General features: G+C 42.8%; 66 protein-coding genes, 1 pseudogene and 1 riboswitch (1 of these 68 running past the window's edge). Of the genes and pseudogenes, 52 read left to right on the forward strand and 15 right to left on the reverse strand.

All coding sequences use genetic code 11. The features are described 5' to 3' along the window. Window positions 1-176: 176 nt before the first annotated feature. The 3 genes from HNQ34_RS11565 to HNQ34_RS11575 all read left to right on the forward strand — a co-directional run bounded on the left by HNQ34_RS11565 (window position 177) and on the right by HNQ34_RS11575 (window position 3,297). Window positions 177-1,007 (forward strand): aldo/keto reductase, encoded by an 831-nt coding sequence (locus HNQ34_RS11565; protein WP_183254694.1) that lies wholly within the window; start codon window positions 177-179, stop codon window positions 1,005-1,007. 198 nt (window positions 1,008-1,205) lie between these two features. After that, window positions 1,206-1,892, forward strand: coding sequence for a zinc metallopeptidase (locus tag HNQ34_RS11570; protein ID WP_183254696.1), 687 nt, complete (start codon window positions 1,206-1,208; stop codon window positions 1,890-1,892). A gap of 61 nt (window positions 1,893-1,953) precedes the next feature. After that, window positions 1,954-3,297 carry a hemolysin family protein gene (locus tag HNQ34_RS11575; RefSeq protein WP_183254698.1) on the forward strand — a complete coding sequence of 448 codons (1,344 nt, stop codon included), beginning with the start codon at window positions 1,954-1,956 and terminating at the stop codon, window positions 3,295-3,297. An 82-nt stretch (window positions 3,298-3,379) separates the two neighbouring features. On the opposite strand, the gene HNQ34_RS11580 is transcribed toward HNQ34_RS11575, so the two are convergent. Then, entirely contained in the window at window positions 3,380-4,285 is a 906-nt protein-coding gene (locus tag HNQ34_RS11580) for an RluA family pseudouridine synthase (protein ID WP_183254700.1), read from the reverse strand. 122 nt (window positions 4,286-4,407) lie between these two features. Between HNQ34_RS11580 and HNQ34_RS11585 the strand changes: the two genes are divergently transcribed. Next, complete coding sequence (locus tag HNQ34_RS11585; protein ID WP_246364130.1) at window positions 4,408-4,791, forward strand: DUF5365 family protein; 384 nt, start codon at window positions 4,408-4,410, stop codon at window positions 4,789-4,791. A 56-nt stretch (window positions 4,792-4,847) separates the two neighbouring features. Here the strand turns inward: HNQ34_RS11585 and HNQ34_RS11590 are convergent, their stop codons facing one another. Continuing rightward, entirely contained in the window at window positions 4,848-5,318 is a 471-nt protein-coding gene (locus tag HNQ34_RS11590; protein ID WP_183254703.1) for a thioredoxin family protein, read from the reverse strand. Next, window positions 5,315-5,732, reverse strand: a pseudogene (locus HNQ34_RS17930) (disulfide oxidoreductase). Before HNQ34_RS17930 ends, HNQ34_RS11590 begins: the two are co-directional and overlap by 4 nt. Before the next feature lie 138 nt (window positions 5,733-5,870). Between HNQ34_RS17930 and HNQ34_RS11600 the strand changes: the two are divergent. The 3 genes from HNQ34_RS11600 (at window position 5,871) to HNQ34_RS11610 (ending at window position 10,018) form a co-directional block, all read left to right on the forward strand. After that, window positions 5,871-7,553, forward strand: coding sequence for a glycoside hydrolase family 13 protein (locus HNQ34_RS11600; protein ID WP_183254705.1), 1,683 nt, complete (start codon window positions 5,871-5,873; stop codon window positions 7,551-7,553). Between the two features lie 130 nt (window positions 7,554-7,683). Next, a complete protein-coding gene (locus HNQ34_RS11605; protein WP_183254707.1) occupies window positions 7,684-8,124 on the forward strand; it encodes a CBS domain-containing protein in 441 nt (146 codons plus the stop codon). Window positions 8,125-8,266: 142 nt separating this feature from the next. Then, a complete protein-coding gene (locus HNQ34_RS11610) occupies window positions 8,267-10,018 on the forward strand; it encodes a phospho-sugar mutase (RefSeq protein ID WP_183254709.1) in 1,752 nt (583 codons plus the stop codon). Between the two features lie 165 nt (window positions 10,019-10,183). Here the strand turns inward: HNQ34_RS11610 and HNQ34_RS11615 are convergent, their stop codons facing one another. Then, window positions 10,184-10,435, reverse strand: coding sequence for a YhdB family protein (locus HNQ34_RS11615; protein ID WP_183254712.1), 252 nt, complete (start codon window positions 10,433-10,435; stop codon window positions 10,184-10,186). A 183-nt stretch (window positions 10,436-10,618) separates the two neighbouring features. Between HNQ34_RS11615 and HNQ34_RS11620 the strand changes: the two genes are divergently transcribed. Next, complete coding sequence (locus tag HNQ34_RS11620; RefSeq protein WP_183254714.1) at window positions 10,619-10,858, forward strand: MFS transporter; 240 nt, start codon at window positions 10,619-10,621, stop codon at window positions 10,856-10,858. Between the two features lie 39 nt (window positions 10,859-10,897). Here HNQ34_RS11620 and HNQ34_RS11625 read toward each other — a convergent pair whose 3' ends face one another. After that, window positions 10,898-11,500: a DedA family protein gene (locus HNQ34_RS11625; RefSeq protein WP_183254716.1), complete on the reverse strand. Its 603-nt coding sequence runs from the start codon at window positions 11,498-11,500 to the stop codon at window positions 10,898-10,900. 141 nt (window positions 11,501-11,641) lie between these two features. Beyond that, window positions 11,642-11,755 carry a DUF6254 family protein gene (locus tag HNQ34_RS17295; protein WP_221277404.1) on the reverse strand — a complete coding sequence of 38 codons (114 nt, stop codon included), beginning with the start codon at window positions 11,753-11,755 and terminating at the stop codon, window positions 11,642-11,644. A 110-nt stretch (window positions 11,756-11,865) separates the two neighbouring features. Between HNQ34_RS17295 and HNQ34_RS11630 the strand changes: the two genes are divergently transcribed. The 4 genes from HNQ34_RS11630 (at window position 11,866) to HNQ34_RS11645 (ending at window position 16,694) form a co-directional block, all read left to right on the forward strand. After that, window positions 11,866-12,045 carry a small acid-soluble spore protein H gene (locus HNQ34_RS11630; protein WP_183254717.1) on the forward strand — a complete coding sequence of 60 codons (180 nt, stop codon included), beginning with the start codon at window positions 11,866-11,868 and terminating at the stop codon, window positions 12,043-12,045. A gap of 431 nt (window positions 12,046-12,476) precedes the next feature. Then, window positions 12,477-14,348: an RNA-binding domain-containing protein gene (locus HNQ34_RS11635; protein WP_183254719.1), complete on the forward strand. Its 1,872-nt coding sequence runs from the start codon at window positions 12,477-12,479 to the stop codon at window positions 14,346-14,348. Between the two features lie 375 nt (window positions 14,349-14,723). Then, a complete protein-coding gene (locus tag HNQ34_RS11640; protein ID WP_183254721.1) occupies window positions 14,724-16,142 on the forward strand; it encodes a SpoVR family protein in 1,419 nt (472 codons plus the stop codon). A gap of 111 nt (window positions 16,143-16,253) precedes the next feature. Next, a complete protein-coding gene (locus HNQ34_RS11645) occupies window positions 16,254-16,694 on the forward strand; it encodes a hypothetical protein (protein WP_183254723.1) in 441 nt (146 codons plus the stop codon). A 39-nt stretch (window positions 16,695-16,733) separates the two neighbouring features. Here HNQ34_RS11645 and HNQ34_RS11650 read toward each other — a convergent pair whose 3' ends face one another. Both HNQ34_RS11650 and HNQ34_RS11655 read right to left on the reverse strand, forming a co-directional pair. Then, the gene (locus HNQ34_RS11650; protein WP_183254725.1) at window positions 16,734-18,035 is read right to left on the reverse strand and encodes an ammonium transporter; all 1,302 of its coding nucleotides are present in this window, start codon (window positions 18,033-18,035) and stop codon (window positions 16,734-16,736) included. Beyond that, entirely contained in the window at window positions 18,032-18,400 is a 369-nt protein-coding gene (locus HNQ34_RS11655) for a P-II family nitrogen regulator (protein ID WP_183254727.1), read from the reverse strand. The genes HNQ34_RS11650 and HNQ34_RS11655 overlap by 4 nt, the downstream gene beginning before the upstream one ends. A gap of 160 nt (window positions 18,401-18,560) precedes the next feature. Between HNQ34_RS11655 and HNQ34_RS11660 the strand changes: the two genes are divergently transcribed. From HNQ34_RS11660 to HNQ34_RS11735, 17 genes are all read left to right on the forward strand, one after another. Then, window positions 18,561-18,929, forward strand: coding sequence for a YidH family protein (locus HNQ34_RS11660; RefSeq protein ID WP_183254729.1), 369 nt, complete (start codon window positions 18,561-18,563; stop codon window positions 18,927-18,929). Between the two features lie 301 nt (window positions 18,930-19,230). Continuing rightward, a complete protein-coding gene (locus HNQ34_RS11665) occupies window positions 19,231-20,580 on the forward strand; it encodes a cytochrome ubiquinol oxidase subunit I (protein WP_183254731.1) in 1,350 nt (449 codons plus the stop codon). Then, entirely contained in the window at window positions 20,577-21,590 is a 1,014-nt protein-coding gene (locus tag HNQ34_RS11670; protein ID WP_183254733.1) for a cytochrome d ubiquinol oxidase subunit II, read from the forward strand. Before HNQ34_RS11665 ends, HNQ34_RS11670 begins: the two co-directional genes overlap by 4 nt. Before the next feature lie 14 nt (window positions 21,591-21,604). Continuing rightward, complete coding sequence (gene cydS / locus HNQ34_RS17935) at window positions 21,605-21,703, forward strand: cytochrome bd oxidase small subunit CydS (RefSeq protein WP_409978371.1); 99 nt, start codon at window positions 21,605-21,607, stop codon at window positions 21,701-21,703. An 88-nt stretch (window positions 21,704-21,791) separates the two neighbouring features. Next, a complete protein-coding gene (locus tag HNQ34_RS11675) occupies window positions 21,792-23,018 on the forward strand; it encodes an MFS transporter (RefSeq protein ID WP_183254734.1) in 1,227 nt (408 codons plus the stop codon). A 101-nt stretch (window positions 23,019-23,119) separates the two neighbouring features. Next, complete coding sequence (locus tag HNQ34_RS11680; RefSeq protein ID WP_183254736.1) at window positions 23,120-23,509, forward strand: DsrE/DsrF/DrsH-like family protein; 390 nt, start codon at window positions 23,120-23,122, stop codon at window positions 23,507-23,509. 13 nt (window positions 23,510-23,522) lie between these two features. Beyond that, the gene (locus tag HNQ34_RS11685) at window positions 23,523-23,756 is read left to right on the forward strand and encodes a glutaredoxin family protein (RefSeq protein ID WP_183254737.1); all 234 of its coding nucleotides are present in this window, start codon (window positions 23,523-23,525) and stop codon (window positions 23,754-23,756) included. A 181-nt stretch (window positions 23,757-23,937) separates the two neighbouring features. After that, window positions 23,938-24,198, forward strand: a complete 261-nt coding sequence (locus HNQ34_RS11690; RefSeq protein WP_183254739.1) for a metal-sensitive transcriptional regulator — start codon at window positions 23,938-23,940, stop codon at window positions 24,196-24,198. A 113-nt stretch (window positions 24,199-24,311) separates the two neighbouring features. After that, window positions 24,312-24,539 (forward strand): sulfurtransferase TusA family protein, encoded by a 228-nt coding sequence (locus tag HNQ34_RS11695; RefSeq protein ID WP_183254741.1) that lies wholly within the window; start codon window positions 24,312-24,314, stop codon window positions 24,537-24,539. Between the two features lie 55 nt (window positions 24,540-24,594). Next, a complete protein-coding gene (locus HNQ34_RS11700) occupies window positions 24,595-25,077 on the forward strand; it encodes a DsrE/DsrF/DrsH-like family protein (RefSeq protein WP_183254743.1) in 483 nt (160 codons plus the stop codon). A 10-nt stretch (window positions 25,078-25,087) separates the two neighbouring features. Beyond that, window positions 25,088-25,453 carry a rhodanese-like domain-containing protein gene (locus tag HNQ34_RS11705; RefSeq protein ID WP_183254745.1) on the forward strand — a complete coding sequence of 122 codons (366 nt, stop codon included), beginning with the start codon at window positions 25,088-25,090 and terminating at the stop codon, window positions 25,451-25,453. A gap of 13 nt (window positions 25,454-25,466) precedes the next feature. Next, window positions 25,467-25,763 (forward strand): rhodanese-like domain-containing protein, encoded by a 297-nt coding sequence (locus HNQ34_RS11710; RefSeq protein WP_183254747.1) that lies wholly within the window; start codon window positions 25,467-25,469, stop codon window positions 25,761-25,763. 27 nt (window positions 25,764-25,790) lie between these two features. After that, complete coding sequence (locus tag HNQ34_RS11715; RefSeq protein WP_183254749.1) at window positions 25,791-26,360, forward strand: sulfurtransferase TusA family protein; 570 nt, start codon at window positions 25,791-25,793, stop codon at window positions 26,358-26,360. A 49-nt stretch (window positions 26,361-26,409) separates the two neighbouring features. Then, window positions 26,410-27,540, forward strand: coding sequence for an MBL fold metallo-hydrolase (locus tag HNQ34_RS11720; protein ID WP_183254751.1), 1,131 nt, complete (start codon window positions 26,410-26,412; stop codon window positions 27,538-27,540). A 66-nt stretch (window positions 27,541-27,606) separates the two neighbouring features. Further along, entirely contained in the window at window positions 27,607-28,389 is a 783-nt protein-coding gene (locus tag HNQ34_RS11725) for a sulfite exporter TauE/SafE family protein (RefSeq protein WP_183254753.1), read from the forward strand. 88 nt (window positions 28,390-28,477) lie between these two features. Then, window positions 28,478-28,840 (forward strand): VOC family protein, encoded by a 363-nt coding sequence (locus HNQ34_RS11730; RefSeq protein ID WP_183254754.1) that lies wholly within the window; start codon window positions 28,478-28,480, stop codon window positions 28,838-28,840. A gap of 189 nt (window positions 28,841-29,029) precedes the next feature. Further along, window positions 29,030-29,887 (forward strand): VOC family protein, encoded by an 858-nt coding sequence (locus HNQ34_RS11735; RefSeq protein WP_183254756.1) that lies wholly within the window; start codon window positions 29,030-29,032, stop codon window positions 29,885-29,887. 53 nt (window positions 29,888-29,940) lie between these two features. Here HNQ34_RS11735 and HNQ34_RS11740 read toward each other — a convergent pair whose 3' ends face one another. Both HNQ34_RS11740 and HNQ34_RS11745 read right to left on the reverse strand, forming a co-directional pair. Then, complete coding sequence (locus tag HNQ34_RS11740; protein ID WP_183254758.1) at window positions 29,941-30,249, reverse strand: antibiotic biosynthesis monooxygenase family protein; 309 nt, start codon at window positions 30,247-30,249, stop codon at window positions 29,941-29,943. Between the two features lie 14 nt (window positions 30,250-30,263). After that, window positions 30,264-31,154 carry a DMT family transporter gene (locus HNQ34_RS11745; protein ID WP_183254761.1) on the reverse strand — a complete coding sequence of 297 codons (891 nt, stop codon included), beginning with the start codon at window positions 31,152-31,154 and terminating at the stop codon, window positions 30,264-30,266. Window positions 31,155-31,569: 415 nt separating this feature from the next. Between HNQ34_RS11745 and HNQ34_RS11750 the strand changes: the two genes are divergently transcribed. The 7 genes from HNQ34_RS11750 (at window position 31,570) to HNQ34_RS11780 (ending at window position 38,542) form a co-directional block, all read left to right on the forward strand. Continuing rightward, window positions 31,570-31,842, forward strand: a complete 273-nt coding sequence (locus tag HNQ34_RS11750; protein ID WP_183254763.1) for a YkvA family protein — start codon at window positions 31,570-31,572, stop codon at window positions 31,840-31,842. 15 nt (window positions 31,843-31,857) lie between these two features. Then, the gene (locus HNQ34_RS11755) at window positions 31,858-32,544 is read left to right on the forward strand and encodes a TerC family protein (protein ID WP_183254765.1); all 687 of its coding nucleotides are present in this window, start codon (window positions 31,858-31,860) and stop codon (window positions 32,542-32,544) included. A 263-nt stretch (window positions 32,545-32,807) separates the two neighbouring features. After that, window positions 32,808-34,886: a carbon starvation CstA family protein gene (locus tag HNQ34_RS11760; protein WP_183254767.1), complete on the forward strand. Its 2,079-nt coding sequence runs from the start codon at window positions 32,808-32,810 to the stop codon at window positions 34,884-34,886. After that, a complete protein-coding gene (locus HNQ34_RS11765) occupies window positions 34,879-35,082 on the forward strand; it encodes a YbdD/YjiX family protein (RefSeq protein ID WP_183254769.1) in 204 nt (67 codons plus the stop codon). Before HNQ34_RS11760 ends, HNQ34_RS11765 begins: the two co-directional genes overlap by 8 nt. A 95-nt stretch (window positions 35,083-35,177) precedes the next feature. After that, window positions 35,178-36,095, forward strand: a complete 918-nt coding sequence (locus HNQ34_RS11770; protein WP_183254771.1) for a ketopantoate reductase family protein — start codon at window positions 35,178-35,180, stop codon at window positions 36,093-36,095. 166 nt (window positions 36,096-36,261) lie between these two features. Then, window positions 36,262-37,935, forward strand: a complete 1,674-nt coding sequence (locus tag HNQ34_RS11775) for a glycoside hydrolase family 13 protein (RefSeq protein WP_183254773.1) — start codon at window positions 36,262-36,264, stop codon at window positions 37,933-37,935. Window positions 37,936-38,014: 79 nt separating this feature from the next. Then, window positions 38,015-38,542 carry a YfiT family bacillithiol transferase gene (locus tag HNQ34_RS11780; RefSeq protein ID WP_183254775.1) on the forward strand — a complete coding sequence of 176 codons (528 nt, stop codon included), beginning with the start codon at window positions 38,015-38,017 and terminating at the stop codon, window positions 38,540-38,542. Between the two features lie 72 nt (window positions 38,543-38,614). Here HNQ34_RS11780 and HNQ34_RS11785 read toward each other — a convergent pair whose 3' ends face one another. Then, window positions 38,615-39,799 carry a class I SAM-dependent rRNA methyltransferase gene (locus HNQ34_RS11785; protein WP_183254777.1) on the reverse strand — a complete coding sequence of 395 codons (1,185 nt, stop codon included), beginning with the start codon at window positions 39,797-39,799 and terminating at the stop codon, window positions 38,615-38,617. Window positions 39,800-39,979: 180 nt separating this feature from the next. Continuing rightward, window positions 39,980-40,087: riboswitch (TPP riboswitch) on the forward strand. Between the two features lie 78 nt (window positions 40,088-40,165). On the opposite strand from HNQ34_RS11785, the gene tenA reads away from it, so the two are divergent. From tenA to HNQ34_RS11835, 10 genes are all read left to right on the forward strand, one after another. Continuing rightward, window positions 40,166-40,861: a thiaminase II gene (gene tenA, locus HNQ34_RS11790; protein WP_183254779.1), complete on the forward strand. Its 696-nt coding sequence runs from the start codon at window positions 40,166-40,168 to the stop codon at window positions 40,859-40,861. Beyond that, window positions 40,848-41,435, forward strand: coding sequence for an ECF transporter S component (locus HNQ34_RS11795; protein WP_183254782.1), 588 nt, complete (start codon window positions 40,848-40,850; stop codon window positions 41,433-41,435). The genes tenA and HNQ34_RS11795 overlap by 14 nt, the downstream gene beginning before the upstream one ends. 16 nt (window positions 41,436-41,451) lie before the next feature. Continuing rightward, entirely contained in the window at window positions 41,452-42,936 is a 1,485-nt protein-coding gene (locus HNQ34_RS11800; protein WP_183254784.1) for an ABC transporter ATP-binding protein, read from the forward strand. Beyond that, the gene (locus HNQ34_RS11805) at window positions 42,911-43,693 is read left to right on the forward strand and encodes an energy-coupling factor transporter transmembrane component T family protein (protein ID WP_183254786.1); all 783 of its coding nucleotides are present in this window, start codon (window positions 42,911-42,913) and stop codon (window positions 43,691-43,693) included. Before HNQ34_RS11800 ends, HNQ34_RS11805 begins: the two co-directional genes overlap by 26 nt. A 12-nt stretch (window positions 43,694-43,705) precedes the next feature. Beyond that, complete coding sequence (gene tenI / locus HNQ34_RS11810; protein WP_183254788.1) at window positions 43,706-44,308, forward strand: thiazole tautomerase TenI; 603 nt, start codon at window positions 43,706-43,708, stop codon at window positions 44,306-44,308. Between the two features lie 36 nt (window positions 44,309-44,344). Next, window positions 44,345-45,481: a glycine oxidase ThiO gene (gene thiO, locus HNQ34_RS11815; protein WP_183254790.1), complete on the forward strand. Its 1,137-nt coding sequence runs from the start codon at window positions 44,345-44,347 to the stop codon at window positions 45,479-45,481. Between the two features lie 13 nt (window positions 45,482-45,494). After that, window positions 45,495-45,698: a sulfur carrier protein ThiS gene (thiS, locus tag HNQ34_RS11820; protein ID WP_183254792.1), complete on the forward strand. Its 204-nt coding sequence runs from the start codon at window positions 45,495-45,497 to the stop codon at window positions 45,696-45,698. Between the two features lie 2 nt (window positions 45,699-45,700). Next, window positions 45,701-46,468 (forward strand): thiazole synthase, encoded by a 768-nt coding sequence (locus tag HNQ34_RS11825; protein ID WP_183254794.1) that lies wholly within the window; start codon window positions 45,701-45,703, stop codon window positions 46,466-46,468. Then, entirely contained in the window at window positions 46,465-47,490 is a 1,026-nt protein-coding gene (locus HNQ34_RS11830) for a thiazole biosynthesis adenylyltransferase ThiF (RefSeq protein WP_183254796.1), read from the forward strand. Before HNQ34_RS11825 ends, HNQ34_RS11830 begins: the two co-directional genes overlap by 4 nt. Window positions 47,491-47,813: 323 nt before the next feature. Next, a complete protein-coding gene (locus HNQ34_RS11835; RefSeq protein WP_183254797.1) occupies window positions 47,814-49,079 on the forward strand; it encodes a hemolysin family protein in 1,266 nt (421 codons plus the stop codon). Between the two features lie 46 nt (window positions 49,080-49,125). Here the strand turns inward: HNQ34_RS11835 and HNQ34_RS11840 are convergent, their stop codons facing one another. Beyond that, window positions 49,126-49,335 carry an alpha/beta-type small acid-soluble spore protein gene (locus tag HNQ34_RS11840; protein WP_183254799.1) on the reverse strand — a complete coding sequence of 70 codons (210 nt, stop codon included), beginning with the start codon at window positions 49,333-49,335 and terminating at the stop codon, window positions 49,126-49,128. A 241-nt stretch (window positions 49,336-49,576) separates the two neighbouring features. Between HNQ34_RS11840 and HNQ34_RS11845 the strand changes: the two genes are divergently transcribed. Then, complete coding sequence (locus tag HNQ34_RS11845; protein ID WP_183254801.1) at window positions 49,577-49,819, forward strand: hypothetical protein; 243 nt, start codon at window positions 49,577-49,579, stop codon at window positions 49,817-49,819. Window positions 49,820-49,875: 56 nt separating this feature from the next. On the opposite strand, the gene HNQ34_RS11850 is transcribed toward HNQ34_RS11845, so the two are convergent. The 3 genes from HNQ34_RS11850 to HNQ34_RS11860 all read right to left on the reverse strand — a co-directional run bounded on the left by HNQ34_RS11850 (window position 49,876) and on the right by HNQ34_RS11860 (window position 52,270). Further along, entirely contained in the window at window positions 49,876-50,988 is a 1,113-nt protein-coding gene (locus HNQ34_RS11850) for an ABC transporter ATP-binding protein (RefSeq protein WP_183254803.1), read from the reverse strand. A gap of 116 nt (window positions 50,989-51,104) precedes the next feature. Next, on the reverse strand, window positions 51,105-52,007 hold the full coding sequence (locus tag HNQ34_RS11855) for a PucR family transcriptional regulator (RefSeq protein WP_183254806.1): 903 nt from the start codon (window positions 52,005-52,007) through the stop codon (window positions 51,105-51,107). Between the two features lie 86 nt (window positions 52,008-52,093). Then, the gene (locus HNQ34_RS11860; RefSeq protein ID WP_183254808.1) at window positions 52,094-52,270 is read right to left on the reverse strand and encodes a hypothetical protein; all 177 of its coding nucleotides are present in this window, start codon (window positions 52,268-52,270) and stop codon (window positions 52,094-52,096) included. 100 nt (window positions 52,271-52,370) lie between these two features. Here HNQ34_RS11860 and HNQ34_RS11865 point away from each other — a divergent pair, with 100 nt between their 5' ends. The 5 genes from HNQ34_RS11865 to HNQ34_RS11885 form a co-directional block, all read left to right on the forward strand. Next, window positions 52,371-52,754, forward strand: coding sequence for a hypothetical protein (locus HNQ34_RS11865; RefSeq protein ID WP_183254810.1), 384 nt, complete (start codon window positions 52,371-52,373; stop codon window positions 52,752-52,754). A 95-nt stretch (window positions 52,755-52,849) separates the two neighbouring features. Further along, a complete protein-coding gene (locus tag HNQ34_RS11870; RefSeq protein ID WP_183254812.1) occupies window positions 52,850-53,983 on the forward strand; it encodes a DUF445 domain-containing protein in 1,134 nt (377 codons plus the stop codon). Window positions 53,984-54,061: 78 nt separating this feature from the next. Further along, window positions 54,062-54,415, forward strand: coding sequence for a YlbF family regulator (locus HNQ34_RS11875; protein ID WP_183254813.1), 354 nt, complete (start codon window positions 54,062-54,064; stop codon window positions 54,413-54,415). A 90-nt stretch (window positions 54,416-54,505) separates the two neighbouring features. After that, window positions 54,506-55,372, forward strand: coding sequence for a Cof-type HAD-IIB family hydrolase (locus tag HNQ34_RS11880; protein ID WP_183254815.1), 867 nt, complete (start codon window positions 54,506-54,508; stop codon window positions 55,370-55,372). 109 nt (window positions 55,373-55,481) lie between these two features. Further along, window positions 55,482-56,231, forward strand: partial view of a coproporphyrinogen III oxidase gene (locus tag HNQ34_RS11885; RefSeq protein WP_409978372.1) — the start only. The gene runs 756 nt beyond the window's last position; only the first 750 of its 1,506 coding nucleotides appear in the window; it begins with the start codon at window positions 55,482-55,484; the stop codon falls past the right edge of the window.

Genomic DNA, 56,231 nt, shown 5'->3' on the forward strand with positions numbered 1-56,231 from the left:
GATGTTGTGAAAAAACAGCTCCATGTCGCCTAAGGGGTGCCCTGTTTGTCTCTTTTTAAATGGTAATTATTGTTATCGAAATTGCTCAACTACAGTATTTTTTAAGCATATGTTTTGCTTTTTTTGTTTGAGAAGAGCGATAATAAAAATGTACAAATTTGGAAGGGGGAAAAGCGATGAAAAGTTTGAAGGACGGGGCAGTCTTACATAACGGTGTGAAAATGCCGTGGCTTGGATTAGGTGTATATAAAGTACAAGAAGGTAAAGAAGTCATTCAAGCGGTGAAAACAGCGATTGAAATCGGATACCGTCATATCGACACGGCCGCGTTTTACCAAAATGAAGAAGGGGTCGGCCGAGCGATTAAAGAATCCGGCGTGCCGCGGGAAGAATTGTTTATTACGACAAAAGTATGGAACTCTGATCAAGGATATGATACAACATTAAAAGCGTTTGAAACAAGTTTACAAAAACTTGGGCTTGATTATGTCGATTTATATTTAGTGCATTGGCCGGTAAAAGGGAAGTATAAAGAAACGTATAAAGCGCTTGAAAAGCTGTATAAAGACGGCCGAGTCCGTGCGATCGGCGTGAGCAATTTCCAAATTCACCACTTAGAAGATATTATGGCGGATTGTGAAATTAAGCCGATGGTAAACCAAGTCGAATACCATCCGCGCCTGACGCAAAAAGCGCTTCATGCGTTTTGCAAACAGCATGGCATTCAACTAGAAGCGTGGTCGCCGCTCATGCGCGGAGGCGAACTGCTCAACGAACCGGTGTTAGTGGAAATCGGCAAAAAATACGGCAAAACGCCGGCACAAGTGATCCTTCGTTGGGATTTGCAAAATGAAGTTGTGACGATTCCAAAATCCGTCACTCCTTATCGAATTAAAGAAAATGCGGATATTTTCGATTTTGAGCTGACGGCAGAGGAAATGAAAGCGATCGATTCGTTAAATCAAGACAAACGAATCGGTCCAGATCCGGATAATTTTGATTTCTAAATAAGCAAAAAGAGGCTTCGAATCAGTGGGAGCCTCTTTTTTTTGCAATAAAAAGGAATTTGTATATGTATTCGTTTTTTACATACTAAAGATTAAAGAGGGCTTTGTTTGACGGGAAAAGGAGTTGTACAGTAAAATAACTATTAGTATAAACATATTCTAAAGTATGTTATACGAAAATTAACGGAGGGTTTATGAATGTTTTTTCATCCAATGGATTTTTTAATTATCATTGCGTTTGGGATTTCTTTATGGGCGCAGTTTAAAGTATCAGGCAATTTTCAAAAATGGTCAGAGGTACCAGCTTCTTCTGGTTTAGCAGGTGCAGAAGTCGCAAGAATGATTTTAGATCGCAACGGCCTTTATCATGTGCCAGTCGAAGTCGTACCAGGACGATTGACGGACCACTACGATCCGATTTCTCGTACGGTTCGCTTATCTGAGCCGGTGTATTACGGCCGTTCGATTGCGGCGATTTCGGTTGCGGCTCATGAAGTCGGTCATGCTGTGCAGCATAAGCAGTCATATGGAGCGTTAGTGTTTCGTCATCGCATGTTTCCGGTTGTTAATTTCACATCTGGAGTGGCACCGTTTTTGTTATTAGCAGGATTTTTATTCCAACAGTTGTCGCTTCTTGGACTTGGTATTATTTTCTTTTCATTTGCGGTTGCTTTTCAGTTGATTACTCTTCCGGTCGAGTTTAATGCGAGTTCAAGAGCGAAAAAGTTTATGTTGGCAGAAGGAATTATTCATCATGGCGAAGAACGCGGGGTCAATAAAGTGCTTGGGGCTGCTGCGTTAACGTACGTCGCTGCCGCCTTGATTTCCGTGTTGGAATTGCTAAAATATATTCTCATTTTTACTCAAAGCAGTGATGAAGATTAAAATACAATCCGTCTCGTAGGAGGTGTGATCCGCGCGCGCATAACACGTGTGCGGAAACCAATTGGACATATTTAGTTTATTGATGGTAGCGTTATTAATTGCAATCACGGGCTTTTTCGTGGCGTCTGAATTTGCCATTGTCAAAGTGCGCGTCTCAAGAATTGATCAATTGATTAGCGAAGGAAATAAGCGGGCGATCGCAGCGAAAAAAGTCATTTCCAACCTCGATGAATATTTGTCAGCCAATCAGCTAGGGATTACGATTACATCTTTAGGATTAGGTTGGCTAGGGGAACCGACAGTCGAAAGAATATTGCTGCCTTTATTTGAGCGGTTTCATGTATCGCCGTCTCTTGCTAACGTGTTGTCATTTACGATCGCTTTTGCGAGCATCACGTTTTTACACGTTGTTGTCGGGGAATTGGCACCGAAGACGCTTGCCATTCAAAAAGCCGAAGCCATTACATTATTGACGGCGCAACCGTTGATTTTATTTTATAAAGTCATGTACCCGTTTATTTGGACGCTCAATACATCTGCGCGCATCGTCACAAGTATGTTCGGACTAAAGCCGGCTTCTGAACATGAACTCGCCCATTCGGAGGAAGAGTTGCGCTTAATTTTATCGGAAAGTTATAAAAGCGGGGAAATTAACCAGTCCGAATATAAATATGTGAACAACATTTTCCGCTTTGATGATCGGATAGCAAAAGAAATTATGGTGCCGCGCAAAGAAATTGTAGCGCTCGATATTCATCATTCTGTAAAGGAATATCTTGAGATCATTAAAGAGGAGAAGTACACGCGCTATCCGGTCATTGACGGGGATAAAGACCATGTTCTTGGCTTGGTTAACGTGAAAGAAGTGTTTACCGATCTTGTGGCGAATCCGTCGGAAGAAAAAACGTTAAAAGATTATATTCGACCGATTATTCAAGTGATCGAGTCGATAGCGATCCACGATTTGCTTGTAAAAATGCAAAAAGAGCGGATTCATATGGCGATTTTAGTGGACGAATATGGCGGTACGTCAGGGCTTGTCACGGTTGAGGATATTTTAGAAGAAATTGTTGGCGAAATTCAGGACGAGTTTGATGTAGACGAAACGCCGATGATCCAAAAAATCGACGATACGCATACGATCATCGATGGCAAGGTTCTCATTAGCGAAGTGAATGACTTGTTTGGATTATCGATCGATGATACCGACGTCGATACGATTGGAGGATGGATTTTAACGGAGCATTATGATATTAAAGTAGGAGATTGTGTCGACATCGATGGCTATTCATTGAAAGTGCTTGAAATGGATGGACACCATGTAAAAACGATCGAAGTAACAAAAAAAGAACATGAAGCAGAAAATGAAATGTTTGCAGAAGATGAAGAGGCACAAGTTCTTTGAACGAAGCGCTCGGACACTCGTAATTTTGGGAGTTGACTATTGAGATCAAACAAGGCAGCCTCTCATCGCTGCCTTGTTTTTTTTACTGATACAAAGTGAACGGGAAAATCCCATCCATGCATGGAGCAATGCATGTAATTATTTCGTTTGTAAACGGATGCGGAAAGGACAATTTTATCGCATGGAGCGCTTGACGATGGAATTCTCCGCTTCCGCCGTATAGTACATCTCCGACGAGAGAGTGGCCGATGTAGCTCATATGCACGCGAATTTGATGCGTGCGTCCTGTATCTAATGTTAACTCGACGAGCGACGTTTGTGAGTTTGCGAACGTTTCAAGCACGCGATAGTAGGTAATGGCATCGTCTCCTGTTTTGGACACCCTTCTTCTCGTTGGATGGTGACGGTCACGGCCGATCGGAGCATGGATCGTTCCGCTCTTTTTCTTCATGATGCCGTGAACAAGTGCGATATATGTTCGTTTAATTTGCCTTTTTTCAAGCAAACGGTCGAGCATCGCAGCGGATAAAGCATGTTTGGCGAATAAAATCGCGCCAGATGTATCTCGATCGAGGCGGTGAACGTGGCGTACTTTCGTGAAAATCCCGTCTGACTGTAGATAGAACGCCACCGCATTGGCTAACGTACCTGTTTCGTTCGGAGCAGTCGGGTGCACGTCCACCGCTGCTTTTTTATTAATGACGAGTAGATGTTCATCTTCCCATATAATATCAAGTTCCTGATATTCCGGCTCGATGTCGGACGCTTCAGGTTTGTACAGCCATAATTGCAAGCGATCCTTTTTTTGTAGGACGGTCTGCCATGAAACGGTTTCTCCGTTTACTTTGACGCCTTTTTCCATGCGCAGCTGGTGTATCCACTTTTTCGGCGCACCCCACGTTTCTTTCAAAAAAGACTCAAGCGTTTGCCCGCACCACGCAGAAACGCCCGCAAATTCAACCCATTCTCCTTTTCGGACCGTAAACATCGTTTCTCTCCTTTGTGATAGTGGAAATACTTTCTACCGCTAATGATTTGTTCTCTATGATAAACTCATAATATCATATGTGTGGCAATAGGACAAAAAGGTGGTATGTAGCATTGAGAGTGATGAATGCAGCGACGAGAGAACAGGAAGAATATGTAGAAGGTTTAATTCAACAGTTTTATAGCCATGTGTTTCCCCGTTATTTTGATGACGAACAAATTCGTGAGTTTGAACAGTTAAACGTTCTTTCCGTATCGTTAGACCGTTATAATGGCACGATGAGAGAAGCGTTTCAAATGATTTCTTCGTTACAATCGTTATTAACGATCATCGAGTGTATAGAAGCAAATGGGCTGAACGAAGAATACCGCCATCTGTTTGAGCGGAATGTCCGCCTCTTAGAACAGTATGGCATTGCTTTTCCGTTTACGATTGATCAATTCCGCGAGAAACGTCCGTTTATTTTCAGCATATACTCACCGCCGGCGACTGATTGGATCATGTAAAAAGGGCTCTGAATGTGAGCCCTTTTTGCATACTTAAATCGTTACTGGCAGTCGCCTCATCTTTTCTTAATGGACTCAAACCAGTCACGGAAGACATTTTCTTCGTGATAGCCGTCAATCCGTTTGATTTCTTTTCCTTTCTCAAAATGGACGATTGTCGGCGTTCCGTCGATATGGTAAGTATCCCACCCGTCTTCGAACTCCAACAAATTGAACAGCTTTAAATCAATGCCCATTTTTTTCGCCATCGGAACGACAATTGGCGTTGTTTTATGGCAGTGGGGACAAGTTGGACTATAAAAATAGACGGTGACGGTTTCATCGTTCGCTAGTTTTTTCGCAAGCTCATTCGGCAAAATGATATTTTGATAGTTAGGGTCATCTAGTTGGGCGATGGTCGCCGGATTCAGTTCTACCTTTTTATACGGATTGTTTTGCACTTTTTCTTTTTGCTGGTAAGATGTGATCCAAGAAATGGCGATAAATAAAGCGGCAATGACCGTTCCAAAAATGAAAATTTTTTTCAACGTACTCTCCCTTCTTTCCATGTCCGAATGATGAGAAACGCTGTTAGCACTAAAAATGGAATGGTGATAAAACTGGGCTAATTGATGTATTGCCTTGTGCATGGAATGCGGCCGCAAGCAATCGCGTGTCCTTGAAAGAAAGGAACCTTTTGCAGCAAATAATGATAAAAAGAAATCGTTCCGCCGATGATCGATAACGTCAAGCTATAGCGAGCGATTCCATACTCTTTTCGAATGGCGGCCAATCCTAAAAGAATGACTTGCGGATATATGAAAATGCGCTGAAACCAGCAAAGATCGCATCAGGTGAATTTTCATTACTTCTGAAAAAATAAAGGCTGCCTAACGTAGCGATCAAAGAACGATCCATGCGCTAAGCAAGCAAATTTTCGAGCTTTTTTCTTTTCGATTCATACGGCCTCTCCCTATCATTTTTATCATTCCCATTATAGTTGAGGTGAAGAAAATTGTAAAATTTGTAGGCACGGATGACATTTTGTAGTAAAATATACATGTGAAATCGTTTTCATATACAGGATAGGAGTGAGAGGAATGGAGCGTAAGTGGTGGAAAGAGGCGGTCGTGTATCAAATTTATCCGCGCAGTTTTAAAGATTCTAACGGCGATGGAATCGGTGATCTTCGCGGTATCATTTCCAAACTAGACTATTTAAAAGAGCTTGGTGTAGATGTCATATGGCTCTCGCCTGTGTATAAATCGCCGAACGATGACAATGGGTACGATATTAGCGATTATCGCGACATTATGGACGAATTTGGCACGATGGAAGATTGGGAAGAAATGATTGAAGAAATGCATAAGCGCGGCATTAAATTGGTGATGGATTTAGTCGTCAACCATACGTCGGATGAGCATCCATGGTTTATTGAATCACGAAAGTCGAAGGACAACCCGTATCGCGACTACTATATTTGGCGTCCGGGAAAAGAGGGAAAAGAACCGAACAACTGGGAAGCTTGCTTTAGCGGATCGGCATGGGAATATGATGAAACGACAGGCGAATATTATTTGCATCTTTTCTCGAAAAAGCAGCCTGATTTAAACTGGGAAAATCCGAAAGTGCGCCAAGAAGTGTATGACATGATGAAATTTTGGCTCGATAAAGGCGTCGACGGCTTCCGCATGGATGTCATTAATATGATTTCGAAAGTGCCAGGGTTGCCGGATGGCGAAGTGCAAGAAGGGAAAAAGTACGCATCTGGCAGCAAATACTTTATGAACGGACCGCGCGTACATGAATTTTTACAAGAGATGAACCGAGAAGTATTGTCAAAGTATGATATTATGACCGTTGGCGAAACTCCAGGGGTTACGCCGAAGGATGGCATTTTATACACCGATCCGTCTCGCCACGAGTTAAATATGGTGTTTCAATTCGAGCACGTTGACCTTGATTCCGGTCCAGGAGGAAAATGGGATATTCGGCCATGGACGTTAGCCGATTTGAAAAAGACGATGACAAAATGGCAAAAAGAGTTAGAAGGAAAAGGATGGAATAGCCTTTACTTAAATAACCATGACCAGCCTCGTGCAGTGTCTCGATTTGGCGATGACGGAAAGTATCGCGTGGAGTCTGCGAAAATGCTTGGAACGTTCCTTCATATGATGCAAGGTACGCCGTACATTTATCAAGGGGAAGAACTCGGAATGACGAATGTGCGCTTCCCGTCGATTAAAGATTATCGCGATATCGAAACGCTCAATATGTATAAAGAACGCGTCGAAGAGTATGGCGAAGATCCGCAAGCGATATTGGAGAAAATTTATTATAAAGGCCGTGATAATGCCCGGACCCCGATGCAATGGGATGATAGCGAGCATGCCGGATTTACAGATGGAACGCCTTGGATTCAAGTGAATCCGAATTATCAAGAAATTAATGCGAAAGCAGCAATGGAAGATCCGAACTCTGTCTTCCATTACTATAAAAAGCTGATTCAGCTTCGCAAGCAGCATGATATCATTGTGTATGGCACGTACGATTTAATTTTAGAAGATGATCCATATATTTACGCTTATACGCGCACGTTTGAAAATGAAAAACTAGTCGTCATCACGAATTTTTCCAGCGAAACACCGGTTTTCCGCCTTCCAGAGGACATTACGTACACGACAAAGGAGCTGCTGATTAGCAACTACGATGTCCGTGAAGATGAAGATCTTCACGAAATTCGGTTGCGGCCATGGGAAGCGCGTGTTTACAAATTACAATAACCATCCGATTGGGCGATTTCAAACAGAAGTCGCCCGTTTTATTTTTTTACATTGAAAAAGAACTATGCAAGCATTATTTTCTACCTATATGTGCGCAAAAAGTGGTGAAACTAATCGGTGAAAGGAGAGGATGAGATTGAACAACAACACTGTTGAAAGCATTATGACGACAAATGTGGCAACGGTTTCTCCGAACCAAACTGTTCAAGAAGCTGCGCAATTAATGAGCCAAAAAAATATTGGCGCTCTTCCGGTCGTCGAAAACGGTCAAGTGAAAGGGATGATTACGGACCGTGACATTACGCTTCGGACGACGGCACAAGGGAAACATGCTTCCATTCCAGTATCGCAGGTCATGTCGACAAACGTCGTGACAGGAGCGCCAAATATGAGCGTCCAAGAAGCCGCGAGCGTCATGGCGCAACATCAAATTCGCCGCTTGCCGATCGTCGAAAATAACCAGCTGCGCGGGATTGTCGCTTTAGGTGATATCGCGACGAATCATGCGTATGACGAAGCGGCAGAACAGGCGTTAACGAACATTTCCGAACCGTCTCAGCCGCAAGCGTAATACCGAAAGGGTGTCCCGTTTTTTGTGATGGGGCATCCTTTTTTGTCAGGGGAACAATATTTGCTTTTTTTTAGAAAAGGAATATCGTATGATGATGACGAATACAAAAAATAAGGTAATGATGAATGGGGAGGGATCCGTGTTGAGTTGGAGAAACAAGTACAGACAATGGATGACCTATAAGCATTTAGATGAAGAGTTGAAAGCGACACTTCAACAACGAAGCGATGATGAAAAATGGCTCGAGGATTGTTTTTATAAAAATTTAGAATTTGGCACGGGCGGCATGCGCGGAGAAATCGGACCGGGGACGAACCGCATGAACGTATATACGGTGCGTAAGGCCTCCGAAGGATTAGCGCGATACATAGAGTCATTTGGCATCGATGCGAAAAAGCGCGGGGTTGTGATCGCTTACGATTCGCGGCATAAGTCGCCGGAGTTTGCGATGGAAGCGGCAAAAACGCTTGCCACGCACGGAATTCAAACATATGTGTTTGACGAGTTGCGTCCGACTCCGGAGCTTTCATTCGCGGTTCGCTATTTACAAGCGTTTTCAGGGATCGTGATTACCGCAAGCCACAATCCTCCAGAGTACAATGGCTATAAAGTATATGGCCGAGATGGTGGACAACTTCCTCCAGATGTCGCTGACCAAGTCATTCGTTATGTTAATGAAGTGGAAAATGAACTTGCGATCGATGTCGAAGAGGAAACGGTATTGAAGGAAAAAGGACTTATTCGAATGATCGGGGAAGAAGTCGACCGAGCGTATATTGAAAAGTTAAAAACGATTTCGCTCAATCCGCAGCTTTCGCAAGAAGTGGATGTGAAAGTCGTGTTTACACCGCTTCACGGAACAGCCAATCAACCTGTACGCCGTGCTCTTGAAGCACTTGGATATAAACACGTTGTTGTTGTGAAAGAGCAGGAACTTCCTGATCCGAATTTCTCAACGGTAAAGTCGCCGAATCCAGAAGAACATGCGGCATTTGAACGGGCGATTCAAGTAGGAAAAGAGATCGATGCGGATTTGTTGATTGCGACAGATCCAGATGCTGACCGGTTAGGCATTGCGGTAAAAAATGAAGACGGTGAGTATACCGTATTAACAGGAAACCAGACGGGCGGCTTACTGCTTCATTATATTCTTTCACAAAAACAAGAAAAAGGAACGTTGCCGAAAAATGGTGTTATGTTAAAAACAATTGTCACTTCTGAGTTCGGACGTGACATCGCTGCTTCGTTCGGCTTAGAAACGGTCGATACGTTAACGGGATTTAAATTTATCGGCGAAAAAATTAAAGAATACGAACAGACAGGGGAATACGTGTTTCAATTTGGCTATGAAGAGAGCTATGGCTATTTAATTGGCGATTTTGCCCGCGATAAAGATGCGGTTCAGGCGGCAGTCATGGCTGTAGAAGTATGCGCCTTTTACAAAAAACAAGGCATGTCATTGTACGAAGGATTGATGCAATTATTCGAGCAATACGGCTATTATCGCGAAGGGTTGCAATCATTAACGCTAAAAGGGAAAGAAGGAGCGGAACAAATTCAAGCGCTTCTTGCTTCATTCCGCAAGCAACCACCGACGGAGATGGCAGGGAAAAAAATTGTAGTTGTGGAAGATTACAAAACCGGCGAACGAGTGGATACGGCAACAGGGGAGAAAGCGGCCATTGCCCTTCCAAAATCAAACGTGTTAAAATATTTGCTTGAAGACGGTTCATGGTTTTGCTTGCGTCCTTCAGGAACCGAGCCGAAAGCAAAAGTGTATTTCGGCGTCAAAGGCCGTTCTTTGATAGACAGCGAACAACAGCTCGAGCAGCTATCTCATGACGTTATGAAACGAGTTTACGATTGTTTAAATGCAACCGCTGAACGAGCGTAATGATGTGCACAAGAACTATCAAAGTGAAAGGCAATGCCAGCTACGGTGTTGTCTTTTTTTTACGTGAAAAACTATGGAAAACGAATTATGAAAGGAAGGGAGAGGTCCCTTCCTTTTTGATTTATAATCAGCTGGAGAACACTCATGACTTTAGTCGTGAGAGGTTCAAGAGTAATAAACATACGGTTCTGCCGTGTTTTGAACGCTTGCTTCTAGGGCGTGGTCAATATAGCGCAAAAGAGCGGTTAAGCGTTTTTGAATGACGGAATAGTCATGCTCGAAATGATAGGCGTGGAGAAAGTGCTCGATTTTTTTGGAAAGCAAGTCGTCGTTTGTGCGCACCATTAAAATCAGCAAATGATCCCATTCAGAGCGGTGTGTATAATACAATGCTTTGTCATAATCGCTTGTGTTCAATGTACATGCCTCCTTCATTGAGGGGCTACCGTTAGTTTATGATATGGAGCTTGTTTTTTGCGCTGTAAATGTTACGTGATTAGGTAAAAAATAAATTATAAATGAAAATGGAGTAAATAGGCGAGTTAAAATGTTGCAATTTTGTGACAAAAATATTATATTTAAAGAAAGGGGATGATAAACATGAATGAACGGTACGAAGGAAGAGCGATTACGCAAATGTGCAAAATGATTGCTTCTGTAGGGCTCATTGTCGGATTTTCCTTATTTTTATTAAGTTTTATCGCAAGCGCTTACAATCAAGATTTTTTCTTGACAATTATCAGCTTAGGGATTATGGGAGCTTCGATGTTTATGTTCGGATTTGGCACGTTTATGGGAATTCTTACGGAAACTTACCGAAAAACCGAGCTGCATTCTTAAATAAAACAGCACCGTTTCCATGAGAAAACGGTGCTGTTTTTATGAAGAAGGCCCTTTTTTTGTCCGCAAGTAAAAATAAGCTCCAATTAATCCAAAGATGATGAGCAAGGGGATTAGATAAGTGCTATAATGTTCGACATATTTTTTTACAATTTTCCAATCTTTACCTAATGTTCTTCCTAATGTAATGAACGTAAATACCCAAAAAAAAGCACCGCTGTAAGCGTATATCGCGAATTTTTTGAAGCGATATTCGTTGATTCCAGCGAGGAATGCGGAAACGTGACGGATCCCGGGAATAAAGTAGCCAATAAACAAAACGAACGGTCCCATTTTTGTAAAAAGCGTTTTTGTTTGTTCGATTCTTTTTTCCGTAATATGTACTTTCGGTCCGAATTTATGCAAGAAAGGAAGGCCTAACCGAATGCCTAAATAATAGCTGATCGAAATGCCAAAGAGCGCACCGATCAAGCTGCATCCTAATGCAAGGGGATAAGACATGATTCCTGTAGAGGTATTATACCCGACATATGTTAGCAATACTTCATCAGGAATCGGAAGACCGACAATTCCTCCCATTAAGGCGATCATAATGCCGATATAGCCAAATTGCTCAATAAAATGATGTAAATATTGTTCCATTTAATCACCGCACTTTGTTTTTTGAAGATACGCTATTTTTCATTATAAACGACTTAGTGGGGGCAAAGGAAGCGGTTTTATAGGCACGTTATAAAAAACCCCGCTTCAATGCAATGAATGGTAAGCGGGGGATGGCATATGTCACTTTTCTTCTTTACCTAATTGTTTCAATGACTTTGCTTTTTCGTGTGGTGGGTTTTGCGATTGTTTGCGCACGGTCCATTGCCGCTCTTTTTGTCGCTTTGATTGCGTCAAGGACGATCACCTCCCTTTTTAGCATGCCATTTTAGGTTCTTTGCCATGCGTATATTTAAGCGGGTAATAATGAATATTATAACTGTATCATGTATAAGGAGGCTATGCTCATGAACGCAAAACGCGCACAAGAAATTGCTGCTTCGCCGGTGATGGCAAATGTCACGTACAACGGAGAACGCATATACATTGAACAAGTGGATGAAGAAAATGGAACTGCTATTATTCATCCTTTGAATGAACGAAACAATAAGCAAAAAGTTTCCGTATCCAGCTTGCAAGAGAATTAAAATGCACAAAACACCACGGTTTGTGGTGTTTTTATTATGCCATTTACAGACAGCAAGCAAAACGTCTTGGTTGAGGAGGTGTCGTATTTTGGTGGCTCCAATACGTATCAAATCTCTTTTTCGTTCATATATTTCGCAAAGGAGCTTAAATATGTAAATGAGAAATCACTTGTATACGAAAGTGATTTTTTATTTTCTTGATGTTAAAATGTTTAAATATTACACATTTGATTAATGGTTTGCTGCATGGTTCGATAATGTTTAGTGATCATGCTAAAATAACATTTGTAATACATTTTGTCCTAGTGAACCATAAATTTCTTTGACAAATGGGAATTTGTATAATTTGTTAAATGTTAAAAGGATTGTTTCTTTTCGTTGTCAAATAATTTGTAGTAAATATTAGAAATTTAAAGGGGATATATGGCGGAATGGACGCAAAGGATTTGTTGCGTATTATAGAAGATGGAGAAAATGCCGAATTGGAATGTAAAGCAGCCAAAGGTGGGCTGCCAAAAAATGTTTGGGAAACGTATTCTGCTTTTGCGAATACAAATGGCGGCATTATTTTGCTTGGGGTCGAGCAAAAAGGACAAGAGTTTTTCCCAGTCGATGTTGATGCAAAAAAGTTAGTCAAAGATTTTTGGGATGGAATTAATAATCCACAAAGGATTAGTAAAAATATCTTAGTGGATCGAAATGTACAAATTATTGAAGTTGATGGGAAAGAAATCGTGAAAATTTATGTTCCAAGAGCTTCACGTGAGGACAAGCCAATTTATATTGGTCATAATCCTTTTGCAGGTACATATCGCCGCAATTATGAAGGAGACTATAAATGTACAAAAGAAGAAGTACAGCGAATGATAGCGGACCAATCGCCAATTCCTCAAGACAGCAAAGTTCTTCCCAATTACGGTTTAAATGATTTGAATATGGAATCGGTGAGAAGTTATCGAAGTCGCTTTTCTTCTTTGAAACCGGATCATCCTTGGAATGGTTTAGAACTGAAGGACTTTTTATATAAAATTGGAGCTTTGGGAAGGCTGCGCGAAACCAACGAGGAAGGGTTAACATTAGCTGGATTGCTCATGTTTGGGGAAGAGCGCAGTATTACAGAGTATTTACCGCAGTATTTTTTGGAATATCGGGAAAAGAGTTCGGATGTGCCAGGAGATAGATGGACAGATCGGATTATTTCTTCCGATGGCACTTGGTCGGGGAATTTGTATGATTTTTATTTCAAAGTGATCCGTAGACTAACGGATGATTTAAACATTCCTTTTCAAATGGAGGGGCTTTTTCGCAAGGACGATACAAGGGTGCATGCTGCTCTTCGCGAAGCTTTAGTCAATACATTGGCTCATGCCGATTACTACGGGCAACGCGGAATTGTTGTCGAAAAGGAAAAGATGTTATTTCGATTTTCTAACCCGGGTGTTCTTCGGATTCCTTTGCAACAAGCACTAAAAGGTGGAGTAAGTGATCCGAGAAATCCAACCATTTTTAAAATGTTTATGTTAATTGGGCTCGGTGAACGAGCAGGATCGGGGATTGAGAATATTCATTTGGCGTGGAAAGAACAACATTGGACTGCCCCAGAATTAATCGAAGAATTTCAGCCGGATCGCACGATTCTTACGTTACGAACAACTTCATTGTTACCGCAGGAAAGCGTCGATTTTCTAAAAGCAGTTCTTGGGAAACAGTATAAATGGTTAACCAATGATGAAGTATTAATTTTAGTGACGGCACATCAAGAAAATTATGTGACCAATACGAGATTGCAAAGCCTGACAGATAAAAAGAGTGATGAAATAAGCAAATTATTATCCGGACTGGTGGAAAAAGGATATTTAGAACCAAATGGACAAGGAAGAGGTACAAAATATAAGCTAACGGAAATGTTTGATCAAAAGTCTATAGGGAACTCCAGATATAATCGAATAAGCTCCGGACCTAGTGCTAATAACTCCGGACCTAACGCTGCTAACTCCGGACCTAACGAAAACGAACAAACAAAAGATCATGAAAAAGTGCTATTGGATATTTCTGAATTGGCAAGAAAGAAAAAGAGATTACATCCTTCCGAAATGGATGAGATCATTTTAAATCTTTGTGCAATTAAGCCGTTAACGCTCAAAGAATTAAGTCAATTGCTGAATAGGCAGATGGATCCTCTTCGCAAAAAGTACATTTCACGATTGCTTAGGGAAGGAAAGTTAGAACTGCTATATCCAGAGCAAGTAAATCATCCGAAACAAGCATATATGACACGCTCTCTTTTTACAAACCGGCATTAGGATACTGGATTCTTAATGCCGGTTTATTGTTATGTATCACGAGTGTTGATTATCCATTATTTTACTAAAAAACACAGAATCATATGGTTGAACACAAGCTTTTCTGCCTCTTCCCTCGAACAAGAACGCCGGCGGGCAAATTACATTTGCCCGCAAAGCGTTTATTGTTCGAGGAGGGCATGCTAATACTCCCAGTCGGCAAGCTAGCTTAGCCGACTACGGCAGAAAAGATAGGAATAGAGCGATGTCAACTGGTTTTTATTGGTTAATCAACACGCTTGGTTATGTATATAATTTTATAAATGTATGTTTTCGTTCTATGATGCGTATCAAATCCCCCTCTTGTTCATACATTGAGGTAAAGGGGGGATGTGAATGAAACAGGATGAGTTGAAGGCGTTGGAGCGGGCGATTGCGGAAATTACGGAAATTGCCCAAGGGTTTGGTTTGGATTTTTATCCGATGCGCTATGAAATTTGTCCGGCGGATATTATTTATACATTCGGGGCGTACGGAATGCCGACGCGCTTTTCCCATTGGAGTTTCGGCAAACAGTTTTATAAAATGAAGCTTCATTACGATTTAGGACTTAGTAAAATTTATGAATTAGTTATTAATTCCGATCCATGTTATGCCTTTTTGCTCGATTCCAATTCTTTGATTCAAAATAAGCTAATTGTCGCCCACGTATTGGCCCATAGCGACTTTTTCAAAAACAATATTCGCTTCAGCAACACGAAACGCGACATGGTTGAAAGCATGGCGGCGACAGCGGAACGAATTAAACAGTATGAGCATCAATATGGAAAATTAGAAGTAGAGAAGTTTTTAGACGCGGTGTTGGCGATTCAAGAACATATTGATCCGTCGCTTTTGCGGCCGAAGCTGTCGTGGACGCTTGAAGATACGGAAGTATATGAAGAAGAAGAGCAGGTGAAACCGAGCCCGTATGACGATTTATGGTCGCTTGACAAAAAGAACAAGACGGCACTGCCTCCGCGCAAAAAACGGCGAAAATTCCCGCCGCAGCCGGAAAAAGATGTACTGTTGTTCATTGAAGAATACAGTCGTGAACTCGAAGACTGGCAGCGTGACATTATGACAATGATGCGCGAAGAGATGCTTTATTTTTGGCCGCAGCTTGAAACAAAAATCATGAATGAAGGATGGGCGTCGTATTGGCATCAGCGCATTTTGCGAGAGATGGATTTAACGAGCGATGAGGCGATTGAGTTTGCGAAGCTGAATGCGGGGGTTGTGCAGCCGTCGCGCACGAGCATTAATCCGTATTATTTAGGGTTAAAAATTTTTGAGGACATTGAAGAACGGTGGAACAACCCGACGGAAGAAATGAAGCGAAGAGGGGTGAAGCCGGGTTCGGGAAGAGAGAAAATTTTCGAAGTGCGCGAACTTGATTCCGATATTTCATTTCTCCGTAATTATTTAACGAAAGAGCTTGTCATGCATGAAGATATGTACTTGTTCCAAAAGCAAGGAAAAGATTATAAAATTGTCGATAAAAATTGGGAAAACGTTCGTGATCAGTTAGTCAGCATGCGCGTCAACGGCGGGTTCCCGTATATTACTGTCAATGACGGCGACTATATGAGAAATGGAGAGCTTTATTTAAAACATTGGTACGAAGGCATTGAGCTCGATATTAAATATTTAGAAAAAGTGCTGCCGTACATTTACCAGCTATGGGGCCGTACGGTGCATATGGAAACGGTGGTGGAAAATAAATCGGTGTTGTTTACGTATGACGGAAAAACGGTGCATCGAAAGTATATATGAAAAAGGTTGCTGATGGTTCAGCAACCTTTTTTCAGAAACTTTTCTGTTCAATATTCGTCTAAATAAACAGAAGAGAAAATAGAGATGTTTTATAACTAGAGGAGGTTTTCGGTGAGAAAAATCGTATGGCTTTTTCTATTGCTAATTTTCATATCGTTCGGTTACTGGTTTATAAACGAGTCGAAGCCTCCGTCTCCTCGCATAACGGTTGAAGGGAAAAATATCCCAACAGCACAAGGTTCCTATTGTTGGGATGGATTTTTTAACAATATGTGTGTGGATATGATTTCTCCGCCACAAATTGTTGAGCATGAAGGTTTGGCGCCTGTGGTGGTCCCCCCAGGAGCGCAGTTGAAAATTGATTTTCAAAAGGAACCAACTAAAGGTACATTAGGCGTTAATAAATGGATGAGTAATCATGATGTAAAAAATGCAAAATTGAATGGAAATATTTTGACTGTACCGAAAGAAAAAGGGATTCATATATATGACGTGCATGCGAGTTGGGATAAAGGGGATTCGAGTTATGTCTTTGTTATCGAGGTCCAATAAATAAAAAGGGTGCTAGCCTTGACGTAGCACCCTTTTCTGTTACCCAAGCGCTTTTTTATTGTTGACTGGAGCAACGACAATGCCGGTTGTTTCTTCAAAGTCATACAAGCCGGTAGGAAGATCGGTGAAGCGCTCTAATTCGTTGTAGGCCGGAATGCCGTGATAAGCCATGTCCAATCCTTCTTCTTCCTCGCGTTCTGTTGCGCGGAATCCAACCGTTTTTTCACAAACTTTGGCCATAAACACACCGCCGAGCAATCCCCAAACGATCACAACGGCCGCACCTAATAGCTGAACAGCAAAAAGGGAAACTTCGCCGGTCGTAAGAAGGCCTTGCGTCGTATCAAACAACCCGACAGCAATCGTACCGAATACGCCGTTGAAACCGTGCACCGCTACCGCGCCAACTGGATCATCAACCTTGACTGAATCGACAAGCAACGTCGCATAAATCACGATGATTCCGCTAATCGCCCCAATGATAATTGCGCTCCATTGGGAAACGAACGCGCATCCGGCTGTAATCGCGACAAGACCCGACAACACGCCGTTAATCGTCATACTTGGGTCTGCTTTCCCGAATTTTTTCATCGTTAGAAACAACGCTGTTGTGCCCCCGCTGGCGCCTGCCAACATCGTATTCAAAGCGATCGAAGCAAGCGACGCATTCGAAGCGTCTAACGTGCTTCCCGCATTAAACGCAAACCAACCGAACCATAAAATAAACGCACCTGCTGAAGCTAGCGGGATGTTACTTGGGGCAAAGACGTTAACGCTGCCGTCCGAGTTAAACCGTCCTTTTCTCGGACCTAACAGCTTTGCCATAGCGAAAGCGGCGAATCCTCCTACCGCATGAATCGCGGCTGATCCAGCGAAATCTTTCATGCCTAGCTTTGCTAGCCAGCCGTCGCTGTTCCAAATCCAATGGCCAGACAACGGATAAACGATCATGGAAACAAGCGCCGCTGTGACGACATACGCTTTAAAATTCATGCGCTCCGCTACGGCGCCGGAAATGATCGAGATGCATGCGACCGCAAAACCGATTTGAAAAAGGACAAACGCGGCGCTAGGCAACTTGAGCGAAAGCGAAATATTTTCAGGCGCTCCGAACAAATTCGTGCCGATCAGTCCAAACGCATCTTTTCCGAACATAATGCCAAAGCCAATGAGCCAAAAAGCGAGTGTTCCGATCGTTAAGTCGACAAAAATTTTCATCGTTACGTTGACGGCGTTTTTTGTTCGGACTAAGCCGGCTTCCAATAAGCTGAATCCGCCTTCCATAAACAATACCATGGCCGCTGCGATGACGACCCAGATAGTATTAACATACGTGATCATGAAAGTCCCTCCTTTTGACTCGCTAAATCGTCAATATCATAATCGAGCGTTCCCGTGCGAATGTTATAGGCTTCTAAAATCGGATAGACGAAAATTTTTCCGTCTCCTTCTTCGCCGGTTTGCGCGGCGTGGACAATCGTTTGGATCGTCCGCTCGACCATATAGTCAGAAAGGACGATCTCAAGCTTTACTTTCGGATGAAGTGTCACCTTATAGTTTTTGCCGCGGTACACGCCTTGTGTATCTTTTTGTTTTCCTCTTCCGACTACTTGAGACACCGTAAAGCCGGTAATGCCGATCTGTTTTAACCCTTTAATCGTTTCCGTCAATTTTTCCGGCCGTATAATCGCCTCAATTTTTTTCATTGTCATTCACCTACTTGTTTGTTAGGTTTTCTAACATCATATGTTAAACATTATAACGACCAAAAAGATTCTGTCAATAGGGGAAGGGATAAATTTTTACTCATTAATAATGAAAAGTGATATGATGAAGGTTGAATGAACGATGGAGGAGGAGAAAGCGATGGAGAAACAAAAACAGATGACAGAAGATTCTAAATATATTCAGCAACATCTCGCAAACGAGCGGACGTATTTGGCATGGATCCGAACTGCGATTGCGATCACAGGGATCGGATTTTTAATCATCAACTTACATATTAAATCTTCGTTTCGTTCACTGCCGAATATCGCGGTGCAGGGAATTGGCATGCTATCGGTATTAGCGGGGATCAGTACGATTATTTTTTCAACGATCAGCTATTTCCAAAAGGCCAAACAAATTAATGAACAAACATTCCGCACATCAAGACCGCTCATTTTATTTTTATCTATTTTGATGCTGCTAGTCCTTTCGATGTTCGGCGTGTATTTTTTTGCTGTCCTTTTGTAAGGGCAGCTTTTTTTAGACATAAAACCGACAAAAAATCGTCACGCTTTTGTCATTGCTTGTTTTCTCTGTTTTCGATACTGTTTAAAGTACAAATATTTATGTGAAAAATATCGCAAAATATGAATGAAGGATGGGGAGAGATTGTTGTTTTAGAACTATATATACAGGGGTAATGATAGAAAGGAGAAGTGCGATGTGGAAAACGCATGAAAAACGGCTTGTTCTGTTAAGTTTTGTCGTTGCTTCGATTATGTTGTTTTCGATCGTAGGGAGATTGTTTTCGTAAAGGAGGAGTACAGCAATGTGGACGTACGATTCGGTTTTATTTAGCCGCCTACTGACGGAATTGACGCTTGCGTTCCATATTATTTATGCAACGATCGGAGTCGGTGTCCCGCTCATGATTGCGATTGCGCAATGGGTGGGGATTCGGAAAAATGATGAGCACTATATTTTGCTGGCGAGAAGATGGACGCGCGGATTTGTAATTACAGTAGCGGTTGGTGTCGTCACAGGTACGGCGATCGGCTTGCAGCTATCCTTATTGTGGCCAAATTTTATGAATTTGGCGGGGCAAGTGATTAGCCTTCCATTGTTTATGGAAACATTTGCCTTCTTTTTTGAAGCGATTTTTTTAGGGATTTATTTATACACGTGGGACCGTTTTAACGACCAAAAAAAGCATTTTTTACTGCTTATTCCTGTAGCGATCGGTTCTTCCGCTTCAGCGTTCTTTATTACGATCGTGAACGCATTTATGAATACGCCGCAAGGGTTTGAGTTGAAAGACGGTGTGATTACAAACATTCAGCCACTGGTAGCGATGTTTAACCCGGCAATGCCGACAAAAGTCGCTCACGTGTTGACAACGGCGTATATGACTTCCGCGTTTGTGCTGGCATCGATTGCGGCTTATCACCTTTTAAAAGGGAATCGCCATCTTTATCATAAAAAGGCGCTTCATTTAACGATGAAATCAGCGCTCATTTTCTCGCTTGCCAGCATTGTGGCCGGGGATTTATCGGGAAAATTTTTAGCGGAATACCAGCCGGAAAAACTGGCCGCAGCGGAATGGCATTTTGAAACGAGCACATACGCGCCTCTTGTGCTGTTTGGAACGTTAAACGAAAACAATGAAGTCGAAAATGCGATTAAAATTCCGTATGCCCTCAGCATATTGGCGCATAATCGGCCAAGTGCAGAAGTGAAAGGACTAAACGATATTCCAAAAGATGAGCGCCCGCCTCTGTACATTCATTATTTGTTTAATGCTATGGTGTTGATCGGCATCTGGTTGACTGTGATAGCAGCGCTGTATTGGGCAGCGATGAAAAAAGGATTAGCGTTTGTGACGAAAAAGTTTTTCATAATGCAATTAGTATTATCAGGTCCACTTGCGATGCTGGCAATTGAAATCGGTTGGTTTTTTGCGGAAGTTGGAAGACAGCCATGGATTTTGCGCGGATATATGAAAACAGCGGAGGCAGCGACATCGTCTGCCCATGTCGATACGATGTTAGTTGTATTCTCGCTTCTTTATCTTGTATTGGCGTTTGTGAGTGTAGCGGTTCTCATCAAAATGTTTCGCAACAATCCGGTTGAACGGGAACTTCAGGAGCGTGCGCTTGATCAAGGAGGGGTGTCCTCATGACGTTGGAAGTGGTCGGAATTTCGGTGCTGTGGCTGTTTTTGTTCGGCTATATCATCGTTGCTTCGATTGATTTTGGCGCCGGCTTTTTTAGCGCTTATAGCGAAATGGCGAACAAAAAACATATCATTCATAAAATTATTCAACGATACCTTTCGCCTGTATGGGAGGTCACGAACGTATTTCTTGTGTTCTTCTTTGTCGGCATGGTCGGGTTTTTTCCGAAAACCGCCTATTACTACGGGACAATTTTATTAGTGCCGGCGAGCATTTCGATCATATTGCTTGCGATTCGTGGTTCGTATTATGCGTTTAATACGTACGGTATCAAAGACAATAAAGCGTATACGTTTCTCTATGGAATGACGGGGGTGTTTATTCCGGCGTCGCTTTCGATTGTGCTGGTAATTTCCGAAGGCGGTTTTGTGCGGATAGATGGCGGAGAACCAGTTTTATTATATAAGCAATTGTTCGTCAGCCCGTTTACATGGAGCGTCGTATTATTAAGCCTTACGAGCGTGCTGTATATTTCGGCGAACTTTTTAACTTATTACGCGAACGAAGCGGGCGATCTTCAAGCGCGCGATTTGCTGAGAAAATACGCGCTCATTTGGAGCGGGCCGACGATTTTATCTGCGCTCGTGATTATTTATCAATTAAAACATCATAATGTCGAACATTATGAAAAAATGCTTGATTTATCATGGATGTTCGTTGTTTCGTTTGTCTTTTTCTTATTATCGCTTTACTCGCTGATTAAAAAACGTTATTTTGGCTGGTCGTTTATTAGCTTAGTGCTGCAATATGCGTTTGCGTTTTATGCGTACGGCATTTCACATTATCCTTATTTGCTTTATCCGTACTTGACGATTTATGACAGCTTTACAAACCGGACGATGGCTGTTGCGCTTATCACTGCATTTATCGCCGGATTGTTCTTGCTCGTTCCGTCGCTAGTTTTACTGTTGAAGTTATTTTTATTTGATAAAAAATATGTCAAAGGACAAGTATAGGGAGGGATTTCGCAATGCAAACGTTTTTAATCATGTATGCACCGCTTCTTGTTGTCGCTTTATCAGTCGTTGCCGCTTTTTGGGCTGGTTTGAAAGATGAACATGTAAAATGATTGTTGAGCCGCCGCTCCTAAACGGGTGGTGGCTTATTTTATAAAAAGTGATATACTTATAGTTGTATATGTAATTAGGAGGTGTGCGATGGAACAGACAGCGAAACGAGCGAGCATAGGAATCCAATCTAATCTCCCGCTATTTCTATTGTTAGTACTAATGAACGTATTTGTCGGCGGTATGGTTGGAATGGAGCGAACGGTTTTGCCGATGATTGGCGAAAAAGAATTTCATATTGCTTCGACAAGCGCTGCTCTTTCTTTTATTGTAAGTTTCGGTTTTTCAAAAGCCATTACAAATTTTTTCGCGGGGACGATTGCGGATCGAATCGGGAGAAAAAATGTGTTAATAGCCGGCTGGTTTGTCGGAATGTTTGTGCCGTTATTGGTCATCGTTGCAGATCATTGGCGTACCATTATTTTGGCCAACGTGTTGCTCGGAGTGAACCAAGGGCTAACATGGTCGATGACGGTCAATATGAAAATTGACATTGCCAGTCCGCGTGAACGAGGAATTGCCGTTGGATTAAATGAATTTGCGGGGTATACAGGTGTTGCCCTCCTTGCCTATGTTTCAGGATACGTATCTTCCATATTTTCTTTACGTCCGGAGCCGTTTTATATAGGAATTGGGCTTGTGGTCGTTGGAATGATCTTATCGCTTTTTGTAAAAGATACAAATGTATGCGTACGAAAAAATCAATCCAACAAAAAAAGCGAAGGTTCGTTGCGATCTGTGCTTGTGCAAACGACGTGGAAACATCGTGATTTATCAAGTGTTAGTTTTGCAGGGCTTGCGACGAATTTAAAAGATGGAATGGCGTGGGGGCTTTTTCCGCTATTTTTTGCAACGAGCGGTCTATCCGTAAAGCAAATAGGCGTGATTATTGCGGTTTATCCAGCATCGTGGGGGTTGTTTCAGCTGTTTTCAGGCATCATGAGTGACCGCTTCGGTCGGAAATGGCTGATTACTTTCGGAATGTGGGTGCAATCGCTATCGATTTTTTGGATCTTGTTTGTGCGAGGGTATGAATGGTGGATCGTTGGTGCGATATGTTTAGGGATCGGTACAGCGATGGTGTATCCAACCTTACAAGCAGCGATTAGCGATGTGGCCCATCCGGATTGGCGCGCTTCAGCGATGGGGGTATATCGGCTTTGGAGAGATAGCGGTTATGCGTTTGGAGCCATTTTAGCAGGGACGATGGCAGACTTATTTAATATTTATTGGGCAATCGGTATCGTAGCATGTATCCCGTTTTTAGCTGGCATGGTCGCAATGATTCGGATGAAAGAAACGATTGCAAAAAGGTAGTTGACATTTTCAGTACAATTCGATAGTATAGATGACAAGTAATACCTATACATGTATGTGTAAAATAGATATATGATACAAAATCAAAGGAGGAATTTTTGATGAAAGTAGCGATTATTGCAGCAAATGGTGGATTATTTGATGCGTATAAAGTGTTTAACATTGCCACAGCAGCAGCGGCAACAGATGGAGAAGTAGCGATTTTCTTCACATTTGAAGGGTTGAATCTCATTCATAAAGAAGCGCATAAAAACTTGCCGATGCCAGCAGGAAAAGAACATTTTCAAGAAGGCTTTCAAAAAGCGAACGTTCCGTCAATTGAAGAACTTGTGAAAATGGCGCAAGAACTTGGGGTCAAAATGATTGCCTGCCAAATGACAATGGATGTGATCGGGCTTGAAAAAGAGCAATTTGTCGACGGTGTCGATGTCGCTGGTGCTGCTACATTTTTAAGCTTTGCAAAAGATGCCGACGTGACACTCACATTCTAATGGAGGGATCGAAATGAATACAGTTACAGTATATACGACAACGACATGTCCGTATTGCGTCATGCTAAAAAATTTCTTGCAAGCGCAAGGAATTCCATTTACTGAAGTAAATGTTCAGCGTGATCCGATCGCAGCAAGAAAGCTTGTCGAAACAACCGGACATATGGGAGTGCCACAAACGGAAATTAACGGACAATGGGTGCTCGGTTTTGATCCGGAAACGATTATGTCGCTGCTTGGACGATAAGGGCATAACGAACGAAGCGAGACAACGTGACGAATGTTGTCTCGCTTTTATATTCAATGAATCCGATACGATTGATCGGAAAAAAAACTTGCTAAAATACCTTGCAGGGTATATAATTATAAATGTACATGTTATAATCAAGAATAGTTTCATGGCTCAATTGATGAAAGAGGTGTTTACAATGGAATATAGCAAAGAAATTAAAAACCGGTTAAAACGGATCGAAGGGCAAATTAAAGGCGTTCTTGGCATGATGGAACAAGGGAAAGACTGCAAAAGCGTCGTTGCCCAACTATCGGCAGCACGAAATGCGATCGATCGGGCGATGGCGGTGATCGTTAGTTCCAATCTCGAACATTGCATTAGAGAAAACGTTGAAAAAGGGGAACAAACGGAACATCTTGTCAAAGAAGCAGTCGAATTGTTAGTCAAAAGCCGATAAAATAAATCGTCAACTCTTAAAAATAAGAGTTGACAAATTTTTCGAGACATAATAATATACGTATAGGGGTAATGGTAAAAACAAAATAACAAAAATTAAGGAGGAATTGACATATGAACGTAGCAAAAATGGTTGATGCGAAAGGATTATCTTGCCCAATGCCGCTTGTCAAAACAAAAAAAGCGATCGATGAATTAACATCTGGGCAAGTGTTGGAAGTTCAAACAACAGATAAAGGTGCGAAAAACGATTTAGCCGCATGGGCGAAAGTAAGCGGACATAAATTAGTTGACATGAAAGAAGAAAACGGTGTACTTACATTTTGGATTGAAAAAGCATAATTTTTTTGCTGTTCATTATACCTATACTAGTATATGATGTTCAGGAGGCGATGGAATGTCAGAAAAGAAGAAAAAAACAACGATTATTTTATTTAGCGGTGATTATGATAAAGCGATGGCTGCTTATATCATTGCCAACGGCGCCGCTGCTTATGACCATGAAGTGACTATTTTCCATACGTTTTGGGGGCTCAACGCTCTAAGAAAAGAGGAACAAGTCCCGGTTAAAAAAGGCTTTTTAGAAAAAATGTTTGCGAAAATGATGCCGCGCGGAGCGGATAAAATGGGGCTTTCACGAATGAACTTTGCAGGTGTGGGCCCGAAGCTCATTAAACATGTGATCAAGAAACATAATGCGATGCCGCTTCCACAGCTCATTGAAATGGCAAAAGAGCAAGAAGTGAAACTCGTGGCTTGCCAAATGACGGTTGACCTGCTAGGGCTAAAGCAAGAAGAATTGATTGACGGCATCGAATTTGCGGGTGTAGCCGCTTACTTAGCAGACGCTTCCGAAGGCAACGTCAACTTATTTATTTAAGGTGAGATCAATGACTCAAACCATTGTAAATATATTATTATTTTTGTTCGTTGCTTCGTTTCTTGTCGGTCGGCTTTTGCCGGCAAAAGGTGTGCGAACGATTACGACGAGCGAATTAAAAAAGGAATTAGGCAAAAAAGATGTACAATATGTCGATGTTCGCACACCGATGGAATTTCGGGCTCATCATATTCGCGGCTTTCAAAACATTCCGCTTCATGAATTGAAGAAGCGAGCGCATGAATTGTCAAAAGAAAAGGAAGTCATTGTTATTTGTCAAAGCGGTATGAGAAGCACAAAAGCGAGCAAATTATTAAAGAAACTCGGTTTTAAACACGTCACGAATGTGACAGGCGGCATGAATGCGTGGATGTAAGGAGGGAGAAAACATGAAAGAAATTACTGCAAAAGAAGTCGAACAACTTCTGCAAAACGGAAATTCATTAAATATCATTGATGTTCGGGAGGTCGAAGAAGTCGCTGCTGGGAAAATTCCGGGTGCTGTCAATATTCCGTTAGGGTTATTGGAATTTCGCATGAATGAATTAGAAAAAGATCAAGAATACATTATTGTTTGCCGTTCAGGTGCAAGAAGTGCTCGTGCTACTCAATTTTTAGAAAGCTACGGATACAACGCCACGAACATGACAGGCGGAATGCTAGCATGGGAAGGGCCTGTTGAATAAGCCAATATTGCTAGGAGGAGAGAGAACATGATTCAAGTGAATATGACGATCGATGCAAAAGGATTATCATGCCCAATGCCAATTGTGAAAACAAAAAAAGCGATCAACGAACTGCAACCAGGTCAAGTGCTAGAAGTCGAAGCAACAGATAAAGGTTCCAAAGCGGATATTAAAGCGTGGGCAGAAAGCACAGGACATCAATATCTTGGCACAATCGAAGAAGGAAATGTGTTAAAACATTACATTCGCAAAGCAAGCGAGAATGAAGCAAAAGAAGAAGCAAAGTTTCCTCATGTCATTTCCAATGAAGAATTGCTTACGAAATTGAATGATGCATCCGTTACGATTTTAGATGTTCGCGAACCAGCAGAGTATGCGTTCGGACATATTCCAGGAGCGATTTCCATTCCGCTTGGTGAATTGGAAAACCGGACAGAAGAATTATCGAAAGACAATACGATTTATGTTGTATGCCGTACAGGTAATCGTAGCGACTTGGCCGCACAAAAATTAGCGGAAAAAGGGTTTGCTAACGTTTGGAATGTCGTTCCGGGCATGTCGCAATGGACTGGACCAGTGGAAACAGAACAGGTGTAATGAAGGGGAGTTTTATTGATAAATTTATACTATAGGGGGTATAAAAGCTATGAAAGAAATGACAGTGCAACAGTTAACAAGTAAAGTGTTAAATAAAGAAAATGTCTTTATTTTCGACGTGCGTAACGAAAGCGATTTTAACGATTGGAAAATTGAAGGGGAAAATTTTGAATACTTAAACGTTCCTTATTTTGAGTTGTTGGAGGGTGTTGAAGAGGTTAAGGATCGCATTCCAAAAGATAAAGAAATCGTGGTCGTTTGTGCCAAAGGCGGTTCCGCTGCATTTATCGCCGAGCAATTGGAAGAAGCAGGATTTGACAATGTGTATACACTTGTCGGCGGCATGAAAGCATGGAGCGAATATCTTCATCAAGCAAAAGTGTATGAAGATGACAAAATAAAAGTGTATCAATTTATTCGCGTTGGAAAAGGCTGTTTGTCTTACATGGTCATCTCCGGAAACGAAGCGCTTGTTGTCGATCCTTCACGCTTTATTGATGTATACGAGAATGTGGCGAAAGAAGAAGGCGTCAACATTACGCATATCGTTGATTCACATTTGCATGCTGACCACATTTCTGGCGGCAGAGCGTTAGCAGAACGCACAGGTGCGAAATATTATTTAATGAAAAGCGAAGGAGCTTTATTCGATTTTGAGCCGTTAGAAGCGCATGACAAAATTGAGTTTGAGCAAGTTCAGTTAGAAGTGTTAGCAGTGAAAACACCAGGACATACGCCAGGAAGTGTATCGTTCTTCGTGAACCAAAAACTGCTCTTCTCAGGAGATACGATTTTTGTCGGCGGTCTAGGCCGTCCAGACTTAGGCGGAAAAGTGGCAGAATGGGCAGCGGACTTATACGATACAGTATATGAAAAAGTTGCTACAATTGCGGACGATGTGATCGTATTGCCAGCGCATTATGCGAACTTAGACGACGAAATGAATAAAGATGGATACATTGGAGATACGCTAGGAAACATTCGCGCACGCAATGAAATGATGCAAAATAAACAAAAAGACGAATTTATTGAAATTGTCGTGCAAAACGCCAATACCGAAACACCGCCAAACTTTGAGGATATCGTGGCGATTAACCGCGGCCAAAAAGTCGTCGATGCCGAGCAACAACAAGAGCTAGAAATCGGACCGAACCGTTGCGCGTTACATCATACGCATTAAACAAGGAAAACACTTGGGGGTACGCACACGAAGTACCCCCGGTTTTCATAAAGGAGGCCTTATAAAATGGACGTGACACTCAATTATATTATCGTTATTTTTCTCATCGGTTTTATCGGCTCTTTTATATCTGGAATGGTAGGAATCGGTGGCTCGATTATTAAATATCCGATGCTGCTTTATCTCCCGCCGCTATTTGGTCTTGCGGCGTTTAGTGCGCATGAAGTGTCCGGGATAAGTGCAGTGCAAGTCTTTTTTGCGACGATTGGCGGTGTATGGGCATATCGAAAAGGTGGCTACCTCAATAAAAAATTGATTCTCTATATGGGAATTAGTATTTTAATCGGTAGTTTCATTGGAGGATACGGCTCGAAATTAATGACAGAAGGTAGCATCAACCTTGTTTACGGAATACTTGCGGCATTAGCGGCCATTATGATGTTTGTTCCAAAAAAAGGGATCGACGATGTTCCGTTAGACCAAGTTACCTTTAGTCAATGGCTTGCTGTTAGTCTCGCTTTTGTTGTCGGAGTAGGATCGGGAATCGTGGGGGCAGCTGGGGCCTTCCTTTTAGTGCCAATTATGCTTGTCGTGCTCAAAATTCCAACGAGAATGACGATTGCTTCTTCTTTAGCGATTACGTTCATTTCTTCGATCGGATCGACGATCGGTAAAATCACGACAGGGCAAGTCGAATTTGTTCCAGCATTGATTATGGTAGTTGCAAGCATTATCGCTTCTCCATTAGGGGCGAAAGTAGGACAGAAAATGAATACAAAAGTATTGCAAGTCATTTTAGCAGTTTTAATTTTAGCAACGGCGATTAAAATTTGGGTTGACATTTTGTAAAGAAGGTGGTTCCACCTTCTTTTTTATGGTAAAATCAGAATGTATGTTCTTTTTAATCAAGCCGTTTCGACGAAGAGGAGGAATTTTCGTGATTCAGCGAATTGCAACAGTTGCAGTTTACGTCGAAGACCAACAAAAAGCAAAACAGTTTTGGACAGAAAAAGTAGGGCTTAAAGTCGTTGCGGAGCATCCGATGGGGCCGAACGCTTTTTGGCTCGAAGTTGCCCCAAAAGGCGCGCAAACAGCGCTTGTCATTTATCCAAAAGCGATGATGAAAGATTCGAATGAAAGAAAGCCATCGATTGTGTTTGAGTGTGATGATGTTTTGGCTACATATGAGGCGATGAAAGCAAAAGGTGTTGAGTTTTTAGGAGAGCCGCAGCAAATGCAATGGGGAACGTTTGTTCAATTTAAAGACGAAGATGGGAATGAGTTTGTTTTAAAAGGATAAAACATTAAAGAAGTAAGGTTGTTTCGAACTAAAGAGGCAGCCTTGCTTTTTATATTGGTGAACTGTTGACATTTTTAATCATTATAACTATGATGAAGCAAAGAATTGATGTTTTAGTCAAACGGAATTTACCGTCCGATACTAAGATATCTCGATATCGAAATAAATCAGAAAGTGAGGAGTTGCTCTATGAATCATATCATTCACCCAGCAACAGAAATTGGTTATGTTCATTTGATTGTGTCGAATTTGGACCGTTCAGTTCGCTTTTACAAGGAGATGATCGGGTTTCACGTGTTGAACAAAGAGAACAAAAAGGCGATATTAACGGCGGATGGCGTGACACCGCTCGTTGTGTTGGAGGAAAACGCCGATGCCGTGCCAAAACCGCCGCGAACGACAGGATTATATCATTTTGCGATTTTAGTTCCTGAGCGGAAAAACCTTGCCCGATCATTGCTGCATTTATTGAAAAGTGGCTATCCATTGCATGGAGCAGCGGATCATTTGTTTAGCGAGGCCGTTTATTTGGCGGATCCGGACGGAAACGGCATTGAAATATATGCTGACCGCCCGAGGGAGAAATGGGAAAAAACTGAAAGCGGAGAGTATAAAGGGGTAACAGAACCGTTGGATGTGAACGGCCTTCTTGCTGAAGCGGGAAATGAGCCATGGAGTGGCCTTCCGGAAAAAACAAAAATCGGCCATGTCCATCTTCATGTTGCAAACATGGAAGAAACGTATCATTTTTATGTGCACGGGCTTGGATTTGAGCCAGTCATTCGTATGAATGATCATGCGTTGTTCGTTTCCGCCGGCGGCTATCATCACCATATCGGCTTAAATACATGGGCGGGCGTCGGTGCGCCACAACCGCCGGAAAACGCTGTCGGATTGCGTGTATTTTCAATCGTACTTCCAAACGAAGAAGAATGGAAAAAAGTAATCGGGCAGCTTCAACAAATAGGGGCAGCGATTCAGCACGACGAAAAACGCGTTGTTGTCAATGACCCATCAGGAAATCAGATCGAATTGCAGACAGCGTAATATAAGGTAAAAAGCAAACGAGCGACCACATCCATTGCGCGCTCATTTGCTTTTTATGCTTCAAAAAAATATTCCCGTTCCACTTTGCATACTCTGACAGCAAAACGTTTATACCATTGCTGTTTTCCTTTTTCTTGCGCAATTTTATGTCCTGCATGTTCTTTCCATTGCTGAATGGCTTCTAAAGAATCCCAATATGAAACGGTAATGCCGTGGCCATTGGAATCGCGGACGCTTTCGATGCCAAGAAAGCCGGGCTGCTTTGCTGCGAATTCGACCATCTGTTTTGCCATTTCCACGTATCCGTCATCTTTTTTCGTCCGTTCAGAGGTAAAAATGACCGCATAGCATGAATGCTCCATAACGTTTCCCTCCTTTATCCTTTCAGAAATGATTGTCGTTTCATGCCAATTTTCACGTCTGATAAGAGAACAATGCTGCTCAAAATAATGGCCAATCCAGTGAACATTCCGAAGGTAATCTTCTCATGTAAAAACAACATTCCCCATATGACGCCAAATCCAGGGACGAGGAAGGTGACGCTTAACGTTTTCGTTGGCCCTACGTTAGCAAGCAGATAAAAATAAAATAAATAGGCGATCGCGGTACAAAAAATCGCCAGTCCAAGCACAGAATAAACAACCGTCGACGGAATTGGCTTCGTTGGGATATGAATGACAGCGAGCGGAAGCAATACAACCGCTGCCCCTAATTGCTGGCCGATCGCTAATGATAGCGAAGATACTCCGATAAATGCTTTTTTCACATATACACCTGCGCATCCGTATGATAAGGCGGCTAAAGTCGACAATAATGCCGAAAAAGCCGTTTCAAGCGAAAAAGGCATCGGGCTCCAGCCGACTAAAATTGATACGCCGAATATCCCCATCAAGATGGCCGTCCATTTTTTGACTGTCAACGGCTCTTTTAGAAAAACGAATGAAGCAAGAGCGGTAAACAAAGGAGTAGTGGAATTCAAAATAGACGCCATCGAAGCGCTAATATGCAAAGTCGCAGTAGCGATAAATGTAAAGGGAATCGCCGCATTTAAAGCTCCGACGATCAAAAACTCTTTCCAATGTGATTTGAGGCTCGCTGTTTTTCTAAACAGCCAGGCATACAACAGAAGAGCAACGCCAGCTAACAGCACGCGCAGTTCGATTGTAAGTGCAGGACCGATTACTGGAGCAGAAATTCGCATAAATAAAAAGGAAGCCCCCCAAAGAGCGGCAAGAAAAAATAAAGCGGCTAATTCTTTTATGTTCATCGATGTTCTCTCCCGTATACAAATCAAGTCTTTTTTCGGATTATAACATTTTAATTGAAAAATTGCAGCAATTAGGCGCAGACGTTGTGTTAAAAGGATTAAAAATTGAATTAGCGCCAAGCGGTACAACCAGTTCGGAAAACGATTTGTACCCCAATTTACAACGTAACGGCTATTGACAGATAGAAAAGGATCGACTATTATAAAAGTACAAGTATATATGGAAATGTGTGTAAAAGGGGAGTAGCTTTTACAGCAAAGTCGTCAGTTCAGGGTTATGCGCCCTCGGCTTTGTTGGCAACGGTGACGTTGTTAGCGAGACCTTTACCAACATGGTAAAGGTCTGTTTCGAATAAAAGACCTTTACCAAAACGGTAAAGGTCTTTTTTATTTCAAATTTGAGAGGAGGGAGATGATGAAAAAATTATGGAAAAAGGTAAGGTTGTTTTTGAAGTTCCACCGTTTTGTTCCATTCTTCATTGAATTTTTTCGTTCTCGCGAAGTAGCTAAGTATCAAAAAATGATGTACATGTTGGTCATCGTCGGCTATTTTCTCTTTCCGTTCGATTTGATTCCAGATTGGTTAGGAATTTTTGGAATTATGGATGATGTTACAATATTCATGTTGATTTTGCGAAAAATGATAAAGATAGCACCAGATCATTTGAAACATAAATACGGAGTGTAAAGGGGGAGCATGTATATGGAATTATTCTCTATCGAGTTTTGGTCAGCACTATTGTCCATTATTATCATTGACCTTGTATTAGCAGGGGACAATGCGATTGTGATCGGGCTAGCAGCACGAAATTTGCCGAAGCATCAACAAAAGCAGACGATCATTTGGGGAACGGTTGGGGCGATTGTCATTCGCGCTTTGGCGACGCTAACGGTCGTATGGTTGTTGAAAATTCCAGGGCTATTGCTTGTTGGTGGCGTACTGCTTGTCTGGATTGCCTATAAGCTTCTAGTCGAAGAAAAAGGACACGAAGTGGAAGCTGGAAAAAGTATGTGGGAAGCAATTCGAACGATCATTATCGCCGATGCGTTAATGGGTCTGGATAACGTATTAGCAGTAGCGGGAGCTGCACATGGTAGCCCTCTGTTAGTCATTTTAGGACTGCTTATTTCTGTTCCAATTATCGTATGGGGCAGTACGTTAATTTTAAAATGGGTTGAGCGGTTTCCGATTATTATTACAATTGGAGCTGGAGTACTTGCTTGGACCGCTGCGAAAATGATCGTAGATGAACCATTTTTAGAAAGATATTTTGCCAATCCGATCGTGAAATACGGATTTGAGATTCTCGTGATCGCGGGAGTCATTATTGCCGGAACGTTAAAAAAAGCGAAAGACAATAAAGGAGAAGCAAAAGCCGCCAACGGATGATTGGCGGCTTTTGTAGTGCCGTTTATCGAATTGATGGAGGCGGCTTTCGTTTAAAAAGTCGATCGAAGCTGGTCGAACAGTTGTTTTTGTTTGGATAAATGGAATTTCCTAATTGACATAACGTAAAAAAATTGCATGTTATGCGTAAATTTTGACATGTTGTGTGTCGTTTTTTTCATGTTATGGTGATATTCATCTAATTTTTCAGAATAATTAGTATAATTACCTTTGAAAATAAAGACATACAAAAGGGGGAGAGAAGGGTGAAAGGAATTAAGTCAATCTTGCTTTGGGGACTCATTTCTGCTCTCGGAGCAGTCGCGTTCGGTATATTAGCATTGCACCGCGGCGAAACGATTAACGCCATTTGGCTCATCGTAGCGGCCGTGTGCGTATATGCTGTTGCTTATCGTTTTTATAGTAAATTTATTGCACAAAAAGTATTTCAGCTTGATGACAATCGGAAAACACCAGCGGAAGTATTTAATGACGGAAAAGACTATGTACCGACGAATAAATGGGTATTGTTCGGGCACCATTTCGCGGCAATTGCTGGTGCAGGTCCGCTTGTCGGTCCGATTTTAGCGTCACAAATGGGATATTTGCCGGGAACGCTTTGGATTGTCGTTGGTGTAGTATTAGCTGGGGCAGTGCAAGATTTTGTTATTTTGTTTGCGTCGATGCGCCGCAATGGAAAATCGCTTGGCGAAATGATTAAAGAGGAAATTGGTTCCTTTACAGGACTTATTGCGATGTTTGGTATTTTAGGAATTATGATTATTTTATTAGCTGTTTTAGCGTTGGTTGTTGTGAAAGCGCTTGTAGGAAGTCCGTGGGGAATGTTTACGATTGCGGCGACGATTCCAATTGCGATTTTTATGGGCGTTTATATGCGCTACATCCGTCCGGGGCGCGTAGGCGAAGCTTCGCTCATCGGTTTTGTTTTATTGATGGCTTCGATCGTTTTTGGGCAATATGTCGCGGAAAATCCGACATTAGCGAATATGTTTACGTTTAAAGGGGAAACGATCGCCCTTTTAATGATCGGGTACGGTTTTGTCGCTTCAGCGTTGCCTGTATGGTTGTTGCTGGCGCCGCGCGACTATTTAAGTACGTTCTTAAAAATCGGAACGATCGTTGGCTTGGCGTTAGGAATTCTTGTCGTTGCGCCTGATTTGCAAATGCCAGCGATTACGAAATTTGTTGACGGCACCGGCCCAGTATTTTCTGGGGATTTATTCCCATTCTTATTTATTACGATTGCATGCGGAGCTGTTTCCGGATTCCATTCCCTCGTTTCTTCTGGAACGACTCCAAAAATGATTGAGCTAGAAAGTCACGCTCGCCCGATCGGCTACGGTGCGATGCTCATGGAATCGTTTGTCGCCGTGATGGCGCTTGTGGCAGCTTGCGTGTTGACACCGGGAGCGTATTTTGCGATTAACAGCCCGGCAGCTGTGATTGGCCAAGATGTTGTGCAAGCAGCTAAAACCGTTTCTTCGTGGGGATTTACGATCACTCCGGATGTGTTAACGGAATTGGCGAAAGATGTAGGAGAGCAAACGATTTTATCACGCACAGGTGGGGCGCCGACATTGGCGATCGGCATGGCCGTTATTTTATCAAAAGTGATCGGCGGGAAAGCGTTTATGGCGTTTTGGTACCATTTTGCGATTTTATTTGAAGCGCTGTTTATTTTAACGACCATTGATGCGGGAACACGCGTCGGCCGCTTTATGATTCAAGACATTCTCGGCCATTTTTATAAACCGCTTGCCAAAACGGATTCTTTGCCAGCAAACATTATTGCCACAACGCTATGTGTGTTTGGCTGGGGATATTTCTTGTATCAAGGGGTTATCGATCCGCTTGGCGGAATCAATACGTTATGGCCGCTATTCGGGATCGCGAACCAAATGCTTGCGGGAATTGCGCTATTATTAGGTACAACCATTTTATTTAAAATGGGTAAAAAAGCATATGTATGGGTCACATTAGTGCCAACGACATGGATTTTAGTTGTGACGATGACAGCAGGGTTCCAAAAACTGTTCCATGAAAATCCGAAGATTGGCTTTTTAGCCCATGCGAAAGTATTTAAAGATGCATTGAACCAAGGAAAAATCTTACCTCCAGCGACAACAGAAGCACAAATGCGTCAAATTATTACGAATGATTATGTCGATGCAGCGCTATGTGCGATTTTCATGCTTGTCGTTTTAGCGATGCTCATTTCTTGCGTAAACATGTGGATCAAAGTGTTGAGCAACAAAGCAACGCCGTTAAAAGAGGCGCCTTATATTCCACGCGATGCTGGAAATGAGGTTAAGCATTATGCGTAAGTTTTTTTCATCGGCGATGAAATATCGCAAACAATTTCTTGATTTGCTTGTCGGCGTACCGAATTACGAACGATATGTCGAACATATGAAGACGCATCATCCAGGGGCGCCGATTAAATCACGAAAAGAATTTTTTTGTGAAGCACAAGAGGCAAGATATAACGGCAAAGGTGGAAAAGTATCGCGCTGTTGTTAAAGGAAGAGGGAGATTCAGTCTCCCTTTTCTCATTTTGCTTTGTCATATCTGTTAGGATGTGCAGCTTCAATCTATTTTATAAGGAGGAATGATGAATGCGCGTGTTAGTCGTTGGTGCGGGTGGCGTTGGCGGCTATTTTGGCGGTCGGCTGTTGGAAAAAGGGGAAGATATCACATTTCTTGTCCGTGAGCGTAGAAAAAAGCAATTAGAGGAGCACGGGCTTGTCATCCGCAGTGTTCACGGCGATGTGGTGTTAACGCCGAAAACACTTGTCAATGGAGAAAAAGCAGAGCCGTTTGATGTTGTCATTTTTTCGAATAAAGCATACCATTTACAAGAAGCGATTCGCGATGCGAAGCCGTATGTAGGAAAAACGACGATGATTTTGCCGCTGTTAAACGGCATGGCCCATATGGAAGTGCTTTGGAGCGAGTTTGGAAAAGAAAACGTGCTAGGTGGTCTTTGTTTTATTGAAACGACGTTAGCTCCAGATGGGACGATCGTTCAATCGAGCCCGTCTCATGATGTAAGATTTGGCGAATGGTCAGGAGAAGTGACGGAACGGATTCAAGCGCTCCATAATCTGTTTTCGAACTGCAATGCCCGTTTTCGCTTAAGCGAACACATCGTAACGGATATGTGGCATAAATATTTATTTATTGCGACGATGTCGGGAGTGACGACGCTGTTCCGCGCGCCGATGGGGCCTGTCCGTTCAGGAGAATACGGACAAGAGATTTTGTTTGCTTTATTAAAAGAGATTGCGGCGATTATGAGGGCGCATGGCGCTCCGATTGCCGATGATATTGAAGAAAAGCAATTAGTGCAAATGAACGAAATGTCACCGGAAATGAAATCATCGATGCAGCGCGATATGGAAAAAGGCCATATGGTCGAAGCGGATCATTTGCAAGGATATTTGCTGCAGCTGGCGAAACAATATCAAATCGATGCTCCGTTGCTAAAAGCCGTATATCATCACCTGAAATTGTACGAACAACAGCGAGGCTAGATGTTTCTAGCCTTTTTTCTTACTTGCATTTTGAACGTGGCGGAAGTCGCGTTAGCGCTTTTAAAAATTTTGTGAAGTGAAAACTTTCTCTTTCACCAAGGCCAGTTGTGTATTAAAATGGAGAGTAGCGTTGAAAACGTATACGGAAAAAGAGGAGGATGCAGCGTTGAAGAAAGCATGGTGGAAAGAAGGAGTTGCGTATCAAATTTATCCGAGAAGCTTTATGGACTCCAATGGGGACGGAATTGGCGATCTTCGCGGAATTATCTCAAAGCTTGATTATTTGCAAGACCTTGGAATCGATATCATATGGATTTGCCCGATCTACAAATCGCCAAACGCTGATAACGGATACGATATTAGCGATTATCATGCGATTATGGAAGAGTTCGGGACGATGGAAGATTTTGATATGTTGCTAGACGAAATTCATCAACGCGGGATGAAAGTGATTTTGGATCTTGTCATCAATCATACGAGTGATGAACATCCATGGTTTATTGAGTCGCGTTCAGCAAAAGATAGTCCGAAGCGCGATTGGTATATTTGGCGCGATGGGAAAAATGGGCGTGAGCCGAACAACTGGGAAAGCATTTTTGGCGGATCGGCTTGGGAGTATGATCCGACAACGGATCAGTATTATTTACACGTCTTTGCGGTGAAACAGCCCGATTTAAACTGGGAAAACGAAGAAGTGCGCCGCGAGCTTTACAACATGATTAACTGGTGGCTTGATAAAGGAATTGACGGATTTCGGGTCGATGCGATTTCGCACATTAAGAAAAAGCCGGGGCTTCCGGATTTGCCGAATCCAAAGGGACTTGATTACGTTCCGTCATTTGATGGCCATATGAACCAAGAAGGGATTATGGATTATTTAAGAGAGCTGAAAATGCAAACGTTTGCGCGTTATGACATTATGACCGTCGGGGAAGCAAATGGAGTGAAAGCGGAGCAAGCGGAAGAATGGGTTGGCGAAGAAAATGGCATTTTTAATATGATTTTTCAGTTTGAGCATTTAGGATTATGGGAAAAAGGAACGGACGGTGGTGTCAATGTCCGTCAATTAAAGCGCACGCTGACAAAATGGCAAAAAAGTCTCGAAAATCGAGGTTGGAATGCTTTATTTTTAGAAAACCACGATCAGCCCCGCTCTGTGTCAACATGGGGGAACGATCAAGAATATCTTACAGAAAGTGCAAAGGCGTTGGGGGCTCTTTACTTTCTCATGCAAGGGACGCCGTTTATTTATCAAGGACAAGAAATCGGCATGACGAATGTTCGGTTTGAAACGATTGATGAATACGATGATGTCGCGATGAAAAATTTTTACCGCATTGAGAGGGAAAAAGGACGGCCGCACGAAGAAATTATGGAAGTGATATGGAAAAAAGGGCGCGACAATTCGCGTACACCGATGCAATGGTCGAGTGAGGCGAATGCCGGTTTTACGACGGGAACACCGTGGCTGGGGATAAACGAAAATTACAAAGAAATTAATGTAGAGAAGCAATTAATAGACCCTCACTCTGTTCTTAATTTCTATAAAAAAATGATTCGTCTTCGGAAAGAAAATGAAGTGTTTATTTACGGAACGTATGATTTAATTTTAGAAAAAGATAAAGCGATTTACGCATATACAAGAACGCTAGGGGACGAAAAAGCGGTCATTATTGTCAACATGAGCGATCAGCCTGTTTTGTATCGGTATGACCAATTGCAGCTGTCATCAGACGAGTTAATGCTGCAAAATTATGAAGTAAAACCGCACAAAAATGCTACACGTTTTAAGTTGAGACCGTACGAAACGCGCGTATATTTGTTGCAAGGCAAGCAGTAATGCTTGTCTTTTTTGTTATTATCAAAGAAGGAATCGTCTTACCTTTAGCGAAACAGTTAAAAAGAAAGGGGATGAAGACATGGATGAGATTCGTTATCCAATTGGAAAATTTGAAAAACCGACATCGTTTCAAGAAGAAGATGTGAAGCAATGGGTTTCTGATATTCGCCGTTTGCCAATAGCGTTGCGCGAGGCGGTGAGCGGATTAAATGAGGAACAGCTCAACACGCCGTATCGCGAAGGGGGGTGGACGGTGGCACAAGTTGTGCACCACGTGGCGGACGCGAGCATGAATGCGTTTTTGCGGACAAAATGGACGCTTACCGAGAATGTTCCTTCCATTAAGCCGTTTGACGAAAATGCTTGGGCGGAAACGGTGGAGGCCTGCTTTTCGTCAGTGGAACTTTCGCTTCAATTGCTCGAGGGGCTGCACGGACGTTGGGGACAGCTGCTTGAAACGCTCAAACCGGAAGATTTTAAGCGGACATTTTATCATGAAGGAATGAAAACAGCAGTAGATTTATACACGTTTATCGCGATGTGTGCGTGGCACGGGAAGCATCATACAGCGCACATTCAACATTTGCGTTTGCGAAAAGGGTGGTAAATTACAACAACGGTATAAGATTTCTTTCGTTTTTGGATGTTAAAAAATAACGGACATCGAAAATCGTGTCCGTTATTTTCGCGAATGTACCTCGAAAATCGCAAATTTTAAATAGTCACCTTCGTCGGCCGCGAGCAGTTTTGGATGGTCGTAGCCGGCGCCGCTCCAATGGACTTGTCGCAAAATCTTTTTCGCATCAAAGGCCGCTTCGTCGATCATCGCTCGGAATAAGTCGGCATGAACGTGGTACGAGCAGCTCGCGGTGACGAAAAATCCGCCGTCTTTGACGAGCTTTAATCCGTTTAAGTTGATGTCTTTATAGCCGCCGAGCGCTTTCGGTACAGTCTGTGCCGACTTGGCGAAAGCAGGGGGGTCGATAATGACAACGTCCCATTTCTTCCCTTCATGAACAGCTTCCCGTAAATAATCGAACGCATTGGCGACGACAAACTCAACATTGGTAAAACCGTTTAGTGCGGCATTGCGTTTCGCTGTTTCGATCGCATGCTCTGAAATATCGACTGCCGTGACATGCTTGGCGCCGTATAAGCAGGCGTTCAACATGAACGACCCTGTATGGGTAAAGCAGTCTAATACGGTCGTGTTACGGTCGATGAGCGGTTTGATGGCGGCGCGGTTTTGTCGCTGATCAAAGAAAAAGCCTGTTTTTTGTCCGTTTTCGATGTCAACTATGTAACGAACGCCGTTTTCTTCGATGATTACTTCTGTTTCACATTCGCCGTACCAAAATCCTTTTTCTTGCGGCAGCCCTTCTAGCTCCCGGACATATACGTCATTGCGCAAGTAGATCGCTTTAGGCTTAAATACGTCGAGCAGTCCTTTTAAAATCCAGTTTTTCCGTTTTTCCATTCCGAGCGAAAGAATTTGTACAACGAGCACATCTTCATACTTATCGACAATTAATCCCGGCAAAAAGTCCGCTTCACCGTAGATTGCACGGCAGGAACGGACGCCGGGGATCATTCGCTCGCGGTAAGCCCATGCCCGTCGAATGCGGTTGATGAAAAACGATTCGTTTAACTCGTCTTCCTGATGATGCGTCAAGACGCGCACAATCATTTGTGATTTTGGATTAATATATCCTTTCGCAAGAAAATGGCGCTGATGATTATATACGTTGACAAAGTCACCTGGTTCAAAATCCCCTTCAATATAATCGACTTCGCTTTGAAAAATCCAAGGATGCCCTTGTTCGAGCCGTTTTTTCCGCTTTCGTTTTAAAAATACGTTTGCCACGTTCTCCACTCCATTAACTAGTTATTTGCCCTTTTTATCATACAGAATTGACCGGCAAGACGCAATGATGGCAGTTGTTGAGATTGAGGGCGGAAATCGGAAATATATGGCGAAATGACTTGACAACAATGCCGGCCGTGATATGATAAATGTAAACAATGAAATATGGATATGTTTATTAGTATCCACTAGGGGGGCCTTTAGATAGGCTGAGATCAAAGTGTGCCTTTGAGACCCTTAGAACCTGATCTGGGTTATACCAGCGTAGGGAAGTGGAAGTAACGCATTTGTTTATTCACGTTTGTAACCACTTTCTTTACGCTTGCAAAGAAAGTGGTTTTTATATTTTATTTTAGGGGGGATTCGATGTCATTTTCTTCTTGGTTGCGAGAAGTGGTTGACTCAATATGGGAAGCGAGCTTTCAACATCCGTTTGTCCAAGAGCTCGGCGAAGGAACGCTTGCTCTTTCTTGTTTTCGTTATTACGTTTTGCAAGATTCGTATTATTTAAGCCATTTTGCAAAAGTACAGGCGCTTGGAGCGGCGAAAGCTTCTGATTTAGCAACGACGGCGCGCATGGCGCATCATGCGCAAAATACGTATCAAGCGGAATTAGCTTTGCATGAAAAATTCGTGAAACAGCTAGGGATTACAAATGAAGAAAAAGCTTCGTTTATCCCGGCTCCGACTGCGTATGCGTATACGTCTCATTTGTATCGCGTAGCGTACGAAGGGCATTTAGGCGATATTATCGCCGCGATTTTACCGTGCTATTGGCTTTATTATGAGATTGGCGAGCGGTTGAAAGATTGCAAGCCGAAAGAGCCGATTTATCAGGAGTGGATTGCTGCTTACGGCTCAGAGTGGTTTCGCAGCTTAGTGGAGGAGCAAATTGCCCGTTTGGATGAGGTAGCGAAAAACGTCACAGAAGCTGATCGTAAGCGAATGAAACAACATTTTATTGTTAGCAGCCAATATGAATATTCGTTTTGGGAAATGGCGTACCGCTTAGAAACATGGCCAATTCAAGGGAGGGAGAGGATGAAACATGCAAACAACTAAAGGATTGAAATTAGCTGATATTTTAACAACCATTGTCATTTCGATTGTATTTGGAATTGTCTATAAGTTATGGGGACCGTTTTATTACTTCGTCAAACCATTTGGGCTTCATGTCGATCAATTGATCTACGGTATGTGGTTTATCGCAGCAACGGTGGCGTTTCTTATCATTCGCAAACCGGGGGTTGCCCTTCTTGCTGAAATTGCCGCTTCTTCCGGCGAGTTTATTATGGGCTCGGAATGGGGGCTGGAAGTATTGCTTTATGGCGTCGTGCAAGGATTGTTTGCCGAAGCAGCATTTGCCGCATTTCGCTATAAGCAGTTCGATGTGTTTGTCGTTTCGTTGGCGGCAATCGGTTCAACGATCGGTTCATTAATCATGGATTTTTATAAAGGATATATTGAAGCGTTAGCTCCTTGGAACTTAGCGTTGTTCCTTCTTGCGCGCTTTGTCGGCGCAGTTTTGATTTCCGGCGTGTTTGCTTCTTCGTTAGTAAAAGCGCTCGAAGCGACAGGGGTGACGCAAATGGTTCGTTCCGCTTCAAAAGAAGATTATGAGCAGCTGGATCGATAGAGGGTGAATTTGGGACATGGAATGTATTGCCTCTGTTGAACAGCTGCGTTTGAAGTTTCCTGGAAAAGAAACTCTATTATTTAAAGATTTATCACTGTCTTTTAAAAAAGGGGAAAAAGTGTTATTGATAGGTCCATCAGGTTGCGGAAAATCAACGCTATTGCAAGTTTTGTCTGGATTGATTCCGCATTCGGTGGACATTCCGATGAAAGCGAAACATATTCGCGTTCCCGACAACTGGGGGTATGTCTTTCAAGATCCCGATTCGCAATTTTGCATGCCGTTTGTCGATGAGGAAATCGCTTTTGTGCTCGAAAATATTAGCGTGCCGCGCGAACAAATGCCGGAGCGCATTGAAGGTTTGCTGCGGGCAGTGAATTTGCAAGTGCCGCCGCATACGAATATTCACACGTTGTCAGGGGGCATGAAACAGCGGCTCGCTCTCGCTTCCGTTCTTGCGCTCGAGCCCGATGTATTATTTCTCGACGAACCGACGGCGATGATTGACGATGAAGGAACGGAAATGATTTGGCGAACGGTTAAACAAATCGCCTATGATAAAACAGTTATTATCGTCGAACATAAAATTGAACATGTGTTAGATTTTGTGGATCGCATCATTTTATTTAATGATGCGGGAGAAATCGTTGCGGATGGAGAGGCGTCTACCATTTTTCACAATTATAAAGAAGTCATTGCTTCGCAAGGCGTTTGGTACCCTAGAATATGGGATGATTATAAAAAAAAGAAAAAAGTGCGCCGGCATAGCAGCGAACAGCGTGAAGTGATTTGCCTAGAGAATTTTCAAGGATACCGAAATAAAGAAGTGAAAATCCGCGTCAATACGGCGCGTGTACATGAAGGAGAATGGATTGCGGTTACTGGAAAAAACGGGGCCGGAAAAAGCACGTTATTGCACGCGTTAATGAAGCTTATTCCGACGGACGGGGAGTATAAAGTATACGGAAACAGGCTTGAGCAAACGAAACAGCTTGCCCGCCGCATTGCATTTGTATTCCAAAATCCGGAGTTTCAATTTGTCACGAATTCGGTATGGGAGGAAATGGCGTACTCGCTTCGCCTTGAAAAGAGAACAGAGCAAGAGATCGCTTCAGAAGTAGAGCGCTTATTAAAAATGTTTCACTTAGAAGAGCAAAAAAAACAGCACCCATACCAATTATCGATGGGACAAAAGCGCCGGTTAAGCGTAGCGGCTTCGATCATCAGCGGACAAAAGGTGTTTTTGTTGGATGAACCGACATTTGGCCAAGATGCGAAAAATACGTTTGCTTTGTTGGAACTGTTCGAGTCTTATCGTGAAAAAGGAGCCGCGATCATCATGGTCACCCACGATGAACAAATTGTGAAGCATTTTGCAACACGAAGATGGATCATTGAAAACGGGCAGCTCGTTCGTGATGAACCGGTCATGCCGGAAACAAAAAAAGCGTTATCTGTACAGGGAGGATCAAGCCGTGAGATGGGATATTCACTATCGTGAAACGTGGCTGCATCGGACGAATCCGAGTTTAAAGCTACTTGTCATGATGAGTATATTTATTCTCGTGCTATTTTTGCATAATCCGAACGTGCTCATCAATTTATCCATCGGGCTGTTTCTTTTATTTTTCATCTATACCGGCTATCCTCTGAAATATTTATTGCTGTTCTTTTTGCCGTTTTTCGTCATTTTCGTTTCAACCGCTTCTTCGATGACGTTGTTTGGGCAAGGAACGACGACATGGGTTCAATGGGGGCTTGTTCACGTTACGAAAGAAAGCTTTTTGCGGGGAATGCATCTCGGCTTTCGTGCGTTAACATTTGCGCTTTTAGGATTAATTTTTTCGCTGACGACACGGCCGGTGTATTTATTTTATTCGCTTATGCAGCAGCTGAAGTTGAAGCCGAAATATGCATATAGCTTTTTAGCGGGTGTTCGCTTGATTCCGATTATGCTTGAGGAGTTTCAAACGGTGCAAAACGCATTGAAAGTGCGCGGGGCCGGTCATAGCGGAACGCTCGAAAAAGTAAAGCGGTATGCCGTTCCGCTTTTATCACAAAGCATTCGCCGTGCGCAACGCATTGCGGTGGCGATGGAAGCAAAGCGCTTTTCAAATGAAACGAAACGGACGTTTTATTATCGTATTGGCTTTAGTAAATACGATCTTATGTTTCTTTTTTCGATGATCGGCATCATCATGCTGTCATATTATGCGGCAACGGTTTTCCCGTATATTCCGGTAACCGATGTCCGCTAGCGGGGGATGAGGATGAAAAAACAGTTTCACGTCATCTCAACAGGAAAACAAACAACTGAACAGTTTGCAGCGATTGCTTCACAAATTCATCTGTATGTCGATGCGATTCACATTCGCGAGAAAGAAAAGACAGCTAAAGAGCTTGTTGAACGAATTGAGGCTCTTCTTTCTAGCGGTGTGCCGGCGGAGAAAATCATCGTTAATGACCGGGTGGATGTCGCGGTCGCCTGCGGAGTAAAAGGGGCGCAGCTCGCTTATCATAGTTTGCCGGCAAAAAAAGTGAAAGAGCGTTTTCCGTCGCTTTTCGTTGGTTGTTCTGTTCATTCGTTGGAAGAAGCGGTAGAAGCGGAGCAAGGCGGAGCGGATTACTGCATATTTGGTCATGTGTTTCCGACGGAATGCAAAGCGGGGATACCTCCGAGAGGTGTTGAAACACTTGCGCAAATCACTTCTGCGGTGCGCATTCCGGTGATCGCGATCGGCGGTATTCAACCGAGTCACGTTCCGCACATATGGAAAGCCGGGGCAAGCGGGATCGCGGTCATGTCTGGTGTGTTTTTAGCGAATGATCCGCTCGCGCAAGTAAAAAGCTACGTGCAAATGATGCAAGGATAGATGCTGAGGAGTTTATCAAAAGGGAGAGGGATTGAAATGAATGGCAATCACTACGATGTGGCGATTATCGGCGGTGGGATTATTGGGGGATCCATTGCCTTTCAATTAGTGAAACGAAATGTGCGAGTCGTAGTATTGGAAAAAGATCGCATCGCCAGCCAAGCGTCAAGTGCGGCAGCAGGAATGCTTGGAGCGCAATCAGAATTTTCAAGCGAAAATCCGCTCATTCCGATGGCGTTAAAAAGCCGGAAGATGTTCCCGGTTTTAGGAGAAGAATTAAAACAGATTACGGGTATTGATATCGGATTAATCCAAAAAGGAATGCTGAAAGTGGCAGTGACGGATGAAGAACAAGAGGCATTGCAACAACATTATGAATTTTGGAGGGAAATGGGGCAACCTGTTCAATGGTTATCGAATCATGAGGTGGTAGCATTCGAGCCAAATGTAAGTGCGGCGTTGCAAGGAGCGATGTATATCCGAAACGACGGCCAAGTCAGTGCACCGCATTTGTCGCTTGCTTTTGCTAAAGCGTCGATTGTTTATGGAGCGGAGTGGCGTGAATTTACGGAAGTGGTCGATGTCAAGAAGGAAGAAAATTCATATCAGCTCCGCACCAATCATGGAACCATTGGCGCGAATGCTGTTGTTGTCGCCGCAGGCGCATGGTCAGCGCTATTTCTGGAAAAAACAGGACTCTCGCTCTCGATGCATCCGGTCAAAGGGGAATGCTTGCTTGTAAAAGTGGAAAAGCCGATCATTCAAACAACCGTCTTTGCGAAAAACGGCTGCTACATCGTTCCGAAAAAAGGCAATCGTTTGTTGATTGGGGCGACGTCGACGCCGCATACGTTTGACAAAAAAGTAACCGTGCAAGGAATCATGAGTTTGCTAGAGCGGGCGCAGCAATTACTGCCCACCATTCGTACGGCGGAATGGGAGCGGGCATGGGCTGGAATTAGGCCGCAAACAGGAGATGGGCTGCCGTACATCGGCGAGCATCCGCATTACAAGAACATGTGGATCGCGACCGGCCATTATCGAAATGGAATTTTATTGAGCCCGATTACAGGTGCATTAATGGCGGATTTAATTGAAGGAAAAGGAAGCGGAGAGATTGATCTTGCTCCTTTTTCGCCGGCGAGGAATATTCATGCGACATACACGACATAAAGGTGGTGAAGAGATGGAGTTGGTCATCAATGGGGAGTTAATTCATGTTCCTGATCATATTCGCACTATCGCTGATTTGCTCGTTCATTTTCAGTTGAATCAGAAAATTGCGATTGTAGAAGTCAATGCCCATATTGTTCAAAAACAAGAATATGAAACGACGGCGCTATGCAATGGAGATCGCGTGGAAATCGTTCATTTTGTAGGAGGCGGATGATGATGTTAAAAATTGGACCATATGAATTTCAGTCTCGGCTTTTATTAGGAACAGGGAAATACCCGAATCTCGATATTCAAAAAGAAGCAGTTGAAGTGTCTGGAGCGGAAATTTTAACGTTCGCGGTGCGCCGGATGAATATTTTTGCGCCGGATCAACCTAATTTTTTGGAACAGCTCGATTTGACGAAATATAAGCTCCTTCCGAATACAGCTGGCGCTAAAACGGCGGAAGAAGCGGTGCGCATCGCCCGGCTCGCCAAAGCATCCGGATTATGTGATATGATTAAAGTAGAAGTGATCGGTTGCGACAAAACGTTGCTTCCGGACCCTGTGGAGACGTTGAAAGCGACGGAGATGCTGTTAGAAGAAGGGTTTATCGTGCTTCCTTACACATCTGATGATGTTGTGCTCGCGAAGCGCTTGCAAGAGCTCGGCTGTCATGCGATTATGCCGGGAGCTTCACCGATCGGGTCAGGTCAAGGGATTATTAACCCATTAAATTTAAGCTTCATTATTGAGCAGGCAACCGTTCCGGTAATTGTTGATGCTGGAATTGGCAGTCCGGCTGATGCAGCGCTTGCTATGGAATTAGGGGCAGATGGAGTTTTATTAAATACAGCGGTCGCTGGTGCTGCCGATCCGGTGAAAATGGCAAAAGCGATGAAGCTGGCGATTGAAGCAGGGCGTCTCGGCTATCAGGCCGGAAGGATTCCGAAGAAACGGTACGCAACCGCAAGCAGCCCAATGGAAGGAATGAGTATTGTTTGAATGAACGTTATTCACGGCAAGAGTTGTTTGCTCCCATTGGAAAAGAGGGGCAAGCAAACATTTCAGCGAAACATGTGCTTATTGTTGGAGCAGGAGCGTTAGGCACTGGAAATGCAGAGGCGCTTGTAAGGGCGGGAGTCGGCAAACTGACGATGATTGACCGCGATTATGTGGAATGGAGCAATTTGCAGCGGCAGCAATTATATAGCGAAGACGATGCGAAGGCCCGTCTTCCGAAAGCGATTGCCGCTAAACAGCGATTAGCACAAGTGAATTCGGAAGTCGAAGTTGAAGCGATCGTTGGCGATGCCAATGTTGATGAATTGCAAAGAATAGCAGCGGAAACGAAACCGGATGTGATCATCGATGCGACGGACAACTTTGAAACACGCATGATCATTAACGATGTTTCATGTAAATACGGCATTCCTTGGATTTATGGTGCTTGTGTCGGCAGCTATGGCATTAGCTATACGTTTATTCCAAGAAAAACGCCGTGCTTGCATTGCTTGCTTGAAACGATGCCGGTCGGCGGATTGACATGCGATACAGCGGGAATTATTAGCCCAGCAGTGCAAATGGTGGTCGCTTATCAAGTGGCGGAAGCATTGAAACTTCTTGTCGGAGATGAACAGTCGCTGCGCGGTAAACTGGTTTCGTTCGATGTATGGAACAACCAACATACCGCTATTCGTGTCGACCAAGTGAAAAAAGAAGATTGTCCGTCTTGCGGGACAAATCCAACGTATCCATATTTATCGTATGAAATGCAAACGAAAACGGCTGTATTGTGCGGACGAAACTCTGTGCAAATCCGGCCGGCAGGAAAGCGGGAATACGATTTGCCGCAGCTTGCAGACTTGTTTGCCAAACAAGGGCTGCGAGTGGAAACGAATCCGTATCTTGTGTCAGTTTCTCTTGGCGAACATCGTCTCGTTGTGTTCCGGGACGGGCGCGCTCTCGTTCACGGGACGAAAGATATACAGGAAGCGAAAACGATTTATCATCGGTATCTAGGATAGAAAGCTCTCTCGTGTAGAGGGCTTTTTTTTGTCAAAAAATTGTACTACTTTTAAAGCGCGTGGTGACAAATTTCGTGCTAGTTTTATAAGAGGGGAATCCGTTCATAAATGGGAGGCTTGTAAAAATGGAAGAGCTATCGATTACATTGAACATTGCGTCGTTATTAACGTTAGCGTTTGTGATCGGGGCGACGATTTTAGACTCGTAAAAACTGCAGCGGTATGCTTGCAGTTTTTTTCATGATGATGTTTAGGTGATAGGAATTTTGTGAAAAATTTGATATGATAAAAACAAAGTAACGGGTTAGGAGTGTGAATAATCTTTGGGAGAATTGCCTCTGAGCCTTTTGAGTTTGCTTCTTTTTTTGCTCGTTTTATCAGCTTTTTTTTCTTCTGCAGAAACAGCTTTTTCTAGCGTGAACAAAACACGGTTCAAGCATGATGTAGACGAAAATCGGAGCGGAAATAAACGAGCACTCTATATCGCAGAACATTTAGATGATGTGCTGGTCACTGTTCTTGTGGCCAACCGCATTGTTTATGTTTCGGCGATTACGATTGCTGCAAAAATGTCTATAGAAATATTTGGAGGAGATATAGGACTATGGATCAGCGCCATCGCAATGATCGTGCTTCTTTTAATTTTTGGTGAGATTTTGCCGAAAACGATCGCTAAAAAACATGCTGAATTGATCGCTCACAAATATTCAGAAGTGATGTATGCATTAGTGAAACTGCTATTTCCGATTACGTCATTGTTTTCGGTATTGAAAGGAAAATTGATGAAGCGGCTGACTCATGGAATCGTGGCTCCGTCTGTAACGGAAGAAGAAATTAAAGAAATGATTGATTTAAGCGAGGAAGAAGGAGTAATCGACAATAAAGAAAAAGAATTGGTACATCGTTCGCTTGATTTTGATGGTATTTTAGTGGGAGAGATTTTCACACCGCGCATTGATATGGTCGCAGTGGAAGTGAACGAGCCGATTGAAAAAATTCGCGATATTTTTTTGGAGGAACGATATTCGCGTGTGCCTGTATATGAAGATGATATTGACCATGTGCTCGGCATTTTATCAGAGAGCGATTTTTTCAGCCAGCTTGTTCAGCAAAAAAAAGTCAACATTCGCGAACTGTTGCGAAAACCGCTATTCGTCGTCGAATCGATGAAAATTTCGGATTTGTTGCCGGCCTTGCAAAAGAGCAAAGTTCATATGGCGATTGTCGTTGATGAATTTGGCGGAACGGCAGGGCTGATTACGCTAGAAGACATTATTGAGCAAATCGTTGGCGAAATATGGGATGAACATGATGAGGCAGTAAAAAACATTCATAAAATTGATGATTACAGGTATGAATTGAATGCAGAACTGCCGCTTGATGAGTTTTGTGAGCTGATGAAGATTGAAGAGCCGGAAAGTTCGTCACATACTTTAGGAGGATGGATTTTTGAAATGTTTGAGCGCGTTCCAAACGTCGGTGAAACGCTGCAATACGGTCCGCTTACGTTAACCGTCCGCCAAGTGGAAAACAGAAGAATTCGCAAAGTGCTCGTATCGTTGAACGAGCCGATGACTAAGAACGTATAAGCCCCAAGCTTTTTTACTTGGGGCTTTTGCCATGAATATATTGTTTTTATCGAGCTGTAAACTGCCCACTAAGTTGTTGTTGAGCCATAGACACTAAACGTTTTGTAATTTCTCCACCAACAGAGCCGTTCGCGCGAGAAGTTGTGTCAGCGCCAAGGCTTACACCAAATTCTTGGGCAATTTCATATTTCATTTGATCAATCGCTTGTTGAGCACCCGCAACTAATACTTGGTTGTTGTTATTGGATCTTGCCATTTTGAATCATCTCCTCATTTTTAAGTTTTATGGCTGGGTTGGCTGGATTTGCACCAGCACCGCATGTTTTAATAAACATGCTGCCAAGCTTGGCTGAACCCAATGTTTATTGTGGTATTAGTAGTTTGAAACGTTTTGATATGATTATTCTCTATGAATATTAGGTAATTTTTTACATTTTATATTTACTCAAGTTGGGGGATATTGAAAATAAGGCAATTTTACAACAGGAGGATGACAGATGAATATTTGCCCGCTTTGTAACGGACTGAGGACGTTGCACTTTTTTTGCCTGCATTGCCAAACGGAGTTGGAAGACCAAGGGAAAGTGAGCGACTATTTTGATGATTATAGTCCATATATGGAGATCGATATGATGAAAAAAGTTGATGGATATGAGACGACATGGAGAAATCATGAGTGCGTCCATCTGTTTTATTGCCCGCATTGCCAAAAAGAAGAAGTTCGTTTTATAAAAGAATAGCCCTAGCTGAAAAGACTAGGGCAACCAATATATATATTGATAGGGGGAAACGATGATTATTTTTCGCTATTTGAGCGAATACGCTTTTCTGTTTCGATATCAAAGAAATGCGCTTTGTTCATATCTAAAGCAAGTTCGAGCTGATGACCTGGTTTAATTTCTGTACGGGCGTCGATGCGGGCCACGATTTCTTGGCCGGCAATTTGCGAGTAAACCATTGTTTCAGCGCCAAGCAATTCAGCGACTTCAACGTTCGCTGTAATTTTTGTGTTTTGCGATGCTTCAATAAACACAGGTTCATCATGGAAGTCTTCGGGACGAATGCCTAATATGACTTCTTTGCCGACATATCCTTGTTCACGAAGCACTTTCATTTTTCCTTCAGGAACGCCGATCGTGACATTGTCAATGATGAATTTTCCGTCTTCTAATCTTCCTTTTAAGAAGTTCATCGCTGGGGAGCCGATAAAGCCGCCGACGAAAATATTTTCTGGCTTTTCGTATACTTCTTTCGGTGTACCGACTTGTTGAATCACGCCATCTTTCATAACGACAAGACGAGTCGCCATCGTCATCGCTTCTGTTTGGTCGTGTGTGACGTAAATCGTCGTTGTCCCTAAGCGTTGGTGTAATTTGGCAATTTCTGAACGCATTTGGACGCGAAGTTTGGCATCAAGGTTCGAAAGCGGCTCGTCCATTAAAAACACTTTTGCATCGCGAACAATTGCACGACCTAAGGCAACGCGTTGACGCTGACCTCCCGATAATGCTTTTGGCTTGCGGTCTAAATATTGTTCAAGACCGAGAATGCGCGCAGCTTCACGAACGCGGCGGTCGATTTCGTCTTTCGGGAATTTGCGCAATTTTAAGCCGAACGCCATGTTGTCATAGACGCTCATATGCGGATAAAGCGCATAATTTTGGAATACCATCGCGATGTCGCGATCTTTCGGCGCGACGTCGTTCATGCGCTTTCCGTCAATATATAAATCGCCTTTTGAAATTTCTTCAAGACCGGCAATCATCCGGAGAGTAGTCGATTTTCCGCAGCCGGACGGGCCGACGAAGACGATAAACTCTTTGTCTTGAATATGTAAGTTGAAGTCTTTTACGGCTGTGACGTTATTATCATAAATTTTGTAAATGTGCTCTAAAAGAAGTTCAGCCATGTTCAGCACCTCCATGAAATCGGTTTCAATTGCTTTCATCATACAAAAAAACAGCCGCAAACGTAAATGGACAATATGCACAAAAAATGAAACGGATTTCAGGCACGGTGACGAATTCACTTCTTCATATATTCCTTGAGCAAAATCGCTAAATACATCGCGGCGGCTCCTTTAAAATGTTTAATATCGATCCCGGTTTTTTCAATAAATTTATCAATGCGGTATTGCAAACTGTTTCGATGCATATAGAGTTTTTTAGCTGCGAGTGAAACGTTTAAGTTGCATTGTAAAAAAACCTTTACTGTTTCAAGAAGATCGTTGTCAATGGTTTTCATAAATGAAAGGGAGTGCTGAATCGTTTCTAGTTCCGGATGATGGTGAATGAATATGATCGGCAATACGTCTTCGATTGTGTAAACAGTTTGCGTTGGGATGTAGGTTTGTGCTAATTCAAAATATTGCTTTTCTAGACAGAAACGACGATACAGATCAGCATCATATGAATGCGTCTGCCCGATGAAAACGTGCAAGGTAATGTAAAAATCGCTCGATAAGGCATCGATCATTTCGATAAAAGGAAGGCGATGCTCTGTTTCTTCCTGTTTTTTCTCCACAATAATGCCCCGATGTTCCTGCTCCCAAATCATGATGACTTTTTCCTGAAACAATCCTTCTACCGCCTCGCGAAAATGATCTTTGTCGACGGTGGATTGGTTCGTTTGAAATTGAATAAACCGATAAGAAGGGGCATGATTGGAAAGAAGGCGAAGCTGCGTATAATCACCTTGCACAAAAAAGCGATACCAAGCGAGTTCTTCTTTTGTGAACAATCGATGAAGATGAGCCATTGGCACGAAAAAAATGGACAATAGCTGTTTTTCCCGTTCTGTTAATGCATTCTTTAAAATGCCGATTTGATCGCCTTGTTTTGTATAAAACCACTCATAATCGTCCATTTTTTCTGTTTGTTCATTAATCAGAAGAGCGTCTTTGAAATGAACTTTCAGTTGTTCGAGCATTGTGCAGAATTCCTTTCCTATAGAGTATATGTTTATTATACAAAAAAACCGACTTTCTCTGGGAAGAGAAAATCGGTGTGTTTGCTTTACACTTCATGTGGGGGAGCTTCTTCCACTAGATCTCGAGCTTCTTCGATGTTCGTCGCCTCATATCGAGCATGAACATACCCTCCTGCCATTCCTTCGTTAATCATGCGGTCGATGTCCATATAATATTTATCCCGTCCTTCATGGCAAGAATCTTTGCATGTTTTATTGTCCATTACTATCCCCTCCTTGTGGATCATTAGTTTTATTTTGTCATATGTGGTGCGATTCATTCATATAGATGAGTGAGTCAGGACAAATAAAAGGAGGGGGAGTATGCTTCATACGTTAGAGCAAGCCATTGAAACGACATGGATGACACTGCAATTTGCGCAGTTATTACTAGAGAAAAGCGAGGAGCAGAAACAGCAACTTACATCTTATGTGCAAAAAGAGCAAAAGCACCTCGATCTATGGCAATATACGTATTTTTTAGTTAAAGGCACATATTATGAAAAGAAGTTAGGATATAACGTCCCATTAGCGGGTGACATCGTGCCCACCATTCTTTTGTATGAGATGAAGAAGGCAATGCTGTATTATGAATTAGCAAAAGTGCTTTCCGGTGCGCAAAAATATGCAGCGGAACGGGCATTGCAGCAGGCGCTAGAGCATAGTTCTTTCTTTTTGACAATTATGCAAGCAGAAAATGTTCTGTAATGATCAGTCGCCTTCCCTCATTCATTGCTCTTTTGCCGAACAAACGATATAATGAAAAACTAGGCAAGCGAGTAATGAAGGGAGCGGAGGGATAGATGAAGACCGTGCTGTATTTTCTTTTTATGATGGTTGTCGGTGCTATCATTGGTGGAGTGACGAATGCATTAGCGATTAAAATGTTGTTTCGTCCATATAAGCCGATTTATATATACGGGAAACGTCTGCCGTTCACACCAGGGCTCATTCCGAAACGCCGTGAAGAGTTAGCGCATCAGCTTGGAAAGATGGTTGTCGAACATTTATTGACACCTGAAGGGATTCGTCGTAAGCTAACGGAAGCAGGCTTTATGAACAGTGCAGTAAAGTGGGGGCAACAATGGGCGGAAAGATGGCTCGATTGCCAAGATACGATTGACGAACGGCTGCAACATTTTGGAATGAAAGAGCCAAAAGAATGGGTTCGTGTAAAAGCAACACAATGGGTGGACAAGGCGTATGAACAATGGATGGAGCAACTAAGAGAGAAGAAAATTCAAGAGGTGCTTCCTCCGGAAATGCGGGGGAAAATCGAAGAACGGCTCAGTCATTTCGCCAACTACATTGCCGATCAGGCGCTACATTATTTCCAAAGCGAAGAAGGGAAGCAGCGTATCGCGAAAATGATCGATGAATTTTTTATCGGCCGTGGCATGCTTGGCAATATGCTGCAAATGTTCCTTGGCAACGTGAATGTTGTCGACAAAGTGCAGCTGGAAATCGCGAAATTTTTAAACCATAAAGGAACGAGAGACATGCTCGCCCAGCTTTTATTGAACGAATGGAACAAGTGGACAGATTTCTCGGTTGCAACAGTTGAAGAGTTTATCGGAAAAGAGCGGCTTCAACGGTCGATGCATGAATTAGTGGCAAAAGCGGTAGAAACGAACGATCTGTTTGACAAAAAAGTGGCAGATGTTCTTGCACCATACCGGGCGCAAGTCATCGATGAGTGGATTCCAAAAGCGGTCGCAAAAGGTATGCAGTGGGTGAGCGATCAAGTCGAAATATTTATCGACCGTTTGCAAATTGTCGATATTGTTCGGACGGAAGTGGAGACGTTCTCTGTTGAACGTCTCGAAGAAATGATTTTATCAATTTCGCGGCGCGAATTTAAGATGATTACGTATTTAGGAGCATTGTTAGGAGGATTAATCGGGATTTTTCAAGCGGTTGTCGGATTATGGATGTAGTCCGCTGGCATATCGTTTTTTCTTGCCGCATATGGTAAGGATAGCGGCACGTTATTTTTCGAATTAGGAGGCTTTTTTATGTCCAATCCATTATATGCAATCGCCCAACAATTAGAGCAGGCGATTCGTACAAGCGATGATTTTCAACAATTGAAGCAAGCGTACGAAGCGGTGCGCCGCGACGAAACCGCCTATCGCGTGTTTACGCATTTTCGCGATTTGCAAATGCGGCTTCATGAAAAGCAATTGACGGGTGCGGCCATCTTACCGGAAGAAGTAGAACAGGCGCAAAAAGCGATGGCGCTTGCGCAGCAAAACGAAAAATTATCTGCCCTTATGATGCTTGAGCAGCGAATGAGCATGGTGATCGCAGACATCAACCAAATTGCGATGAAACCGCTTGAAGAATTGTATCGTTCGTTTACGGAATAAGAGACACTCATTTGAGTGTTCTTTTTTTATTTATATTGTCATAGCTATGTGATAGGCAAGTGTGACAACGTGAAAAAGGGGGAAACAGCCTTGGCCTATAAATTGCTTGCTTTAAATATTGACGGCACGATTTTGAAACAGAACGGCCGTCTGCAAAAAGAGACGAAAGAAGCAGTCGAGTTTGTCAAACAAAAAGACGTATATGTGACATTAATGACAAGCCGAAATTTATTATCGGCGCGAAAAATAGCAAAAGCGTTAAAACTAGACAGCATGCTTGTTGCTTTTCAAGGGGCGATGATTGGAAAGTCGTTGGATGAAAAACTATATGAAGCAACGATTCCTGAAGAGCGGACGTTTAATATCGTTCAAGTATTGGAAAATTATTCGTGCAACGTTCGGCTGATGCATGAGCGGTATTCGCTTGGAAACCGTAAAAAAGTGCAAAAGCAGTTGGTCGTAAAAACGGTGTTGTCTTCCGGGGACCCGTTTTTTTACCCGACGCAGTTTGTTGATTCGTTAAGCGATGTATTGCGCGATGAACCGTTAGCCGTTCCGAAAATTGATGTATATTTTGCAAATGAGGAAGAGAAAAATGAAGCTGTTGCTGTTTTGCATCAAGCGTTCCCGACGGTCGATATCATTGCGCAGTCAAGCGGGAAAATCGAAATTGTGCCAAGCGGTGTTTCAAAATTAGCTGGATTAAAACGGCTTGGCGATTTTTTAGGCATTTCATTGAAAGAAATGGTTGTCATTGGCGATGGGATCGATGATATACGAGCGATTGAAGCGGCAGGATTGGGAGTAGCGATGGGGAATGCGCCAGCAGAGGTGAAGAAAGCGGCCGACTGGGTGACGCGTTCGAATGAGCAGTTAGGTGTTGCTTACATGATTAAAGAACATTTTCGAAAACAGCAACGTCCCGAGTTTTTGCATAAGCTGAAAATGAAGCAATAGATAAGCGGTTGGGATTTGTGATCCCAGCTTTTCATTTTTACCGAAAACAATCATCTCTTGACGAGCGCAAATCGCCTTCTGTACACTTAAATAAGTTTGACGTAAAAGGGTGATATCGTTGCGTATTCAAATTGATGGATTACATGATATAGAGCAGTTTCAACGCCCGCTTGAAGTGATTACGGGGTTATTTTTTGAACAATACGAACTATCGTTTGAACCAATGTCTGCTGATATCGTTATAACGTTTTCCTTGCATGGCGAACAAGTCGGGGTTGTGAACGGAATGTTGATTGAAACGGAAAGCGGGCATAAATGGAAGGCAGAGTATCAAACGGATTTGCGGCCATATACCGATGAGAAAACCCGGCTGAAACAATGGAAAAATGCCGTTTTTCATGTATATTTAACACTTTTTCAAGAGTATACACGGTTGATTCAGCAATGGGGTATTTTAACGGGAGTCCGTCCGGTTAAACTGCTTCATCAAAAATTACGCTCAGGGCTCACGAAAGAAGAAGCGCACCGCCAGCTTCGCGAAGATTATTTAGTAACGGATGAAAAAATTCAGTTAATGCAACAGATTGTCGATCGCCAACTGGCCGTTGTCCCTGATTTATATGATCTCGCGCATGAAGTCAGCATTTATATCGGCATCCCGTTTTGTCCAACGAAATGTGCGTATTGCACATTTCCGGCGTATGCGATTAACGGCCGTCAAGGATCCGTTGACTCGTTTTTAGCGGGACTTCATTATGAAATGAGGGAAGTGGGGCGGTTTTTAAAAGAGCGAGGAATCAACATTACGACGATTTATTACGGCGGCGGTACCCCAACGAGCATTACAGCGGAAGAAATG

The sequence above is a fragment of the Anoxybacteroides tepidamans genome, assembly GCF_014201465.1.
Classification (GTDB): Bacteria; Bacillota; Bacilli; order Bacillales; family Anoxybacillaceae; genus Anoxybacteroides; species Anoxybacteroides tepidamans.

Coding starts and splice junctions, on each gene's coding strand:
- HNQ34_RS11705 (WP_183254745.1), top strand. CDS start 25,088: ATGACTCAAACCATTGTAAATATATTATTATTTTTGTTCGTTGCTTCG.
- thiO (WP_183254790.1), top strand. CDS start 44,345: ATGAATGGCAATCACTACGATGTGGCGATTATCGGCGGTGGGATTATT.
- HNQ34_RS11630 (WP_183254717.1), top strand. CDS start 11,866: ATGAACGCAAAACGCGCACAAGAAATTGCTGCTTCGCCGGTGATGGCA.
- HNQ34_RS11855 (WP_183254806.1), bottom strand. CDS start 52,007: ATGCTCGAACAACTGAAAGTTCATTTCAAAGACGCTCTTCTGATTAAT.
- cydS (WP_409978371.1), top strand. CDS start 21,605: ATGCAAACGTTTTTAATCATGTATGCACCGCTTCTTGTTGTCGCTTTA.
- HNQ34_RS11680 (WP_183254736.1), top strand. CDS start 23,120: ATGAAAGTAGCGATTATTGCAGCAAATGGTGGATTATTTGATGCGTAT.
- HNQ34_RS11690 (WP_183254739.1), top strand. CDS start 23,938: ATGGAATATAGCAAAGAAATTAAAAACCGGTTAAAACGGATCGAAGGG.
- HNQ34_RS11870 (WP_183254812.1), top strand. CDS start 52,850: ATGAAGACCGTGCTGTATTTTCTTTTTATGATGGTTGTCGGTGCTATC.
- HNQ34_RS11675 (WP_183254734.1), top strand. CDS start 21,792: ATGGAACAGACAGCGAAACGAGCGAGCATAGGAATCCAATCTAATCTC.
- HNQ34_RS11625 (WP_183254716.1), bottom strand. CDS start 11,500: ATGGAACAATATTTACATCATTTTATTGAGCAATTTGGCTATATCGGC.
- HNQ34_RS11850 (WP_183254803.1), bottom strand. CDS start 50,988: ATGGCTGAACTTCTTTTAGAGCACATTTACAAAATTTATGATAATAAC.
- thiS (WP_183254792.1), top strand. CDS start 45,495: ATGGAGTTGGTCATCAATGGGGAGTTAATTCATGTTCCTGATCATATT.
- HNQ34_RS11660 (WP_183254729.1), top strand. CDS start 18,561: ATGGAGAAACAAAAACAGATGACAGAAGATTCTAAATATATTCAGCAA.
- HNQ34_RS11700 (WP_183254743.1), top strand. CDS start 24,595: ATGTCAGAAAAGAAGAAAAAAACAACGATTATTTTATTTAGCGGTGAT.
- HNQ34_RS11725 (WP_183254753.1), top strand. CDS start 27,607: ATGGACGTGACACTCAATTATATTATCGTTATTTTTCTCATCGGTTTT.
- HNQ34_RS11620 (WP_183254714.1), top strand. CDS start 10,619: ATGAATGAACGGTACGAAGGAAGAGCGATTACGCAAATGTGCAAAATG.
- HNQ34_RS11825 (WP_183254794.1), top strand. CDS start 45,701: ATGTTAAAAATTGGACCATATGAATTTCAGTCTCGGCTTTTATTAGGA.
- HNQ34_RS11875 (WP_183254813.1), top strand. CDS start 54,062: ATGTCCAATCCATTATATGCAATCGCCCAACAATTAGAGCAGGCGATT.
- HNQ34_RS11845 (WP_183254801.1), top strand. CDS start 49,577: ATGAATATTTGCCCGCTTTGTAACGGACTGAGGACGTTGCACTTTTTT.
- HNQ34_RS11655 (WP_183254727.1), bottom strand. CDS start 18,400: ATGAAAAAAATTGAGGCGATTATACGGCCGGAAAAATTGACGGAAACG.
- HNQ34_RS11580 (WP_183254700.1), bottom strand. CDS start 4,285: ATGTTTACGGTCCGAAAAGGAGAATGGGTTGAATTTGCGGGCGTTTCT.
- HNQ34_RS11685 (WP_183254737.1), top strand. CDS start 23,523: ATGAATACAGTTACAGTATATACGACAACGACATGTCCGTATTGCGTC.
- HNQ34_RS11715 (WP_183254749.1), top strand. CDS start 25,791: ATGATTCAAGTGAATATGACGATCGATGCAAAAGGATTATCATGCCCA.
- HNQ34_RS11750 (WP_183254763.1), top strand. CDS start 31,570: ATGAAAAAATTATGGAAAAAGGTAAGGTTGTTTTTGAAGTTCCACCGT.
- HNQ34_RS11860 (WP_183254808.1), bottom strand. CDS start 52,270: ATGGACAATAAAACATGCAAAGATTCTTGCCATGAAGGACGGGATAAA.
- HNQ34_RS11740 (WP_183254758.1), bottom strand. CDS start 30,249: ATGGAGCATTCATGCTATGCGGTCATTTTTACCTCTGAACGGACGAAA.
- HNQ34_RS11565 (WP_183254694.1), top strand. CDS start 177: ATGAAAAGTTTGAAGGACGGGGCAGTCTTACATAACGGTGTGAAAATG.
- HNQ34_RS11695 (WP_183254741.1), top strand. CDS start 24,312: ATGAACGTAGCAAAAATGGTTGATGCGAAAGGATTATCTTGCCCAATG.
- tenA (WP_183254779.1), top strand. CDS start 40,166: ATGTCATTTTCTTCTTGGTTGCGAGAAGTGGTTGACTCAATATGGGAA.
- HNQ34_RS11800 (WP_183254784.1), top strand. CDS start 41,452: ATGGAATGTATTGCCTCTGTTGAACAGCTGCGTTTGAAGTTTCCTGGA.
- HNQ34_RS11570 (WP_183254696.1), top strand. CDS start 1,206: ATGTTTTTTCATCCAATGGATTTTTTAATTATCATTGCGTTTGGGATT.
- HNQ34_RS11780 (WP_183254775.1), top strand. CDS start 38,015: ATGGATGAGATTCGTTATCCAATTGGAAAATTTGAAAAACCGACATCG.
- HNQ34_RS11745 (WP_183254761.1), bottom strand. CDS start 31,154: ATGAACATAAAAGAATTAGCCGCTTTATTTTTTCTTGCCGCTCTTTGG.
- HNQ34_RS11600 (WP_183254705.1), top strand. CDS start 5,871: ATGGAGCGTAAGTGGTGGAAAGAGGCGGTCGTGTATCAAATTTATCCG.
- HNQ34_RS11635 (WP_183254719.1), top strand. CDS start 12,477: ATGGACGCAAAGGATTTGTTGCGTATTATAGAAGATGGAGAAAATGCC.
- HNQ34_RS11650 (WP_183254725.1), bottom strand. CDS start 18,035: ATGATCACGTATGTTAATACTATCTGGGTCGTCATCGCAGCGGCCATG.
- HNQ34_RS11735 (WP_183254756.1), top strand. CDS start 29,030: ATGAATCATATCATTCACCCAGCAACAGAAATTGGTTATGTTCATTTG.
- tenI (WP_183254788.1), top strand. CDS start 43,706: ATGAAAAAACAGTTTCACGTCATCTCAACAGGAAAACAAACAACTGAA.
- HNQ34_RS11765 (WP_183254769.1), top strand. CDS start 34,879: ATGCGTAAGTTTTTTTCATCGGCGATGAAATATCGCAAACAATTTCTT.
- HNQ34_RS11710 (WP_183254747.1), top strand. CDS start 25,467: ATGAAAGAAATTACTGCAAAAGAAGTCGAACAACTTCTGCAAAACGGA.
- HNQ34_RS11840 (WP_183254799.1), bottom strand. CDS start 49,335: ATGGCAAGATCCAATAACAACAACCAAGTATTAGTTGCGGGTGCTCAA.
- HNQ34_RS11605 (WP_183254707.1), top strand. CDS start 7,684: ATGAGATTGAACAACAACACTGTTGAAAGCATTATGACGACAAATGTG.
- HNQ34_RS11865 (WP_183254810.1), top strand. CDS start 52,371: ATGCTTCATACGTTAGAGCAAGCCATTGAAACGACATGGATGACACTG.
- HNQ34_RS11670 (WP_183254733.1), top strand. CDS start 20,577: ATGACGTTGGAAGTGGTCGGAATTTCGGTGCTGTGGCTGTTTTTGTTC.
- HNQ34_RS11720 (WP_183254751.1), top strand. CDS start 26,410: ATGAAAGAAATGACAGTGCAACAGTTAACAAGTAAAGTGTTAAATAAA.
- HNQ34_RS11755 (WP_183254765.1), top strand. CDS start 31,858: ATGGAATTATTCTCTATCGAGTTTTGGTCAGCACTATTGTCCATTATT.
- HNQ34_RS11770 (WP_183254771.1), top strand. CDS start 35,178: ATGCGCGTGTTAGTCGTTGGTGCGGGTGGCGTTGGCGGCTATTTTGGC.
- HNQ34_RS11640 (WP_183254721.1), top strand. CDS start 14,724: ATGAAACAGGATGAGTTGAAGGCGTTGGAGCGGGCGATTGCGGAAATT.
- HNQ34_RS11795 (WP_183254782.1), top strand. CDS start 40,848: ATGCAAACAACTAAAGGATTGAAATTAGCTGATATTTTAACAACCATT.
- HNQ34_RS11585 (WP_246364130.1), top strand. CDS start 4,408: ATGAATGCAGCGACGAGAGAACAGGAAGAATATGTAGAAGGTTTAATT.
- HNQ34_RS11665 (WP_183254731.1), top strand. CDS start 19,231: ATGTGGACGTACGATTCGGTTTTATTTAGCCGCCTACTGACGGAATTG.